Origin of the sequence: Streptomyces crystallinus (assembly GCF_039521265.1) — a bacterium.
Taxonomy (GTDB): Bacteria; Actinomycetota; Actinomycetes; order Streptomycetales; family Streptomycetaceae; genus Streptomyces; species Streptomyces crystallinus.
In genome coordinates, this window is the sequence record NZ_BAAACA010000019.1 from 78,946 (window position 1) to 134,049 (window position 55,104).

55 protein-coding genes, 1 tRNA gene and 1 riboswitch (1 of these 57 only partly in view) are annotated in these 55,104 nt (G+C 71.8%); of the genes, 27 read left to right on the forward strand and 29 right to left on the reverse strand.

The window, feature by feature from the left end; genetic code table 11:
* Positions 1-100 precede the first annotated feature (100 nt).
* Positions 101-226: riboswitch (cobalamin riboswitch) on the forward strand.
* 134 nt (positions 227-360) lie between these two features.
* The 6 genes from ABD236_RS17710 to ABD236_RS17735 all read left to right on the forward strand — a co-directional run bounded on the left by ABD236_RS17710 (position 361) and on the right by ABD236_RS17735 (position 7,227).
* Complete coding sequence (locus tag ABD236_RS17710) at positions 361-1,602, forward strand: SCO2321 family membrane protein (RefSeq protein WP_344074712.1); 1,242 nt, start codon at positions 361-363, stop codon at positions 1,600-1,602.
* A gap of 5 nt (positions 1,603-1,607) precedes the next feature.
* Positions 1,608-2,255 (forward strand): SCO2322 family protein, encoded by a 648-nt coding sequence (locus ABD236_RS17715; RefSeq protein WP_344074801.1) that lies wholly within the window; start codon positions 1,608-1,610, stop codon positions 2,253-2,255.
* A 359-nt stretch (positions 2,256-2,614) separates the two neighbouring features.
* Positions 2,615-3,760, forward strand: a complete 1,146-nt coding sequence (locus ABD236_RS17720) for an energy-coupling factor transporter transmembrane component T family protein (RefSeq protein ID WP_344074802.1) — start codon at positions 2,615-2,617, stop codon at positions 3,758-3,760.
* The gene (locus tag ABD236_RS17725; RefSeq protein ID WP_344074713.1) at positions 3,757-5,643 is read left to right on the forward strand and encodes an ABC transporter ATP-binding protein; all 1,887 of its coding nucleotides are present in this window, start codon (positions 3,757-3,759) and stop codon (positions 5,641-5,643) included. Before ABD236_RS17720 ends, ABD236_RS17725 begins: the two co-directional genes overlap by 4 nt.
* Positions 5,640-6,491, forward strand: a complete 852-nt coding sequence (locus ABD236_RS17730) for an ECF transporter S component (RefSeq protein ID WP_344074714.1) — start codon at positions 5,640-5,642, stop codon at positions 6,489-6,491. The genes ABD236_RS17725 and ABD236_RS17730 overlap by 4 nt, the downstream gene beginning before the upstream one ends.
* A gap of 310 nt (positions 6,492-6,801) precedes the next feature.
* Complete coding sequence (locus ABD236_RS17735; protein ID WP_344074716.1) at positions 6,802-7,227, forward strand: aggregation-promoting factor C-terminal-like domain-containing protein; 426 nt, start codon at positions 6,802-6,804, stop codon at positions 7,225-7,227.
* 51 nt (positions 7,228-7,278) lie between these two features.
* On the opposite strand, the gene ABD236_RS35025 is transcribed toward ABD236_RS17735, so the two are convergent.
* From ABD236_RS35025 to ABD236_RS17750, 4 genes are all read right to left on the reverse strand, one after another.
* The gene (locus ABD236_RS35025) at positions 7,279-7,656 is read right to left on the reverse strand and encodes a DUF397 domain-containing protein (RefSeq protein ID WP_425543897.1); all 378 of its coding nucleotides are present in this window, start codon (positions 7,654-7,656) and stop codon (positions 7,279-7,281) included.
* Between the two features lie 88 nt (positions 7,657-7,744).
* Positions 7,745-8,452 (reverse strand): hypothetical protein, encoded by a 708-nt coding sequence (locus ABD236_RS17740; RefSeq protein ID WP_344074717.1) that lies wholly within the window; start codon positions 8,450-8,452, stop codon positions 7,745-7,747.
* A gap of 185 nt (positions 8,453-8,637) precedes the next feature.
* Entirely contained in the window at positions 8,638-9,495 is an 858-nt protein-coding gene (locus ABD236_RS17745; protein ID WP_344074718.1) for a helix-turn-helix domain-containing protein, read from the reverse strand.
* 385 nt (positions 9,496-9,880) lie between these two features.
* A complete protein-coding gene (locus tag ABD236_RS17750) occupies positions 9,881-11,050 on the reverse strand; it encodes a steroid 3-ketoacyl-CoA thiolase (RefSeq protein ID WP_344074719.1) in 1,170 nt (389 codons plus the stop codon).
* A gap of 259 nt (positions 11,051-11,309) precedes the next feature.
* Here ABD236_RS17750 and ABD236_RS17755 point away from each other — a divergent pair, with 259 nt between their 5' ends.
* Positions 11,310-12,551 carry a cytochrome P450 gene (locus ABD236_RS17755; protein ID WP_344074803.1) on the forward strand — a complete coding sequence of 414 codons (1,242 nt, stop codon included), beginning with the start codon at positions 11,310-11,312 and terminating at the stop codon, positions 12,549-12,551.
* Here the strand turns inward: ABD236_RS17755 and ABD236_RS17760 are convergent.
* Together ABD236_RS17760 and ABD236_RS17765 are read right to left on the reverse strand one after the other, a co-directional pair.
* A complete protein-coding gene (locus ABD236_RS17760) occupies positions 12,541-12,807 on the reverse strand; it encodes a DUF397 domain-containing protein (RefSeq protein ID WP_344074720.1) in 267 nt (88 codons plus the stop codon). The two genes, ABD236_RS17755 and ABD236_RS17760, sit on opposite strands and share 11 nt — an antisense overlap.
* Positions 12,767-13,615 carry a helix-turn-helix domain-containing protein gene (locus ABD236_RS17765; protein ID WP_344074721.1) on the reverse strand — a complete coding sequence of 283 codons (849 nt, stop codon included), beginning with the start codon at positions 13,613-13,615 and terminating at the stop codon, positions 12,767-12,769. Before ABD236_RS17765 ends, ABD236_RS17760 begins: the two co-directional genes overlap by 41 nt.
* Before the next feature lie 93 nt (positions 13,616-13,708).
* Here ABD236_RS17765 and ABD236_RS17770 point away from each other — a divergent pair, with 93 nt between their 5' ends.
* Positions 13,709-14,170, forward strand: a complete 462-nt coding sequence (locus ABD236_RS17770) for an ATP-binding protein (RefSeq protein ID WP_344074722.1) — start codon at positions 13,709-13,711, stop codon at positions 14,168-14,170.
* Here ABD236_RS17770 and ABD236_RS17775 read toward each other — a convergent pair.
* Complete coding sequence (locus ABD236_RS17775; RefSeq protein WP_344074723.1) at positions 14,129-15,151, reverse strand: M48 family metallopeptidase; 1,023 nt, start codon at positions 15,149-15,151, stop codon at positions 14,129-14,131. The two genes, ABD236_RS17770 and ABD236_RS17775, sit on opposite strands and share 42 nt — an antisense overlap.
* Before the next feature lie 298 nt (positions 15,152-15,449).
* On the opposite strand from ABD236_RS17775, the gene ABD236_RS17780 reads away from it, so the two are divergent.
* The gene (locus ABD236_RS17780) at positions 15,450-16,139 is read left to right on the forward strand and encodes a pyridoxamine 5'-phosphate oxidase family protein (RefSeq protein WP_344074725.1); all 690 of its coding nucleotides are present in this window, start codon (positions 15,450-15,452) and stop codon (positions 16,137-16,139) included.
* On the opposite strand, the gene ABD236_RS17785 is transcribed toward ABD236_RS17780, so the two are convergent.
* The 3 genes from ABD236_RS17785 to ABD236_RS17795 form a co-directional block, all read right to left on the reverse strand.
* Entirely contained in the window at positions 16,043-18,100 is a 2,058-nt protein-coding gene (locus ABD236_RS17785; protein WP_425543898.1) for a bifunctional glycosyltransferase 87/phosphatase PAP2 family protein, read from the reverse strand. The two genes, ABD236_RS17780 and ABD236_RS17785, sit on opposite strands and share 97 nt — an antisense overlap.
* Positions 18,101-18,870: 770 nt before the next feature.
* A complete protein-coding gene (locus ABD236_RS17790) occupies positions 18,871-19,164 on the reverse strand; it encodes a hypothetical protein (RefSeq protein WP_344074726.1) in 294 nt (97 codons plus the stop codon).
* Between the two features lie 344 nt (positions 19,165-19,508).
* Complete coding sequence (locus ABD236_RS17795; protein ID WP_344074727.1) at positions 19,509-20,111, reverse strand: hypothetical protein; 603 nt, start codon at positions 20,109-20,111, stop codon at positions 19,509-19,511.
* Between the two features lie 90 nt (positions 20,112-20,201).
* On the opposite strand from ABD236_RS17795, the gene ABD236_RS17800 reads away from it, so the two are divergent.
* Positions 20,202-20,705, forward strand: coding sequence for a GNAT family N-acetyltransferase (locus ABD236_RS17800; protein WP_344074728.1), 504 nt, complete (start codon positions 20,202-20,204; stop codon positions 20,703-20,705).
* A gap of 87 nt (positions 20,706-20,792) precedes the next feature.
* Here ABD236_RS17800 and ABD236_RS17805 read toward each other — a convergent pair whose 3' ends face one another.
* Positions 20,793-22,835 (reverse strand): MDR family MFS transporter, encoded by a 2,043-nt coding sequence (locus ABD236_RS17805; RefSeq protein WP_344074730.1) that lies wholly within the window; start codon positions 22,833-22,835, stop codon positions 20,793-20,795.
* 153 nt (positions 22,836-22,988) lie between these two features.
* Between ABD236_RS17805 and ABD236_RS17810 the strand changes: the two genes are divergently transcribed.
* Complete coding sequence (locus ABD236_RS17810) at positions 22,989-24,023, forward strand: peptidoglycan-binding domain-containing protein (protein ID WP_344074732.1); 1,035 nt, start codon at positions 22,989-22,991, stop codon at positions 24,021-24,023.
* Positions 24,024-24,181: 158 nt separating this feature from the next.
* Complete coding sequence (locus ABD236_RS17815; RefSeq protein ID WP_344074734.1) at positions 24,182-24,853, forward strand: HAD-IA family hydrolase; 672 nt, start codon at positions 24,182-24,184, stop codon at positions 24,851-24,853.
* A gap of 251 nt (positions 24,854-25,104) precedes the next feature.
* On the opposite strand, the gene ABD236_RS17820 is transcribed toward ABD236_RS17815, so the two are convergent.
* Both ABD236_RS17820 and ABD236_RS17825 read right to left on the reverse strand, forming a co-directional pair.
* Positions 25,105-25,686 (reverse strand): TMEM165/GDT1 family protein, encoded by a 582-nt coding sequence (locus tag ABD236_RS17820; protein ID WP_344074735.1) that lies wholly within the window; start codon positions 25,684-25,686, stop codon positions 25,105-25,107.
* Positions 25,687-25,987: 301 nt separating this feature from the next.
* Positions 25,988-26,734, reverse strand: coding sequence for an ABC transporter permease (locus ABD236_RS17825; RefSeq protein WP_344074736.1), 747 nt, complete (start codon positions 26,732-26,734; stop codon positions 25,988-25,990).
* A gap of 259 nt (positions 26,735-26,993) precedes the next feature.
* Here ABD236_RS17825 and ABD236_RS17830 point away from each other — a divergent pair, with 259 nt between their 5' ends.
* The 3 genes from ABD236_RS17830 to ABD236_RS17840 all read left to right on the forward strand — a co-directional run bounded on the left by ABD236_RS17830 (position 26,994) and on the right by ABD236_RS17840 (position 29,204).
* On the forward strand, positions 26,994-27,647 hold the full coding sequence (locus ABD236_RS17830; RefSeq protein WP_344074737.1) for an HNH endonuclease family protein: 654 nt from the start codon (positions 26,994-26,996) through the stop codon (positions 27,645-27,647).
* 278 nt (positions 27,648-27,925) lie between these two features.
* Positions 27,926-28,408 carry a DoxX family protein gene (locus ABD236_RS17835; RefSeq protein ID WP_344074738.1) on the forward strand — a complete coding sequence of 161 codons (483 nt, stop codon included), beginning with the start codon at positions 27,926-27,928 and terminating at the stop codon, positions 28,406-28,408.
* Positions 28,409-28,562: 154 nt separating this feature from the next.
* The gene (locus ABD236_RS17840) at positions 28,563-29,204 is read left to right on the forward strand and encodes a DedA family protein (protein WP_344074739.1); all 642 of its coding nucleotides are present in this window, start codon (positions 28,563-28,565) and stop codon (positions 29,202-29,204) included.
* A 21-nt stretch (positions 29,205-29,225) separates the two neighbouring features.
* On the opposite strand, the gene ABD236_RS17845 is transcribed toward ABD236_RS17840, so the two are convergent.
* Positions 29,226-29,456 (reverse strand): DUF2277 domain-containing protein, encoded by a 231-nt coding sequence (locus ABD236_RS17845; protein WP_344074740.1) that lies wholly within the window; start codon positions 29,454-29,456, stop codon positions 29,226-29,228.
* Between the two features lie 123 nt (positions 29,457-29,579).
* On the opposite strand from ABD236_RS17845, the gene ABD236_RS17850 reads away from it, so the two are divergent.
* Positions 29,580-30,005 (forward strand): RNA-binding S4 domain-containing protein, encoded by a 426-nt coding sequence (locus ABD236_RS17850; protein WP_344074742.1) that lies wholly within the window; start codon positions 29,580-29,582, stop codon positions 30,003-30,005.
* A gap of 118 nt (positions 30,006-30,123) precedes the next feature.
* Positions 30,124-30,405 carry a hypothetical protein gene (locus tag ABD236_RS17855; protein ID WP_344074743.1) on the forward strand — a complete coding sequence of 94 codons (282 nt, stop codon included), beginning with the start codon at positions 30,124-30,126 and terminating at the stop codon, positions 30,403-30,405.
* A gap of 127 nt (positions 30,406-30,532) precedes the next feature.
* Here ABD236_RS17855 and ABD236_RS17860 read toward each other — a convergent pair whose 3' ends face one another.
* Entirely contained in the window at positions 30,533-31,312 is a 780-nt protein-coding gene (locus tag ABD236_RS17860; RefSeq protein ID WP_344074744.1) for a CbtA family protein, read from the reverse strand.
* Between the two features lie 17 nt (positions 31,313-31,329).
* Positions 31,330-31,554 carry a CbtB domain-containing protein gene (locus tag ABD236_RS17865; protein ID WP_067158594.1) on the reverse strand — a complete coding sequence of 75 codons (225 nt, stop codon included), beginning with the start codon at positions 31,552-31,554 and terminating at the stop codon, positions 31,330-31,332.
* Between the two features lie 258 nt (positions 31,555-31,812).
* Between ABD236_RS17865 and ABD236_RS17870 the strand changes: the two genes are divergently transcribed.
* Positions 31,813-32,376: a histidine phosphatase family protein gene (locus ABD236_RS17870; RefSeq protein WP_344074745.1), complete on the forward strand. Its 564-nt coding sequence runs from the start codon at positions 31,813-31,815 to the stop codon at positions 32,374-32,376.
* A gap of 66 nt (positions 32,377-32,442) precedes the next feature.
* On the opposite strand, the gene ABD236_RS17875 is transcribed toward ABD236_RS17870, so the two are convergent.
* Positions 32,443-32,514: transfer RNA gene (locus tag ABD236_RS17875), tRNA-Val, on the reverse strand.
* A gap of 171 nt (positions 32,515-32,685) precedes the next feature.
* On the opposite strand from ABD236_RS17875, the gene ABD236_RS17880 reads away from it, so the two are divergent.
* The 3 genes from ABD236_RS17880 (at position 32,686) to ABD236_RS17890 (ending at position 35,081) form a co-directional block, all read left to right on the forward strand.
* Entirely contained in the window at positions 32,686-34,113 is a 1,428-nt protein-coding gene (locus tag ABD236_RS17880; protein WP_344074746.1) for a coiled-coil domain-containing protein, read from the forward strand.
* 108 nt (positions 34,114-34,221) lie between these two features.
* Positions 34,222-34,782 (forward strand): DUF4383 domain-containing protein, encoded by a 561-nt coding sequence (locus ABD236_RS17885; protein ID WP_344074747.1) that lies wholly within the window; start codon positions 34,222-34,224, stop codon positions 34,780-34,782.
* A 71-nt stretch (positions 34,783-34,853) separates the two neighbouring features.
* Positions 34,854-35,081, forward strand: coding sequence for an FmdB family zinc ribbon protein (locus ABD236_RS17890; protein ID WP_344074748.1), 228 nt, complete (start codon positions 34,854-34,856; stop codon positions 35,079-35,081).
* A gap of 5 nt (positions 35,082-35,086) precedes the next feature.
* On the opposite strand, the gene ABD236_RS17895 is transcribed toward ABD236_RS17890, so the two are convergent.
* Genes ABD236_RS17895 through ABD236_RS17910 form a run of 4 tightly spaced genes read right to left on the reverse strand, consistent with a single transcriptional unit; the run spans position 35,087 to position 40,326 of the window.
* The gene (locus ABD236_RS17895; protein ID WP_344074749.1) at positions 35,087-35,746 is read right to left on the reverse strand and encodes an O-methyltransferase; all 660 of its coding nucleotides are present in this window, start codon (positions 35,744-35,746) and stop codon (positions 35,087-35,089) included.
* Between the two features lie 20 nt (positions 35,747-35,766).
* A complete protein-coding gene (locus tag ABD236_RS17900; RefSeq protein WP_344074750.1) occupies positions 35,767-36,603 on the reverse strand; it encodes an HAD family hydrolase in 837 nt (278 codons plus the stop codon).
* Positions 36,600-39,140, reverse strand: a complete 2,541-nt coding sequence (locus ABD236_RS17905; protein ID WP_344074751.1) for a phosphoribosyltransferase — start codon at positions 39,138-39,140, stop codon at positions 36,600-36,602. Before ABD236_RS17905 ends, ABD236_RS17900 begins: the two co-directional genes overlap by 4 nt.
* A gap of 22 nt (positions 39,141-39,162) precedes the next feature.
* Entirely contained in the window at positions 39,163-40,326 is a 1,164-nt protein-coding gene (locus ABD236_RS17910) for an HpcH/HpaI aldolase/citrate lyase family protein (protein ID WP_344074752.1), read from the reverse strand.
* A 240-nt stretch (positions 40,327-40,566) separates the two neighbouring features.
* Here ABD236_RS17910 and ABD236_RS17915 point away from each other — a divergent pair, with 240 nt between their 5' ends.
* The gene (locus ABD236_RS17915) at positions 40,567-41,448 is read left to right on the forward strand and encodes a TerD family protein (protein WP_344074755.1); all 882 of its coding nucleotides are present in this window, start codon (positions 40,567-40,569) and stop codon (positions 41,446-41,448) included.
* Positions 41,449-41,500: 52 nt separating this feature from the next.
* On the opposite strand, the gene ABD236_RS17920 is transcribed toward ABD236_RS17915, so the two are convergent.
* From ABD236_RS17920 to ABD236_RS17945, 6 genes are all read right to left on the reverse strand, one after another.
* Positions 41,501-42,232, reverse strand: coding sequence for a TerD family protein (locus ABD236_RS17920; RefSeq protein ID WP_344074756.1), 732 nt, complete (start codon positions 42,230-42,232; stop codon positions 41,501-41,503).
* A 201-nt stretch (positions 42,233-42,433) separates the two neighbouring features.
* Positions 42,434-43,576 carry a DUF475 domain-containing protein gene (locus ABD236_RS17925; protein WP_344074757.1) on the reverse strand — a complete coding sequence of 381 codons (1,143 nt, stop codon included), beginning with the start codon at positions 43,574-43,576 and terminating at the stop codon, positions 42,434-42,436.
* Positions 43,577-43,664: 88 nt separating this feature from the next.
* Positions 43,665-44,240, reverse strand: coding sequence for a TerD family protein (locus tag ABD236_RS17930; protein WP_344074758.1), 576 nt, complete (start codon positions 44,238-44,240; stop codon positions 43,665-43,667).
* 91 nt (positions 44,241-44,331) lie between these two features.
* The gene (locus ABD236_RS17935) at positions 44,332-44,907 is read right to left on the reverse strand and encodes a TerD family protein (RefSeq protein ID WP_067158613.1); all 576 of its coding nucleotides are present in this window, start codon (positions 44,905-44,907) and stop codon (positions 44,332-44,334) included.
* A gap of 122 nt (positions 44,908-45,029) precedes the next feature.
* Positions 45,030-45,488: a peroxiredoxin gene (locus tag ABD236_RS17940; protein ID WP_344074759.1), complete on the reverse strand. Its 459-nt coding sequence runs from the start codon at positions 45,486-45,488 to the stop codon at positions 45,030-45,032.
* A gap of 120 nt (positions 45,489-45,608) precedes the next feature.
* Positions 45,609-46,031 carry a DUF3052 domain-containing protein gene (locus ABD236_RS17945; RefSeq protein ID WP_344074760.1) on the reverse strand — a complete coding sequence of 141 codons (423 nt, stop codon included), beginning with the start codon at positions 46,029-46,031 and terminating at the stop codon, positions 45,609-45,611.
* A gap of 393 nt (positions 46,032-46,424) precedes the next feature.
* Here ABD236_RS17945 and aceE point away from each other — a divergent pair, with 393 nt between their 5' ends.
* Positions 46,425-49,172, forward strand: a complete 2,748-nt coding sequence (aceE, locus tag ABD236_RS17950) for a pyruvate dehydrogenase (acetyl-transferring), homodimeric type (protein ID WP_344074761.1) — start codon at positions 46,425-46,427, stop codon at positions 49,170-49,172.
* 102 nt (positions 49,173-49,274) lie between these two features.
* The gene (locus tag ABD236_RS17955; protein ID WP_344074762.1) at positions 49,275-50,045 is read left to right on the forward strand and encodes a potassium channel family protein; all 771 of its coding nucleotides are present in this window, start codon (positions 49,275-49,277) and stop codon (positions 50,043-50,045) included.
* 15 nt (positions 50,046-50,060) lie between these two features.
* Here ABD236_RS17955 and ABD236_RS17960 read toward each other — a convergent pair whose 3' ends face one another.
* Positions 50,061-50,441 (reverse strand): peptidase inhibitor family I36 protein, encoded by a 381-nt coding sequence (locus ABD236_RS17960; protein ID WP_344074763.1) that lies wholly within the window; start codon positions 50,439-50,441, stop codon positions 50,061-50,063.
* 158 nt (positions 50,442-50,599) lie between these two features.
* The gene (locus tag ABD236_RS17965; RefSeq protein ID WP_344074765.1) at positions 50,600-52,198 is read right to left on the reverse strand and encodes an MFS transporter; all 1,599 of its coding nucleotides are present in this window, start codon (positions 52,196-52,198) and stop codon (positions 50,600-50,602) included.
* A gap of 115 nt (positions 52,199-52,313) precedes the next feature.
* Between ABD236_RS17965 and ABD236_RS17970 the strand changes: the two genes are divergently transcribed.
* From ABD236_RS17970 to ABD236_RS17980, 3 genes are all read left to right on the forward strand, one after another.
* Positions 52,314-52,976 (forward strand): TetR family transcriptional regulator, encoded by a 663-nt coding sequence (locus tag ABD236_RS17970; RefSeq protein WP_344074766.1) that lies wholly within the window; start codon positions 52,314-52,316, stop codon positions 52,974-52,976.
* A gap of 194 nt (positions 52,977-53,170) precedes the next feature.
* On the forward strand, positions 53,171-54,382 hold the full coding sequence (locus tag ABD236_RS17975; protein WP_344074767.1) for an alpha/beta hydrolase: 1,212 nt from the start codon (positions 53,171-53,173) through the stop codon (positions 54,380-54,382).
* Between the two features lie 96 nt (positions 54,383-54,478).
* On the forward strand, positions 54,479-55,104 hold the 5' portion of the coding sequence (locus ABD236_RS17980) for a DUF4429 domain-containing protein (protein WP_344074770.1). It continues 232 nt past the right edge of the window; only the first 626 of its 858 coding nucleotides appear in the window; it begins with the start codon at positions 54,479-54,481; its stop codon lies beyond the right edge, outside the window.

Below are 55,104 nucleotides of genomic sequence, written 5' to 3' on the forward strand. Positions count from 1 at the left end.
TAGGGGCGCGGGGAACTGCGCGACCGGCCACATGCGGTCCGCAGCCGAACGACAGGAAAGCGGCCACCGGGCCGCAGGCGGGCAGGGGCCCCCGGGCCCGTAACAGGACGGCCGGTACAGTGAAGCCGTCGTCCATGACCGTACGGGGGGAAGCCGGTGCGAATCCGGCGCTGACCCGCAACCGTATGCCGCCGCGGAACACACCCGCGGCGCGAGCCGGACCACCCCGACGGACATGACCGGCTCACACGGTCACCGGCAAACCGCCGATGACCGGCCCGTCGAGGTACACGGGTCCGGAGCCGGCGTGCCCCCGCGCCCGCCTGCCGCCCGGCCCCCGCAGGAGAGGCACCGCCCGCCATGACCGTACGCCGCTGCGCCGCAGCGCTCGCGCTCGCCACCGTCGTCCTCGGCGGCGCCGCCGCCCCGGCCGCCTTCGCCGACGGCACGGCCCCGTCCCCCAAGTCCGTCCCGCAGGGGCTGTACGGGACGAAGGACCCCACGTACGACGGCGTCTGGCGGCAGTCGCTCGCCCTGCTCGCCCAGAGCACGGTCGGCGTGAAGCCCGCCGCCCAGGCGGTGACCTGGCTGACCGGCCAGCAGTGCGACACCGGCGCGTTCGCCTCGTACCGCGCCGACGCCGCCAAGCCGTGCGACGCCAAGACGATGCTCGACACCAACGCCACCGCCGCCGCCGTCCAGGCCCTCGTCGCCCTCGGCGACCACGCCGACGCCGTCAAGAAGGGCGTCGCCTGGCTGAAGACCGTCCAGAACGAGGACGGCGGCTGGCCCTACAACCCCGGCGCCAAGAGCGACGCCAACTCCACCTCCGTGGTGATCGGCGCCCTCGCCGCCGCCGGTGAGAAGCCCGCCGACGCCAAGTCCGCCAAGGGCGGCAAGTCGCCGCTGGACGCGCTGCTCACCTTCGCGATGCCGTGCGACAGCACGCCGGGCTCGGGGGCCTTCGCGTACCAGCCGGACCTCAAGACCGCGAAGCTGTACGCGAACGCCGACGCCAGCGCCGCAGCCGTGACCGCCGCGTACGGCAAGGGCCTCGCCGCCACCGCCGGCACGCCCGACGCCAAGGGCACCGCCTGCGAGAAGGCGACCACGCCGGAGCAGGCCGCGCACAACGGCGCCGCGTACCTGGCCAGGACCATGGCCAAGACGGGCCACCTCAACTCCGCGATGCCGGGCGCCGAGAGCCAGCCCGACTACGGCAACACCGCCGACGCGGTCGTCGCGCTCGCCGCCGACGGCCAGGAGGCCCAGGCCAAGGCGTCCCTGGCATGGCTGGAGAAGAACACCTCCGGCTGGGCCAAGGAGAACGGCCCCGCCGCCTACGCCCAGCTCGTCCTGGCCGCGAACGCCACCGGCGCCGACCCGAGGAAGTTCGGCGGCGCGGACCTGGTGTCCCAGCTGAACGCGACCGGCCCGACCCCGGCGGGTACGTCGGCCGCGTCGGCGAAGTCCGCCGACGCGGAGGAGAAGAAGGACGACTCCTCCGGTATGTCGGTGTGGTGGATCGTCGGCGTGTTCTTCGTCGCGAGCGTCGGCGTCGGCTTCCTGGTCAGCGCGCGCAAGAAGAACGCCCAGAAGTGACCTCGATGCGCCGCGGCCTTTCGGTGGTCACCGGCCTCGCCCTCGCGCTGACGCTCGGCGCGGGGGCGGTGGCGGGGCCCGCCCGGGCGACCGGGTACCGCTACTGGTCGTTCTGGGACCGCCAGGGCACGACGTGGACGTACGCCACCCAGGGCCCGGCCACCGCGCACCCCTCAGACGGTGACGTCCAGGGCTTCCGGTTCGCGGTCAGCGCGGACTCCAAGGACGCGGCGACTCCGCGCTCGGCGCCGACGTTCGCGCAGGTCTGCGCGTCGACTCCGGCGAAGCCGGGCCGCAAGCGGGTCGCCCTCGCCCTCGACTTCGGCACCGCGCAGGACGCCCCGTCCGGCGAGACGCCCCCGGCACCGCGTACGGCGTGCGCGCAGGTTCCCGAGGACGCGACGACGGCGGACGCCCTGGCGTCGCTGGCCAAGCCGCTCCGCTACAACAGCGCGGCGCTGCTGTGCGCGATCGCGGGCTACCCGCACACGGGGTGCGGCGAACAGGTGTCGTCGAAGAAGTCGCCGACACCCGCCACCACCGAAGAGAAGCCCTCCGACGAGGGCCCGTCGCTGGGCCTGCTGGCGGGCGCGGCGGCGGTGCTGACCCTGGCGGCAGCCGTCCTCTGGCAGTCCCGCCGCCGCGGGCGATGACGCGCGAGGAGCAGATGCCGGAACCAACTCCCCCGACCAGCCGCCCACCGGCCCCGGCCGCGCAGCCGCCGACGCCGAGTGTCCCCCACGGGGAGACCCGCACCGACGCCCCCACCCGCACGGGTGGTGCGGGTGGGACCCCCAACCCGGCCGAAGGCCGGGTGCCAGGCACGCACGCGCAGCCGCCAACGGCGAGTGTCCCCCACGGGGAGACCCGCACCGATCCACTCACCGTCACGGGTGGTGCGGGTGGGACCACCGACCCGGCCGCAGGCCGGGTGCCAGGCACGGACGTGCAGGCGCCGACGGCGAACGCCCCCCGCCAGGGGCCCCGCGCCGGCGGCCCGGCCGAAGGCCGGGTGCCCACCCCCCGGCCCGCTGCCAAGCGAACCCGCACCACCCCGTACGCCACCCGAGCCAACTCCGTGCACCCCGGCGCCTGGTGGCTCTGGGCCATCGGGCTCGCCACGGCCGCCTCGCGCACCACCAACCCCCTCCTCCTCGCCCTCCTCGTCACCGTCGCCGGGTACGTCGTCGCGGCGCGCCGGACCGACGCGCCCTGGGCCCGCTCGTACACCGCCTTCGTCAAGCTCGGCCTCGCCGTCGTCGCCATCCGGCTCGTCTTCAACATCGCGCTCGGCTCGCCGATCCCCGGCAGCCACACCCTCCTCACCCTCCCCGAGGCGCCCCTCCCCGAGTGGGCGAAGGGCATCCGGATCGGCGGCCGCGTCACCGCCGAGGGCATGCTCTTCGCGCTCTACGACGGCGCCCGCCTCGCCACCCTCCTCATCTGCGTCGGCGCCGCGAACGCCCTCGCCAACCCGGCCCGCCTCCTCAAGTCCCTCCCGGGCGCCCTGTACGAGGCGGGCGTGGCCGTGGTCGTGGCGATGACGTTCGCGCCGAACATGGTCGCCGACGTCGCCCGCCTCCGTACCGCCCGAAGGCTGCGCGGCCGCCCCACCGGGGGCATCAAGGCGATCCTCCAGATCGGCCTGCCGGTCCTGGAGGGCGCCCTGGAACGCTCGGTCGCCGTCGCCGCCTCCATGGACGCCCGCGGCTACGGCCGCACCGCGCACGTACCCCCCGCCGTACGCCACACCACCACCGCCCTCACCCTCGGCGGACTCCTCGGCGTCTGCGCCGGCACGTACGGACTGCTCGCCTCCGAAGGCGCGGGCTACGCCCTGCCCGTCCTGCTCACCGGTCTCGCCGCCGCCCTCGCGGGCCTGCGCCTGGGCGGCCGCCGCTCGGTCCGCACCCGCTACCGCCCCGACCGGTGGGGCGCCCGCGCCTGGCTGGTGGCCGGTTCCGGCGCGGCGGTGGCGGCGGCGATGATCTGGGCGGGTACGTACGCACCGGACGCCCTGCACCCCGGCGTGGTCCCGCTCACCGCCCCCGCCCTGCCCCTCTGGCCCGCCCTGGCCACCCTCCTCGGCCTGCTCCCGGCCTTCGTCACTCCCGCTCCCGCCCCGCGTCCGGCACCCGACCCCCAGGAGTCAGAATGATCCGCTTCGAAGAGGTGTCGGTCACGTACGAGGGCCGCCCCGCCCCCACGATCCAGCAGGTCGACCTGACGGTCCCGGAGGGCGAGCTGGTCCTCCTCGTGGGCCCGTCCGGCGTCGGGAAATCCACCCTCCTCGGTACGGTCTCGGGCCTCGTCCCGCACTTCACCGGCGGCACCCTGCGCGGCCGGGTCACGGTCGACGGCCGCGACACCCGTACCCACAAGCCGCGCGAACTCGCCGACCTGGTCGGCACGGTGGGCCAGGACCCGCTCGCCCACTTCGTCACCGACACGGTCGAGGACGAGCTGGCGTACGGCATGGAGTCCCTCGGCCTCGCCCCGCACGTGATGCGCCGCCGAGTCGAGGAGACCCTCGACATCCTCGGCCTCGCCGACCTGCGCGACCGCCCGATCGCCACGCTCTCCGGCGGCCAGCAGCAGCGGGTGGCGATCGGCTCGGTCCTGACCCCGCACCCCAAGGTCCTCGTCCTCGACGAGCCGACGTCGGCGCTGGACCCGGCGGCGGCGGAGGAGGTCCTGTCCGTACTGCAACGCCTCGTCCACGACCTCGGCACGACGGTCCTGATGGCGGAGCACCGCCTGGAGCGCGTGGTCCAGTACGCGGACCAGCTGATCCTCCTCCGCTCCCGCGCCGAGCCCCCGCTCCTGGGCACCCCCGCGCAGATCATGGCGACGTCCCCGGTCCACCCCCCGGTGGTGGCCCTGGGCCGCCTGGCGGGCTGGGACCCCCTGCCCCTGTCGGTACGGGACGCCCGCCGCCGGGCGCACGACCTGCGTGCGACCTTGTCGACACGAGCCGCGCACCCGCCGACGGCCCTCGCCCCGGCGGCACCGAGCAGCACCCCGCACCCGCCGACGGCGCCGCACCCCGTCACCGCAGCGGCGCCGGACGGCGACCCGCAGCCGCCGACGGCGAAGGCGCCCCACGAGGGGCCCCGCACGTCCGCTCCCACAGAAACGGGTGGAGCGGGTGGGTACGACAGCCCGGCCGAAGGCCGGGCGCACCCCCACCGGCCCGCGCCGGAACGCGGCGCCGCACCCGAACCGACCGGCCTACGAGCCGCTTTCGCCCGCCTCCGCCGAGGCACCCACACGTCCTCGGCGACGGCGACGGCAACCGCCACCGTCAAGAACCTCGCCGTACGCCGAGCCCGCGTAGAAGCCCTGCGCCACGTGGACCTCACCGTCACCCCCGGCGAGACCGTCGCCCTCATGGGCCGCAACGGCGCCGGCAAGTCCACCCTCCTCAACACCCTCGTCGGCATGATCGAACCCACCACCGGCACGGTGGCGGTCAACGGCCGCACCCCCCACCGCACGCCCCCGCGCGATCTGATCCGCGAGGTCGGCCTCGTACCGCAGGAGCCCCGCGACCTGCTGTACGCGGACACGGTCGAGGCCGAGTGCGCGGCGGCCGACAGCGACGCGCAGGCGCACCCCGGCACCTGCCGCGACCTGGTCACCGCCCTGCTCCCCGGCGTGCCCGACGACACCCACCCCCGGGACCTCTCCGAAGGCCAGCGCCTCGCGCTCGCCCTGGCGATCGTCCTGACGGGCAGGCCTCCGCTGCTCCTCCTCGACGAGCCGACCCGGGGCCTGGACTACGCGGCGAAGGCCCGCCTCGCCGAGATCCTGCGCGACCTCGCCGCCGAGGGCCACGCGATCGTCCTGGCCACCCACGACGTGGAGCTGGCCGCCGAGATCGCCCACCGGGTGGTGATCCTGGCGGACGGCGAGGTCGTCGCGGACGGCCCGACGGCCGACGTGGTCGTCTCCTCGCCCTCCTTCGCCCCCCAGGTCTCCAAGATCCTGGCCCCGGACCCGTGGCTCACGGTCAGCCAGGTACGCGAGGCCCTCGCATGAGCGCGCCGCACCCCCACACCCGCCAGGCGAAGGCGATCCCGCTCGGCCCACGCGGAACGGTCGCCCTGACCCTGATCACCCTCGTCGGCGTCGCGGCCTTCGGCTGGCCCCTGCTCGCCGACGGGGACTCCGGGCTCGCCCACTCCCAGGACGCCCCCTGGCTCTTCGCCGCGCTGCTGCCGCTGCTGGTGGGTGTGGTGGTCGCCACGATCGCGGACGAGGACGACGGCATGGACGCCAAGGCCGTCGCCATGCTCGGCGTACTGGCGGCGGTCGGCGCGGCCCTGCGCCCGCTGGGCGCGGGCACGGCGGGCCTGGAGCCGATGTTCTTCCTGATGGTCCTGAGCGGCCGCGTCCTCGGCCCGGGCTTCGGCTTCGTGCTCGGCGCGGTGACGATGTTCGCGTCCGCGCTGCTCACAGGGGGTGTGGGGCCCTGGATGCCGTTCCAGATGCTGGCGATGGGCTGGTTCACGATGGGCGCGGGTCTGCTGCCGGGCCGGCACCGCCTGCGGGGCGGAGGGGAGCTGGCCCTCCTGTCCCTCTACGGGTTCGCCGCGTCCTTCGCGTACGGCACGATCATGAACCTCCAGGGCTGGACGTACATCGGCGGGATGTCGTCCGGCATCTCCTTCCACCCGGGCGACCCGGTGGGCGAGAACCTGCTCCGCTTCGCCGCGTACTGCGCGACCACGTCGCTGGGCTGGGATCTGGGCCGGGCGGTGCTGACGACGGTCCTCACGTTCGCGCTGGGTTCGACCGTGCTGAAGGCACTACGCAGAGCCACCCGGCGCGCGGCCTTCGAGGCCCAGGTCACATTCGAGGGGTCCCCCGGGGGTCCCCCGGGGTGAGGCCCCCCACAGGACCTTAGTCCTCTACGACCCGGAATAGTGGCTTTATACGTCCCATATAAAGCCACAAAGAAGGCGCCCGACCAGGCATTTCCCCGTCACCCCCCGCCTGGCGGGGGCACCCCCCGATGCGAGGGCCACTAGTAAGAGGGGTCGTTGCGGAGGCTTCCCGGGCTGGCTAAAACTGGTCCAGTCGCCGGGCACCGCCTGGCCCGTCACCGGGCCGCGGAAGCCCACGCAGGACCAACCCCCGCTTCTCCCGAGGAGCATCCGCATGCTCTCCGGAGCCGCGACCTGCCCGCGACACCCCATGTCCCCGAAGTTAGGTGTCTCTGTGTCGTTCGCCGCCCGTCTCGCCGCCCGGAAGAAGTCGATCGCCGCCGGTGCCGCCACGCTGCTCGCCGCCGCCGGTGTCGCGGTGGCCGCCGTTCCCGCCCAGGCCGCCCCCATGGGCGCCCAGGACGTGGCGAAGCAGATGATCCCGAGCGCCGCGCAGTTCCAGTGCTTCAGCAACATCGTCAACCACGAGTCCGGCTGGAACATCCACGCCTCCAACCCGTCCAGCGGCGCGTACGGCCTGGTCCAGGCCCTGCCCGGCTCCAAGATGGCCACCAAGGGCGCCGACTGGCAGACCAACCCCAAGACCCAGATCGCCTGGGGCCTGGACTACATGAACTCCCGCTACGGCAGCCCGTGCGGCGCCTGGAACTTCTGGCAGCAGAACAGCTGGTACTGAGCCGCACCGGCCGACCAGCCGCAGTAACACCGAGCTCCCCGGTAGGAACGCCTACCCGGGGAGCTTCGTCGTACGTCCGCCTTTGAGGCTGTGGAGGAAGCCGTTCCAGGCCGGACGGGAAAGGCGCACCGGTCCGACGCACAGGAAGGCGGAGTCGCGCAGCAGGATCTCCGTGGCAGAGACCCTGACTTCGACGCAGTTCCCCTGACCACTGTCACTGTGCGCGCTCTTCCGCCATGGCGACCCACCCCGGCCAGAAGCCTCCACCCGGCACCTCCACTGCCTACCCTGCGGCTGACCGGCCACAGAAGATCGCCTTCCAGAACCTCGCAGCACGCTTCCGACGCGCAGAAGAATTCGCTTAAGTATCGGCAGCGAGCTGCGACTGAGCCAGATGCCCCGAGCCGGTCCATGAGGACAGGGATGCATATTTGTCGCCTTATATTTGCCTCTCTCGTCGATCCTCTTCGCCTTTTGACCGAAACCGGCCGCTCGACGTCCGTACTCCCTGCGCTCCTCAGTCCATCCCCCACTCGTGCCGCAGCGCCGCCCGGGCGTCCTTGAGCGCGAGAGCCAGAGCGTCGGCAGCACGCGCCTGCTCCGCCGCGCAGGCGAAGAGGTCGTGCCACTGAACCGGTGGACGCGTTCCCGCCACGCCGTTGAGTTCCGCCACGGCCGGCAGCAGGCGCTCGTGCACCCGGCCCAGGCTGTCGGCCAGCCCGGACAGCGCGTCCGGGAGTCTGCCGGGAGCGTAGGCGGCGTACTGCTCGGCGGCCTTCCTGGCCCGTACGAGCTCCATCGCCTCCGGGTCGTCGACGTGGAGCCCGCGTCCCCGCATCTCGTACTCGATCCTCCCGGCGGACAGCAGGAGGTCGTCGATCCGCTGGTAGTGCGGTGTCCACGCCGTCCGGTTGGCAACCCTTCTGTCGCGCAGCTCGTTCTCGGCACGCTGGGCCGCCTGCCTCGCCGCGGCCTCGGACCGGTCCTGCCACCGGTGGCGCTGCCCCTGGGTGAGGGCTCTGCGGGTGGTATGCAGGGTGACCACCGCACCTATGACCGCGGCCATCAGACTCGACATGACCGTGATGGACCACGGTGGCGGCCCGGCCGAAGGGGCCTCCGCCCGGTCGGCGGCCGCGGCCGGGCAGGTGGCCGAGCCGATGAGTACCAGGGCCAGCGCGACCGTGATCCCCGCCCTGCGCGCGGCCCTCGCCGCAGGTGCCACCGGCCGGGACCGAATGTTCCGGCCACGGGTGCGCCGAAGCGTGGGGCCCCGGGCCCCCCGAGCGCTAAACTGCATGCCGAGCCCTCCCAACTGTTATGCACAACTGCTGGAGCGGTTCGCGACGGGGAGCCCTCGACGATGCTTGCCGGCTGGGCCGAGACGGCTCCCCTTCGCCTGTTCACAGGTCACCGATAGGCAGCGGTCACCTCACTGACGAACTCGGGGGAGATCTTCTCCGCGTACTGCCCTTCCACGATCCAGAAGTCCTGGAGATAAGCGGAGGGCTTCCGCTGGTCGGACATCGGCGCTTTCTCGCTGAGGATCAGACTGCCGTCCGGGTTCTCCAGATAGGCGACGATGTCGTCGTTGGCGTCGGCGAATTCGAAGATCACATAGGGGGAGCGGAAACGGGGGTAGATGCCCCGGGCGAACGGGACCACCAAGATGTTGAGGTGCGGCAGCTCGTTGAGTTCCAGCAGGCGCTCCAGCTGGGCCCTCATGAGCGCCTGACTGCCCACGACCCTGCGCAGGGCGGTCTCGTCCAGGATGAAGAACATCTGGAGCTTGTCATTGCCGTGGGCCCGCTTCTGGCGTTCCATTCGCAGATTGACCCACTGGTCCTGCATGCCCTCGGAGTCGCTGATCAGCACCTGCGCGTACTCCCGCGTCTGCAGCAGTCCCGGGATCAGACTCGACTCGAAGTTCCGGATGATGGTGGCGGAGCTCTCGTATCCGAGGTAAGAGGAGAAGCTCGATGTCATCGTCCTGCTGTACCGCCCCCACCAGGGCTGTTTGCGTGACGCCAGAACCATCTCGGTCAGTTCGTTGACCTGCTCCGGGTCGGTGACCTCGTAGAACTGGAGGAGAGCTCTCAGGTCGGTGACCGAGATCCCCACATCCCCTGCCTCCATACGGATGACCTTCGAGATGGACCAGACGAGCTCGTCGACCACGTCCTTCTGCGTTTTCCCGGCGGCCTCACGGATGGCGCGGAGTCTGCGGCTGAGCCGTCGCTTCGCGAACTGAGGATCTTGATCGGCCACGGTGCTTCCTCTCAGTCTGACTACAGGTGAGCAGCGACATTTCCATCGGTACAACCTCGGCCTGACTTCCGCAATCCGATAGCCAGTCAGTTGCGTTGCGCCGTCTGCGAGTTCGTCATCTGCTACCTGTCACCCAACCATAGAGCACTGCTTGTTCCGGCCGGAACACCCGGTGTGACTACCGCTGTTCGGGGGATTGACGTGACAAACAAATATTCGAGGGGCGACGGCAGGGCTTTATCTGCGGGCAGCTGGGAGGCCAAAACGCACAGTTCCCCGCGCCCCTGATTACCCAGGGGCGCGGGGAACTGCGCGCTCAGCCGCCGACCGGGCCGCAGACGACCGCGGTCCGCCGGAGGCTTTCGGGGAGGGGCGGGGTGGGGGCCTACAAGCGTTGCAAGATCGTCGCCGTGGCCAGCGCGCCCCCCGCGCACATCGTCACCAGCGCGAACTCCCCGCCCCGCCGCTCCAACTCGTGCAGCGCCGTCGCCAGCAACCGTGCCCCCGTCGCCCCCACCGGGTGGCCGAGGGCGATCGCGCCGCCGTTGACGTTGACCTTGTCCAGGTCCTGGTCGAAGACCTGCGCCCAGGACAGCACCACCGACGCGAACGCCTCGTTGATCTCGACCACGTCGATGTCCCGGAGCGACATGCCCGCCTTCCCCAGGACCGCCCGCGTCGCGTCGATCGGCCCGTCGAGGTGGAAGTGGGGGTCGGCGCCCACCAGCGCCTGGGCCACGATCCGGGCGCGCGGGCGCAGCTTCAGGGCGCGGGCCATCCGCTTGGACGCCCACATGATCGCCGCCGCGCCGTCCGAGATCTGGGACGAGTTCCCCGCCGTGTGCACCGCCGTCGGCATCACCGGCTTCAGCCCGCCCAGCGCCTCCATCGACGTGTCCCGCAGCCCCTCGTCCCGGTCCACCAGCCGCCACATCCCCTGCCCGGCCGCCTGCTCCTCCTCCGTCGTCGGCACCTGCACCGCGAACGTCTCCCGCTTGAAGCGCTCCTCCGCCCACGCCACCCCGGCCCGCTCCTGCGACAGCAGCCCCAGCGAGTCCACCCGCTCCCGCGTCAGCCCCCGGTGCCGCGCGATCCGCTCCGCCGCCTCGAACTGGTTCGGCAGGTCCACGTTCCACTCGTCCGGGAACGGCTTGCCCGGCCCGTGCTTGGACCCCGATCCCAGCGGCACCCGCGACATCGCCTCCACCCCGCAGCTGATCCCGACGTCCACCACCCCCGCCGCGATCATGTTCGCGACCATGTGGCTGGCCTGCTGGGAGGACCCGCACTGGCAGTCCACGGTGGTCGCCGCCGTCTCGTACGGCAGCCCCATCGCCAGCCACGCGGTGCGCGCCGGGTTCATCGACTGCTCACCGGCGTGTGTGACCGTGCCCCCGACGATCTGTTCGACGCAGTCCGCGTGGATCCCGGTCCGCCCCAGCAGCTCGCGATAGGTCTCGCCGAGCAGATAGGCGGGGTGGAGATTGGCGAGCGCGCCTCCGCGCTTGCCGATCGGCGTGCGTACGGCTTCGACGATGACGGGTTCCGCGGCCATGAGCTCGTCCTCTCCTCAACGACTCCAAGCCCGGCCGCTGGGCCTCCCGGAGCCACCGCGACCGAACTAGTACGCGTTCTAGTTCTGCTTGCAGTCTGGTGAGGGCTACCCCCGGTACGCAAGGGTTGTGCGCGTACCGCGCGCGCTCTTCACGCGGCAGCCGACAGCGCCCGCACCCTTGCGACTTGTAGAACCCGTTACTACCTTTCAGACAATTCTGATGGGTCGTCAGACAAGTGCCGACCGGATGGAGTTGCCGATGCGCTGCCCCCACCTTCCCGAGGGGTTCGACTTCACCGACCCCGACCTGCTCCAGGACCGCGTCCCGTACCCGGAGTTCACCCAGGCGCGGCAGACCGCCCCGGTCTCCTGGTGCCCGCAGCCGCACGGCCTGGCCGGCTTCGGCGACGACGGCTACTGGGTGGTGACCCGGCACGCCGACGTCAAATACGTCTCCACGCACCCGGAGCTCTTCTCCTCCACCACCAACACCGCCATCATCCGCTTCAACCAGAACATCACCCGCGAGCAGATCGAGGTCCAGCGCCTGATCATGCTGAACATGGACCCGCCCGAGCACACCCGGGTCCGCCAGATCGTCCAGCGCGGCTTCACGCCCCGCGCGATCCGCTCCCTCGAAGACGCCCTGCGCGACCGCGCCCGCCGCATCGTCGACACCGCCCTCGCCGCCTCCCGGGGCCGGGACTCCTTCGACTTCGTCACCAACATCGCCGTCGAGCTGCCGCTCCAGGCCATCGCCGAACTCATCGGCGTACCCCAGCAGGACCGCGCGAAGATCTTCGACTGGTCCAACAAGATGGCGGCGTACGACGACCCCGAGTACGCCATCACGGAGGAGATCGGCGCCGAGGCCGCCATGGAGATCGTCTCGTACGCCATGAACCTCGCCGCCGAGCGCAAGGAGTGCCCCGCGAAGGACATCGTCTCCACTCTCGTCGCCGCCGAGGGCGAGGGCAATCTGCTGCCCGACGAGTTCGGCTTCTTCGTCATCCTGCTCGCCGTCGCGGGCAACGAGACCACCCGCAACGCGATCAGCCACGGGATGCACGCGTTCCTGACCCACCCCGACCAGTGGGAACTCTACAAACGCGAACGCCCCGCCACCGCCGCCGAGGAGATCGTCCGCTGGGCCACCCCCGTGGTGTCCTTCCAGCGTACGGCGACACAGGACACGGAGCTGGGCGGCCAGAAGATCAAGGCGGGCGACCGCGTCGGCCTGTTCTACTCCTCCGCCAACAACGACCCCGAACTCTTCGACGAGCCCGAGCGGTTCGACATCCTCCGCGACCCGAACCCGCACCTCGGATTCGGCGGCGGCGGCCCGCACTTCTGCCTCGGCAAGTCGCTGGCCGTCCTCGAAATCAACCTGATCTTCAACGCCATCGCGGACGCCCTGCCGAACCTCACCCTCGCGGGCGACCCGCGCCGGCTGCGCTCGGCGTGGCTGAACGGCATCAAGGAACTTCAGGTCACGCCGTAACGGCCCGTACGAAGGTGTCGAACGCGGCGGGAGTGAACGTGATCGCCGGGCCGTCCGGGTTCTTGGAGTCACGGACGGCTACGGCGTGGGGGAGGTCGGCGATCTGTATGCATTCGCCGCCCTGGTCGCCGCTGTGGGACGACTTGCGCCAGGTTGCGCCGTGGAGGGTGGCGCATTCGACGCAGGAGCCGCCCTGATCACCGCTGTAGCTGGACTTACGCCAACGAGCGCGGCTCAGACCCAGGTTGCTCCCCATAGCGTTCCTCCATCGCGTGCCGGATCAGCTTCGCCGAGTCCGGGATGGACAGGGCGGCGGCTTGGAGGTGATCGTAACGGAGCGAGCAGTCCCTGACCGTGTCTGGGTTGGCGGTTGGATGACCCACTCCGTAACCCTCGGTGTAGACGATGGCTGGATCGCCGGTGAAGCGGAAGAGGTCAAATGAGCCCTGCAACCCGGCGTGCGCTCCAACCCCGAACGGTAGGACCTGGATGTTCACATTGGGGTTGTTCTGGAACGACAACAGCCGGGCCAGTTGGCCCCGCATGACCTCGTCGCCGCCGATCTCCTGGCGCAACGCGGCCTCGCCGATGATCGCCCACAGGACCGGCGGCTGCCCCTTGTCGAAGATGCGCTGGCGAGCCAGCCGCACCGCGACACGATCATCCAGGTTGGATTGGTCCAGCGTGCCAAGTACGGCGCGCGCGTACTTGTCGGTCTGCAGGAGCCCGTGCACCAGGTTCGTGTGGAACATGCAGATCTCGACCGCCCGCGACTCCAGCTCCGCCACCTGCTGAAACCAAGCCGGAAGCGGGCTTCGCAACACCAGCGGCAGCAGCCGGGACAGCAACCCGCCCGTGCCCAGCGCAGCGTCCGCGCGTTCGCTGAAGTCCGCCGTCGGCAGCTTGCGGGCCGTCTCGATCTGGCCGATGAGCGAGCCGGTGTACGCGATGATCGCGCCCAGTTGCTTCTGGGTGAGGCCGCTCGCCTCGCGGTAGCGGCGCAGCTCGTAACCGTAGTAATCGAGCGGCGAGGCGCTCGGATCGAGGACGTTGATGTGGACCACGACGGGTACCCCCTCGGGCTCAACTCCGCTTACTTCTGAGCGGGTTGTATTCGTTCGTAGCCGAGCGTAGCCATCAGGCGGCACGCTGGTACCGTGAACGACAATTCCCAGTACGGCATGCGCTTCACGGTCGGCGTGCACTCCGCCCGCCATGTCCGCAGGATCGTCCGTACGCACCTCGACTTCTGGGCCATGTCCGACCTCGTGGACGCGGTCGAACTCGCCGTGACGGAGCTGCTCGCCAATGTGGTGCGCCATGTGCCCGACCGTTACTGCGAGTTGAGCCTGCACCGGCGGCCGTACGGCATCCGCGTCGAGGTGTCGGACCGGTCCCCGCAGCTCCCGCTTCCGCTGAACGCGACGGAGGAGGACGAGTCCGGGCGCGGACTCGTCCTCCTCGACGCGGTCGTCGACAAGTGGGGGGTGACACCGGGGCTGGTCACGGAGGGCAAGACGGTGTGGTTCGAGTGCGGCAGCAGCACCACCGGCCCCGGCCCCGGCCCCGGTGAGGGGTCAGCCCGCGAAGTCGCGGATCACCCGCCGCGCCACGCGTGACCTGGCGCCCGCGAGCTCCGACTCGACCGCCGCCGTGCGGTCGTCGGTGGGGCGTACGGCGGCCGGGTGCGGCACGGTCGCCTCGGCCAGGCGCCTGCGGCGCAGATGGGTCGGCGGGTGGGTGGAGTCGACGGCGTGGCCGCGCAGGGCGGAGGCCCGGCGCAGACGCTCGTACTCGCGCTCGGGAACGGTGCCGATCCGCTCGGCGAGCCGGTCCCACAGGCCCCGTTCGGCCTCGTCGCGCGCACCGCTCGCGCGGCTCTTCGTCTGGGCGGCGACCGACTCGCGGCGCAGTTCGAGCGCCACCGCGTCGGCGACGAGGAGCCGGTCCAGCAGCTCGACGGCGGCCTCGGTCGAACCGGCGCGGGCGGCAGCCTCGTCCGCGAGGTACTCGGCGCGCTGGGTGGCGCGCAGGGTGAGCTGGTCGAGCAGGACGAGCACGCCGTACACCGCCCATCTGGGCACGGCCATCAAGTAGTTGGCGAACCGCTCGGGCATGCTCGGGTTGGGCGTGGGCGCGAGGAAGTAGACCCAGAGGGAGAGCGAGCGCAGGGCGTTGTGCAGGACGACGCCGTGCCGGGTGTCGCCGTGGGCGTACTGGCCGAGCTCGTGGCCGAGGAGGGCGACGCGCTGGGCGGGGGTCAGCACCTCCCACAGACCCAGGCCCAGCCGCAGCACCCGGCGCCGGCGGATCCCGTACGTACCGACCGAGGCGTTGGCATCGGCCTCGATGACCACGGCGTCCACCCCGCGCGTGCCGACCACGGCCGCGACCTCGTCGATCAGGTCGAACAGCCGGGGTGCGTCGGCCCGGTGCAGCACCGGCTCCTCGCCCGCCTCGGGCAGCGAGCCGAAGCGGGGCCGCAGCACGACGGCGATACCCAAGAGCAGCAGCCCGAGCACCCAGCCGCTGAAGGTGTCGACGCCGGTGACCAGCCGTGCCACGCCCGCGACGGCGAGGCCGAGGGTGACGGCGTGCACGAGGAGCGCCAGCGTCTGCGCGAGGACACTGGACAGGTCCTTACGGGGGCTGCCGTCGATCCCCTGAGCGAACAGCTGCTCGCCGTGGCTGCGGGCGAGCCGGCGCCGCAGTGCCTCGACGCGGCCCTCGGGCGCCGGGGGCGAGCCCGGGTCGACGTTCCAGCCGCAGGCGTCGCACCAGGCCGATACCGGCGCGCAGCCGCGCCGACGAGGCAGAGTAGAGCTTCACCTCTTGATTGCCCGCATGACGACTGAAACAGTTGTGAGGGAACGTACTGACAACCGGATCGGTGGGGGAATGAGTCTTCAGGAACAGAATCAGCAGCTTGTGGTCACCGAGCGGACGCGGCATCGGCGGCTGCGGGAGCAGGGCAGCACCGAGGTGGCCGATCTCGACGCGATCCTGCGCGCCGGCTTCGTCTGCCATCTCGGGGTGGTGGTCGACGGGGCGCCGATGGTCGTCCCGACGGTGTACGGCGTCGACTTCGCCACCCGTACCCTCTACGTCCACGGATCCGTCGCCAGCCGCAGCCTCGTGCGGGCGCCGGACGCCACCGTCTGCGTCACCGTGACGCACGTCGACGGGCTCGTCCTCGCCCGTTCCGTCTTCGAGCACGGGGTGAACTACCGCAGCGCGATGATCTACGGCGTACCGCGTCCGGTCACCGGGGGCGAGGAGCTGCTGCACGGGCTGCGGATCGTCACCGAGAGCTGCGCGCCGGGGCAGTGGGAGTACGCGCGCGAGCCCAGCCGCAAGGAGCTCGCCGCCACCTCGCTGCTCGCGCTGCCGCTGGCGGAGGCGTCCGTGAAGACCGCGTCCGGCCCGCCCCAGGACGGGGACGGGCCGGACGGCGAGCTCGGGCTGTGGGCCGGGGTGGTGCCGGTGCGGACCTACTTCGACGCGCCGGAGCCCGACCCCGCCCTGCCCGCCGGCATCGCGGTGCCGCCCCATGTCGCCGCTCTGGGCGCGGGCGGCCCGGGCAGCTGAACGGCGCGCGGACCCGCCATCGCGTACACCAGGGCGAAGCCCGCGCCGACGACCGTCGCGCCGCCCACCGCGTCCAGGACCCAGTGGTTGGCGGTGGCGACGATCGCGCAGACCGTGAAGAGCGGGTGCAGCAGGCCCAGTGCCTTCATCCACAGCTTCGGCGCCACCACCGCGATCACGATGCCGCACCACAGCGACCAGCCGAAGTGCAGCGAGGGCATCGCCGCGTACTGGTTGGTGACGTCCGTCATCGCCCCGTAGTCCGGGTTGGCCAGGTCCTGCGGGCCGTGCACGGTGTCGATGAAGTCCATCCCCGGCATCAGGCGCGGCGGGGCCAGCGGGAAGAACCAGAACCCGACCAGGCCGAGCAGGGTGGCGAAGCCGAGCGCCGAGCGGGCCCAGCGGTAGTCGACCGGGCGGCGGACGTAGAGCACGGCCAGGATGGCCAGCGGGATGATGAAGTGGAACGTCTTGTAATAGAAGTTGAAGAAGGACAGCAGCCACTGGACGTGCTGGACCGAGTGGTTCGCCCAGTGCTCGACGTCGATGTGGAGCGCGCGCTCGATGGCCACCACGGTCCGGCCGTGCGCCTCGGCCGTCTCCCGCCCGGCGGTCGCCTCCAGGCGGATGTGGGAGTACGCGGAGTAGCCGACGCGGATGAGCAGGAGCTCCAGGAGCAGGTTGGGGCGGCTGAGCACCCGGCGCCAGAACGGCACCAGCGGAACGCGTGACCAGCGCGCCGGGGCCGGCTCCGCGTAGGTGGTGGGGACCGGCGACCGGAAGTGCTCGGAGGTGCGCGGCAGGAACGGGATGAGGCAGGCCGCCGCCAGCGCGGTCAACAGGGGGACGTTGTCCCGGACCGGCTGAAGGGACGCCATGTTGGGCAGCAGCACATCGCCCGGCAGCGTCATCACCAGGACGACGACGGCGGGCCAGGCGAGGCGGTCGCGCGCCTTGGCCCCCGCCCGGCCGACCATCGCGAGCAGCACCCACAGCAGTTGGTGCTGCCAGGCCGTCGGCGAGATCGCGACCGCGACGCAGCCGGTGAGGGCGACGGCCAGCAGCAGCTGTCCGTCGCGCGCGTACCGTACGGCCCGGCGCAGCCCGAGGACGACGACGGCGGCGGCGAGCGCCAGGAACAGCCCTATCTCCAGCGGGCCTTCGAGGCCCAGGCGGAGCAGGGCGCCGTGCAGGGACTGGTTGGCGAGACCGTCGGGGCGCGCGCCGAGCCCGGCGCCCGCCACGTGGTGCACCCAGTACGTCCAGGAGTCGTGCGGCATGGACGCCCAGGCCAGGGCGGTCGCGGCGGTGAAGGTGGCGGTGGTGGAGAGGGCCGCGCGGCTGCGTCCGGTGAGCCACAGCAGCGGGACGAAGAGCAGCACGGTGGGCTGGAGGGCGGCGCCGAGGCCGATGAGGACGCCGGAGCCGCGCTCACCTCGTACGGCGAAGCAGCCGAGCAGGACCAGCAGGACCGGGATGATGCTGGTCTGGCCGGTGGTGAGGGCGTTGCGCACCGGCAGCGAGACCATCAGCAGACTGATGGCGACCGGCGCGGCCAGCAGCGAGCTGCGGCGCGAGACCGGCCCGGGCAGCGCGCGGGCGGCCACGGTGCCGAGCACCGCGACGAAGAGCAGGGTGGAGAACGTCCAGGCCACGCCGAGCGCTTGCTCGGCGGAGTGGGTCAGCGGCTTGAGGACGAGACCGGAGAAGGGAGTTCCGGTGAAGTGCTCCCTGTCGTACAGGTCGCCCCTCACGTGCAGCACGCCGTTGGTGCCGGTCCAGGTCTCCAGGTCGGTGAGCCGCTCCCCCGGTGGCAGTCTCAGGACGTGCGCCATCTGCCGTAACGCGAGAATCGCGGCGACGAGCCACAGGACCGTACGGGCCAGTCCCACCCGGTCGTTCGCCGCACCCGAGTCCAAGTCCACCGTGCTGCCGCGTGTGCCGTGCTCCGCGTTCGCCACGCCCCGCCGACCCTCCCACCGCTCTCGTTGGCCCGTCGTTCGCCCGCCACACGGCCATCGGCCGTGGGCGGCCTGCCCTCAGAGCCTCGCACCACCCCACTTAAGAGACTCAGGCAACCCCCACTTCGCCTGACTGTCACCCGTGTTTTGACCGGAATCACACCGACCGGCTGCCGCCGGTATGCGGTGTACGGAGGGGGGCACTCTGCGGCAGAGGCGCCGGACGGCGAAGGGGCCTGCTCATGGGGGGGGGTTGCGGGCGGGTGCGGCGGGAGGGGCGCGGCGACCGAACCGTGACGAGCCTCACGTGGCCCCGGCCTTTGCCTGCGGGTGCGCGCCCCTTAGGTGCCCGGCCTTTGTCTGCGGGTGAGTGGGTGGCCGCTCGCGCAGTTCCCCGCGCCCCTTAGGTGCCCGGCCTTTGCCTGCGGCTGAGTGGATGGTTGCTCGCGCAGTTCCCCGCGCCCCTAAACCCGCCTTCGTCTGCGGGCCGTGGCCTCCTCTCGCGCCGTTCCCCGCGCCCCTAAACCCTCGTTCGTCTGCGGGCCGCGGAGGGCTGGTCGCGCAGTTCCCCGCGCCCCTTAGGGGGTGGGCCGCCGCCGGGAAACGCTGCTCAGCCACGGGCTTTTAGGGGCGCGGGGAACTGCGCGAGCAACCGGCCACGACCCGCAGACAAAAGAGGGGCACGGGGGCCCGCCCGAACGATCCGTACTACCAGGGGCGCGGGGAACTGCGCGACCGGCCCACCACACACCCGCAGACGAAGGCCGGGCTCAAAGATTCAGCAGCCGTTCCGTCAATTCGCGGCACTCCCGCAGCGCCACCCGCAACCCCTCCGTGTCATCCGTCGCGGCAACATCCCGCCGCTCCTTCACAAGCTCCGCCACCCGCGCCGCCGTCTCACCCAGCACCGCGTCCGCCTCCTCGAAGGACTTGCGCGGCTCGTCGATGAACCCGGTCACCGCCCGGTGCAGCCGCAGCGCCCACCGGTCGCGCTCCTCTGCGGGGAGCAGGGCCGAGGGCCCGAGGTCGGCGGGCGGCGGCGGCGCGGGCTGCTCACCGTCCACGGACGCCGAGACGACGGCGGACGGATCCGGAGCACCCAGCCCCGGATCGGAAGCCCGTACGGCCGGAGCGGGCGCCGAGTTCGCGGCTGGAGCGACAGCGGGAGCGGCGGCCGGAGCGGCGGCCGGAGCGGCGCCCGGGGCCGCGCCCGAAGCCGCCGCCGGAGCCGCACCCGAAGTCGCGCCCGAAGCCGCTGCCGGAGCCGCACCCGAAGCCGCGCCCGAAGTCCCGGCGGCATCGCCCAGCCCCGGCGCCGAGCTCCCCGCCGACGCCGACGCCTTGTCAAAGCCCGGCCCGGCGGCCCCGGCCGCCTCCGGTCCCGGCCCACCCGCGTCATGACCCCGCATCACGCCACACTCCCCTTCGCATGCCGCCGAGGCAGCACCGGCCGACGCGTCGGCTGGGCGTGGCGCGGGCCCGTCGTGAGGAGTTCCTCGAACAGGCTGCGGGCCTCGATGACCGCCTCCCGGATCTCCTCGGTGTCCCCGGTCCCCCGCGCCGCCCGGTGCACCCGGCGGTACCCGTCGAGCTGCCCGGCGTGGTGCACGGACAGCGCCGCGATCTGGTCCTCGTACGCCTTCGCCGCCGGGAAGCCCCGCTCCTCGGCCAGCCGGGCGACGAGCTTGTCGGCCGCCTCGGCCGCGTGCCGCGGCGAGTCGACGAACTGCTCCTGGATGCCCTGCCAGCGCACGAGGTAGTGCTCGCGCGCCTCGGGCGGCAGCGGACGTTCGGTGAGCGAGCCGTGCAGCTTCAGCCGCTCGGTCAGCTCGCGCTCGGCGGCCCTGCGGTCCCCGTCGTGCAGGACGACCGCCCGGTCGTACTCGGGGCCGAAGCGGCGTCGCAACGCGCGCCCGCCGGTCGCCGAGCCGCGCAGGGCGAAGCGGACGGCGATGGCGAGCGCGGCGAGTGCGAGCACCGCGATCAGGACGACAATCACGATCGTTGACATGTCTGCCTTCCCGGTGAGTTGGTCCTTGCCTCGCCGGGTTGCCGGGAATTCGGTGGCCAAACGGTCGCTGCGTCGGGTAGGCAGACGCCCATGAGTTGGATCATGAACCGCGAGCCCTATGACTCCCCCGACGCCACCTTGCTCCGCCGCGCGTACTACGACGAGGTGGCCAGCCGCTGGTACGGCCGCCCCGCCACCGACGAGGAGATCGAGCAGGGCCTGACCGACGACGGCGCCGACCGACTGCGCCCGCCCCTGGGCGACTTCGTGGTCGGCCGCCACGACGGGGCGGCGGGCGCCTGCGGCGGGATCCTGCTCTGCGAGACCGCCCCGGTCATCGACGGCACGGCCCCGGCGACCGCCGAGCTGACCCGGGTGTACGTACGCCCCGCCCTGCGCGGCACCGGCGGCGGCGCCGCCCTGCTCACCACCCTGGAGACGGCCGCCCGCCGCCTCGGCGCCCGCCGCGTCGCCCTGGACACCCGCCACGACCTGGTGGAGGCGCGGGCACTGTACGCGCGCAACGGCTACCGCGAGATCGAGCCGTACACGGAACGGGCTTATGCGGAACGGTGGTTCGCGAAGGAGCTGTAGAACGCTGTAGCACAAGGAACTGCCGAAAGGGGCTCTAGAAAAAGGAGCTGGGAAGCCTGGCAGCAGCCGGTGCGCCGTGAGGCCCCGTCACCTCGCGTGGTCGCGTCGGGGCTCCGGCCCGCGCGGCAGCTCGCCGTCCGACCCGGACAGCTCCGCCGTCAGCTCCTCCACCAGTGTGGCCAGGTCGGTGGGCCGGTCCGGACCCCACCAGTCGCCGAGCAGGTCCGCGAGGGAGTCCTCGCGGGCCCGGGCGAGCCGCAGGGCCGTCTCGCGGCCCGCGTCGGTGGCGACCAGCGCCAGCCCCTCGCGCCGGGCCAGCCCGCGCTCCTCCAGCTGGCGCCCGCCGGCCGACACCACCGTGAGCGGTACGGACGTGCGCTCGGCCACGAAGGCCGGTTCCGCCGAGCCGTAGTGGTGGATCCGCAGCAGCAGCCAGCTGGCGGCGGGCAGCAGATCGAGCCCGGCCCGGTCGGTGATCTTCACATAGATCGCGCGGCGGCCCTCCCGGGTGCCGAGCACGGACAGCGCCCGCGCGCACTCGTCGTACGACGAACGCTCGACCGGGTTGGACGCCACGGTCTGGCTGGCGTCGGGCGCGGTGACCGCGCCCCGCAGCTTGTCCTCGCGCAGAAACCAGGCGATGACGAAGGCGAGCAGCGTCACCGGCACCGCGTAGAGGAAGACATCGGTGATCGACAGCGCGTACGCGTGCAGGACCGGGGGCCGCAGCGACGGCGGCAGCGCGTCCAGCCCGCGCGGATCGGCGGCGAGCTCGGAGGGCCCGGTGCCCGGCGGCAGTTGGCGCCCGGCCAGCGCGTCGGCGAGCTTGCCGTTCAGCCGGTTGGTGAAGACCGTCCCGAAGATCGCCACGCCGAAGGAGGCGCCGATCGAGCGGAAGAAGGTCGCCCCGGAGGTGGCCACGCCCAGGTCGGAGTAGCTCACGGCGTTCTGGACGACGAGGACGAGCACCTGCATGACCAGTCCGAGCCCGGCGCCGAAGACGAAGAAGTAGAGGCTCATCTCCCAGGTGGAGCTGGTCTCGGTGAGCCGGTGCAGCAGGAGCAGACCGACGGTGACGATGGCCGTGCCCGCGATCGGGAACACCTTCCAGCGGCCCGTACGCGACACGATCTGGCCGGACGCGGTCGAGGTCAGCAGCAGCCCGAGCACCATCGGCAGCATGTGCACACCGGACATGGTCGGGCTGACGCCCTGGACGACCTGGAGGAACGTCGGCAGATACGTCATCGCCCCGAACATCGCGAAGCCGACGACGAAGCTGATGACGGCGACGAGCGTGAAGGTGCGGATACGGAACAGCTTCAGCGGAAGCACGGGTTCCGCCGCTTTCCGCTCGACCGCGACGAACGCGCCGAGCAGCACCGCGCCCAGCACCGCGAGCCCGATGATCTGCGCCGAGCCCCAGGCCCAGGTGGTGCCGCCGAGCGAGGCGACGAGCACCAGACAGGTGGCGACGGAGGCGATCAGGACGGTGCCGAGGTAGTCGATGGTGTGGCGGGTGCCGTGCACCGGGATGTGCAGTACGGCCGCGATCACCAACAGCGCGACGACGCCGATCGGCAGGTTGACGTAGAACACCCAGCGCCAGCTGAGGTGCTCGGTGAAGAGCCCGCCGAGAAGGGGCCCGAGGACGCTGGTGGCTCCGAACACGGCCCCGAACAGCCCCTGGTACCGCCCGCGTTCGCGCGGTGAGACGAGATCGCCCACGATCGCCATGGACAACACCATCAACCCGCCGCCGCCCAGCCCCTGGAGCGCCCGGAAGGCGATCAGCTGCCCCATGTTCTGGGAGACGCCGCACAGCGCCGAGCCGACGAGGAAGATGACGATGGCGGCCTGGAACAGCTTCTTCCTGCCGTACTGGTCGCCGAGTTTGCCCCAGAGCGGGGTCGCGGCGGTGGAGGCGAGCATGTACGCGGTGACGACCCACGACAGGTGCTCCATCCCGCCGAGCTCGCTGACGATGGTCGGCAGGGCGGTGGAGACGATGGTCTGGTCGAGGGCGGCCAGCAGCATCCCGAGCAGCAGCGCCCCGATGGCGACGAGCACGGTCCGCCGCTCCTGCCCGACGCCGGGCGAGAGTGCGGTGGGGGCCGTTTCCTGAGCCATGGACCGCCCCTCTCTGTCTCGCTCTGGCCCCCCGCCTCTCTCCATCCTGCAAGCAATGCCGGAATCCGGCCTGCCGGACCACCCCGGGCCCCGCGCCGCGCCCGCCCTCCGGCCCTGCATAATCGCAGGCAGTTCAAGGGGAGGGGACCCACGATGAAGCCACAGGCATGCCCGGAATGCGCCAGACACCACGAGCCCGTCCCGGGCCCCTGCCCGGCCCGCGCCGCCGAACCGGCGACGGCGGAGGACTTCGATCCCCTGCGGATACGGCCGTACGTGACGTTGGAGAACGTCGGGGCCGCCCCATCTGGGGGCGAGGTGGGCCAGGGTGCGGAGCCCGAGCTGGGGACGACCGGAAACCCTGAGCTGACCATGCCGCTGACCCCGGTCCCTTCAGGGGCAGCCCACGCCCGTGCCGAGGAATCCACCCAGGACCAGCCCGTCCTCCTAGGGGCGCGGGGAACTGCGCGAGAAGAGGCCACCGACCCGCACCCGACGACCCACGCCCCTGCCGGGGGACCCGCCCAGGACGACCCCGTCCTCCTAGGGGCGCGGGGAACTGCGCGACCAGCCCACGACGGCCCGCAGACGAGCCGCCGCCGCAGACTCCCCCTCCTGCTCGCCCTCGCCGCAACCGCGGCCCTCGTCGCCTACGCCGCCTCCCAAACCCTCTTCGCCGGCGCCTCCGACAACACAGCGGGCGCGGCCACCACCGTGAGCACCGCCCCCGACGACGCCTCCCCCACCCCCACAGCCACTGCGACCCCCACCCCCACAGGCACGGGCACTGCCCGCACCACCACCCCCACCCCCCACAGGACCGGCACTCCCACCCGCACCCCCAAGCCCTCCCGCCACCCGGCCACCACGCCCACCCCCACCCCCTCCAAGATCACCGGCACCGGCGCGGTCGGCACCAGCACCGCCCCGGCCCCGCCGCCCCCGGCCGCGACCACGGCCCCCGCGACCGCGCCCGTACTGCGCAAGGGCGACAACGGCCCCGAGGTCGCGGAACTTCAGGACCGGCTCGCCCAGTTGACGATCTACAACGGGAAGATCGACGGCCACTTCGGCTCGAAGACGGAGAACGCCGTGCGCACCTACCAGTCGTACATGGGCCTGGAAGCCGACCCCCCGGGCGTCTACGGCCCGGAGACCCGCCGCGCCCTGGAGGCGCAGACGTCTTGACGCACGGGCAGAACGCCCGGCCAGGACCACCCGACCACCCCGGTTGGACCATTCGGCCCTTTGTTTTGTATCGTAGAGAAACAAAGTGGCTCCGCCCGTACTCCCTGACCGGCGGGCGGAGCCACTTGTCTCTGCTCCCGCACCCAGGAGTCCCGCCGATGACGGCCACCCCCACCACCCTGACCGCCCGAGCCCTCCTGCTCGACATGGACGGCACGATCGTCAACTCCGACGCCGTGGTCGAACGCTGCTGGCGCCGCTGGGCGGTGGAACACGGGCTGGACCCCGAGGAGGCCCTGAAGGTGGTCCACGGACGCCAGGGCTACGCCACCATGGCCGTCCTCCTCCCCGACCGCCCGATGGAGCAGAACCTCGCGGACAACCGCGTGATGCTGGCCGAGGAGACCGCCGACACCGACGGCGTCGTCCCGGTCCCGGGCGCCCCGGCCTTCATGGCCTCCCTCGCCGGGCTGCCGCACGCCCTGGTGACCTCGGCGAACGAGCCGCTGGCCCAGGCCAGGATGGGCGCGGCCGGACTCCCGGTACCGGCCGTACGCGTCACGGCCGAGCGGGTCGGCGCGAGCAAGCCGGACCCGGAGGGCTTCCTCAAGGGCGCCGCCGAACTGGGCTTCGCCCCGGCGGACTGCGTGGTCTTCGAGGACTCCGAGGCAGGCATCCAGGCGGGCCTCGCGGCAGGAATGCGCGTGGTGGGCATAGGCCCCCGAGCAGCAGCACACAACCCGACGGCGTACGCCCCGGACCTGACCCACGTAACAGTGACAGCAACCCCAAAGGGCAACCTCACCCTCACCATCACCCCACACGCCTAGCGACCCGCAGCCCCCCGGACCAGCCGTACTACCGAGGGGCGCGGACGCCGGGCAACCCGTACTACCGAGGGGCGCGAACACCTGCCGGGCAAGCCGTACTACCTAGGGGCGCGGGGAACTGCGCGAGCAACCGGCCACACACCCGCAGACAAAGCCCGGGCACACCAGGGGCGCGGGGAACTGCGCGAGCAACCCACCACCGGCCCGCAGACAAAGCCCGGGCCCCACACCCCGCGCCCCAAAACACCGGTTCAGCCGGTAATGGCCTCAAACAGGCTGAACCCAGCCAACGCCCCCATCAACCCCGCCGCAACCTTCGTGATCAACCGCAGCGGCACGTACTTCATCAGCGTCCGCCCGCCCAGGATCCCCAGCCCCGCGACCGCCCACAGCGCCAGCACCGCGCCGAGGCCCACCGACAGCGGGCTGTCGTACCGCGCGGCCAGGTTCGCCGTCATGATCTGCGTGAGGTCCCCGAACTCGGCGACCAGGATCAGCATGAACCCGGCCCCGGACACCTTCCAGAACGACTGGTCGGCCGGGGCCTTCACCCCGTCCTCCTCCTCGTCCTTCTTGAACAGCAGCATCGCCGCGCCCGCGAGGAACAGGACGCCCACGATCGCCTGGAGCAGCCGGTGCGGCAGCAGGGTCAGTACGCTGCCCGCCGCGATGGCCAGCGCCACATGCAGCAGGAACGCGGCCGCGACGCCGACGAACACGTACGACGCCTTGTAGCGCGTACCGAGCATCAGGCCCGCGAGCGCGGTCTTGTCGGGGAGCTCGGCGAGGAAGACCACGCCGAAGGTGATCGCCAGGACGGTGAAGCTGAGCACGGGAAGGTTCCTCAATCGGTCGGGCGGGACGCGGCCGTACCGAGAGCGTTTCGCGAAAAGTATCCGGGGTCGCTTCGGCACGGCAGCGCCATGAAGCGTCACGGACATGGTCACTGCGGCCGAAGGTCTCGCTGGCGGGCCCTCACGGGTCCGCCTCCGGGCGCCGGCTGGTCTCTCCCTGGGGAGGTTCCAGCAGTATGTCGACGGTCCGGCGAAGAGCTACTCCCCTTCTGCTCCGTACAGAATACGCGATGCCCCCGCATCCGGGGCAGGGACCAAGGTCCCGGCCGGGCCGAGAGCGTCACACCACACCAGGCACCCGGTGCACCCTCCCCCGCGCCACCAGCTCCAGCACCACCGACACCGCCACCGCCTGCACCGCCATCAGCGCGACCAGCACGAACAGCTGCACCGCCCCCGCCTGCACCGGTGAGGCCCCGCCGAGCAGCATGCCGACGAACGCGCCCGGCAGCGTGACCAGGCCCACCGTCCGGGTCTGGTCGAGGCCGGGCAGCAGCGCGTCGGACGCGGCGGTCCTGGCCACTTCGAGCCGGGCGTCCCGGTCGAGCAGGCCGAGCGCCATCCCCGCCTCCACCTCGCCGCGCCGCGCGGTCAGCTCGTCCAGCGCCCGCCGCCCGCCGAGCACCGTCGCGGTGAGCGCGCCGCCGATGAGGATCCCGGTGACGGGGATCAGCGCGATGCCCCTGGCCGGGACGAGACCGGTGAGCAGCAGCGCGCCGACCACCGGCACCACCCCGGCCGCGATCGGCAGCGCGGCCCACCGCCAGGTGGCGTTGGACGTCATCCGGCGTCCGGCGGTGCGCACCGCCACCGCGTACATCAGCAGCAGGAAGCACAGCAGCAGCGGCACCGAGCCGACCACCCAGCGGATCGCGGCCGCCACCACCGCGAGCTGAACGGCCGCGCGCACCCCGGCGACCAGGATCTCCCTCGCCCGGCCGAGCCGCGCCACCGCCGCGACCCCGGCCGCGACCAGGAGCAGTACGGCGAGAACGACCCCGAGCGTGACATTGACGGGCAGCAGCACGCGCCCACCGTACGCCGGGGAACCGGCCGGGAACCGCCCCGGCGCCCGGTGGGGCAAGCGTGGCATACGGGGCGTCAGTTCCCTTGCGGGACAAGGACGATCAAGGGGGACCGAAGACGGCTCACCCCTTGATGTGACGTGCCCATGTCGCCACCCTGTTACCTGGCGCCCACCTGGCCGAAACCCGGTGCCGCCACGATGACCGGGCCGCGCACCCGCGCGCGTCCGGCCAAGGTCCCCCCACACACAGGGAGTTCGCATGTCAGGTGTCTACGCGCGTCGAATAGCCAGGCTCTCCGCGCTCACCGCCTCCGCCGCCCTGCTCGCCACCGCGAGCCTGCTCACCGCCCCCGGCGCCCAGGCCGCACCCCCCGCCCCGGTCAGCGCCGCCACCGCCCGCGGCTATCTCGCCGCCATGCCCGCCACCCCGGAGGGCTCCTCCGACGGCTACAGCCGCGCCAAGTTCCCGCACTGGATCACCCAGTCCGGCACCTGCAACACCCGTGAGGTCGTCCTCAAGCGCGACGGCAGCAACGTCGTCACCGACTCCAGCTGTGCGGCGGTCAGCGGCAGTTGGTACTCCGAGTACGACGGCGCCACCTGGACGGCCGCCGCCGATCTCGACATCGACCACGTCGTCCCGCTCGCCGAGGCCTGGCGCTCGGGCGCCTCCTCCTGGACCACCGCGCAGCGCCAGGGCTTCGCCAACGACCTCACCCGCCCCCAGCTGATCGCCGTCACCGACAACGTCAACCAGGCCAAGGGCGACAAGGACCCGGCCGAGTGGCTGCCCTCGCGCACCGCCTACCGCTGCACGTACGCCCGGATGTGGGTGGACGTGAAGCACTACTACCAGCTCACCGTGGACTCGGCCGAGAAGGCCGCGCTCCAGTCCGTCCTCAACGGCTGCTGAGGTCCCGCGAGTCGCCACTCCCCCCGCCCCCGTCGACGCCACCCTGCGCCGACGGGGGCGGGGGCTTTTGCGCGGCCACCCCCACAGCGCATTCGTGACCCTGCGTACCGGCGCGTTTGCCGTACGTCCACGTATGCCCCCCGTAAAGATGAATTCCAGCCAGCCTCAACCGGAATCACGCCACTTACTTAAACTTGAACTTGCAAGTACTAATCAGGTCTCCCTAACCTTGAGGCTCCACCGGCCCCGTCCCCCACCCCCGAAGGAGCCCGTCCCCCATGGCTTCCCCCACGCTCTCCTCCGCTCTGCCCATCGAGCGCGCCAAGCCCTACGCGCTGGGCCTGTTCCGCATCGTCACCGGCTTCCTCTTCGCCTGCCACGGCGCCGCCTCGCTCTTCGGCTGGTTCGGCGGCGCGGCCGGGACCGGCGGCACCGTCGACACCGGCGCCTGGCCCAACTGGTACGCGGCCGCCATCCAGCTCGTCGGCGGTGTGCTGATCATGGCCGGGCTCTTCACCCGCTCCGCCGCCTTCCTCTCCTCGGGCTCCATGGCGTACGCCTACTTCGACGTGCACCAGTCCGGCGCGCTGCTGCCGCTTCAGAACGGCGGCGAGAACGCCGCGATGTTCAGCTGGGCCTTCCTGCTGCTCGTCTTCACCGGCCCCGGCGCCCTCGCCCTCGACCAGCTGCTCGGCGGCCGCTCCGCCGCGGCCGTGGCGGAGCCCACCGCGGCCGCCAGCCCGGCGGGCACGGCGCGCTGACACACCGACACGCCCGCGAGAGGTGACCTCGGCTCACCCCTGACACCCCACCCCCGAACGGAATCCCCACGCGCCCCGGGCGTACGCTGTACGGCTGTACAGCGACCCGGCCGCAGACCAGCGACAGCGGGGCGCATTCCGTTCGGGGGTCGTAGTGCTGGAGAGTGTGGGGTCGCTGACCGGCAGCCCATGGATTTACGCCGTGGTGACGGTCTCCGTTCTCCTGGACGTGTTCCTCCCCGTGCTGCCCAGCGGGGTCCTGGTGATCACCGCCGCAACCTCCGCGGCGGCCGGCTCGACCACCGCGGCGGGCGCCCCGCACGCCATACGTGACGTGCCCGACCTGCTGCTGCTCGCCGCCTGCGCCGCCGCCGCATCGGTGCTCGGCGACCTCGTCGCGTACCGCCTCGCCTGGCGCGGCGGGGCGCGGCTCGACCGGGCCATCGCCCGCTCCCGCCGGCTGACCCGGGCACAGGAACGTCTCGGCGCCGCACTGAGCCGGGGCGGCGGCGCGCTCGTCGTCATCGCCCGGTTCGCCCCCGCGGGCCGGTCCGTCGTCTCGCTGGGCGCGGGCGCGGCGCACCGCACCCCCAAGGAGTTCCTCCCCTGGTCCGCCCTCGCCGGGGTGGCCTGGGCCGGATACAGCGTCAGCCTCGGCTACTTCGGCGGGCGCTGGCTGGGCGCGACCTGGCTCGGCACGGGCATCTCCGTCCTCGCGCTGTTCGCGGCGGGCTCGCTGGCCGCCTATGTCATGCGCCGCCCGAACGCGACCGCGGCGGCCACCCCGGCGGCCTGACCGGTCCGCTCGCCGGAGGGCCTAGGCCGGGGTCCTGACCGGCACGCCCCGTATCTCCAGGCCTTCGAGCAGCTCGGCCGTGGCCCGCGCTATCTCGTCCACCGCCCGCTCGAAGACCTCCTGGTTGTGCGCCGCGGGCGCCCGGAAGCCGGAGACCTTGCGCACGTACTGGAGCGCCGCGGCGCGGATCTCCTCGTCGGTGGCCTCCTCGGGGAGGGCCGGCGGCCTGAGTGTCTTGATGCTTCTGCACATGCCCCCAGTGTGACGGGTACCACTGACAACGGCCCCGGATGATCTTCATCGCGCGGGGCGCCGGCCCGTACCGCCCCGCAATCGGGGGCCGCCCGGCGGGCCCATGAGTCTAGAGTCGACAGCATGGCGGCAGCAGACGAGGTGAAGACACAGGGGCCCAAGGGGCCCACGGCGCAGGCGGGGCCCTCGGAGCCCGTGCGCATCGACAGCTGGATCTGGTCGGTCCGGCTCACCAAGACGCGCTCCATGGCGGCCACGGCCTGCCGGGCGGGCCACGTCCAGCTGAACGGCGAGCGCGTGAAGCCCGCGCACACCGTGAAGGTGGGCGACGAGGTGCGGCTGCGGCTGGAGGGGCGCGAGCGGGTCGTCGTGGTCTCCCAGCTCATCCGCAAGCGGGTGGGCGCGGCCCTCGCGGCCGAGACCTATGTCGACAACAGCCCGCCGCCGCCCGCCCGCTCCGACGTCCTGGCCGCGGGGCTGCGCGACCGGGGCATGGGCCGGCCGACCAAGCGTGACCGCCGTGAGATGGAGCGGCTGCGCGGGCTGTAGGGGTCAACGAGGCATTGGCCTCCGGGTAACTCGGAGGCCAACTTCCGCTGGGGCGGAGTAACTTGGAGGGCGCCCGGGGGCCAGGGGAGCCCCCGATCCGTCCCTAGAGGAACACGCCATGATCCTGTTGCTACTCGTCCTGGCGCTGGTCCTGTACGGCTTCGGCTTCAGTCTCGGCGGCATAGTGCTCTGCGTCGCCGTCGTGGCCGTACTCAGCGCCCCACGCCGTGGCCGCTCCACGGCACCGACCGGCGGCTCTTCCGGAGCCGGCGGATCAAGCCGTGGCACGGACACGGACTATCGGGCCTACCGCGCCCGCCGGGACCGTATGGACCGGTGGGAGCGGCGCTACCGCAGGGAGCGGCGAAGCCGTCTGTTCTCCCTGCGCCGCCCGGACTGATCGAGCGCCACGCAACGAGCACCAGCGCGACGAGCACCACCGGAACGACGGAACACCGAGCCCGGCCCACGCGCGCGAGGGCCCCGGACCGAAGCCGGTCCGGGGCCCTCGTGCGTGCGGTGCGCGGTCAGTGGGCGGCCGCGGCCTTGCTGTCGCCGCTGACGGGCTCGCCCGCGCCCCGGGCGCCCACCGGGGCGGCCGTGGGCACCAGGAGCCGTTCGGCGAGGTGGCCGAAGACCAGCCCGAAGCCGGCCCACAGGGTGACCTGGATGGCGAGGGCGGCCAGCCGGAACTTCCACAGCAGCATCGCCGGGAAGTCCTTCGGCACCTCGTTGACGGCGGGCAGGAGCGCGTACGCGAGCCCGACGGCGACCAGGAAGGCGGCCGAGGCGGCGACGGTGGCGTTCCAGTTGCCGAGGCGCGGTGCGAGCCGCTTGCCGAGCAGCACGGCGGCGACGGCGAGCAGCACGCTCAGCGCGATCATCAGGAAGTACAGGGCGGTGCGCTTGCCGATCGTGTCGGGGTCACCGACGGACGGCGGGTTCGCCGGGTACTTCAGGAACGGGACGACATAGACGGTCAGGAGCGCGCCGAGCGAGACGAACGCGGCGGTGGCGCGCGGCCCGAACCGGCCGATGCGGCCGAGCGCGACACAGAACGCGAGCGCGGCGATGCCGCCGACGGCCACGCCGAACACCAGCACACCGGTGGCGAGACCGCCGGTGGCCTGGAGGGTGCGGCTGAACACCTCTTCACCGTGTTCGTGCGCGTGCGCCTCTTCGAAGTCGATCGCCGCGTCCACCCGGGGCTCGCCCAGGACGTACGCCACGACGAGCGCCAGGGCGCCCGCGACCAGACCGGCGATCATGCCCCGGACCAGCAGGGCTCTGACGGACAGGGAGTTCACGAGTCGTTCCCCGGGCCTCAGTGGCAGGGGAAGCCGAGCAGGTGGCGCCCGTCGTGCAGCCACTCATGGACGTTCTCACCGGAGAAGACGCTGGTGGCGCCCTGCTCGGAGCCGACGAAGTAGAGCAGCACGAGCATGAGGATGCCGAAGAAGAGCGCCCAGGGAGCGATCGCCTTGAGGGATATGGGGGTGATGGCCGGCGTTGCTTCGGCGCTGGGCGCAGGGGCGGCGGAGAGTGCCACGGCAGAACCTCCTGGGGAACACGCGTCCCGGTCATTGGTGCCTTTGTCGACGGTGGTGGGTCTGACTTCCCCGCCTCCGCCCCTTGTCGAGGGGCTCGCCGGGTTCACAGTGGCGCGACCGTGCCGGATTCTCACCGGACTTCCTTCACACCGTCTTTATGTCGACGAGACCGTACCGCGTGAAGGAGCGCTCCGCTACGGCGTGCGGGAGCACGGCCCCCGCGCGAACTGCCTGAACGGCCGTGCTCTGCTTGACCCATGACCGTACGCGTGATGTTGATCTCACCCCCGGCCGACCGCTACGCGCGCGAGGCGAGAGTCGGCGACGACGCGGCCGCCCCGGACGAGGGCGCCCTGCGCCGGGTCAAGGCCGCGGCGGCGGCGCTGCCGGTGCCGGCCCGCCGGCTGAAACCGCCGTCCTCGCTCTACGAGTTGGCGGACGGCCTGCCCACGGGCGACGAACCGGCCCTGGCCGACTGGGACCTGGGCAGCTGGCGCGGGCGGCGGCTGGACGAGCTGAGCGCCGAGGAGCCCACGGGGGTACGGGCCTGGCTCACCGATCCCGCGGCCGCGCCGCACGGCGGGGAGAGCCTGCTCGCGCTCGTCGCGCGCGTGGGGGCCTGGCTGGACACGCTTCCGGCGGCGGGCGGGCGGATCCTCGCGGTCGCCTCTCCGGCGGTGGTCCGCGCGGCCGTCACGCACGCGCTGGCCCTGCCGCCCGCCTCCTTCTGGCGGCTGGACGTGGCGCCCCTGACGCTGACGGAGCTCTCGGGCCGCTCGGGCCGCTGGAACCTGCGCTGCGGGCGGCCCGCGCAGGGCTGAGCCGCGGGCCGGGCCCGGGAACGCCGAAGGCCCCCGCCGTGATCGGCGGGGGCCTTCGGTGACGGGTGGGCATGGACGGTTTCGAACCGCCGACATCTGCTTTGTAAGAGCAGCGCTCTACCCCTGAGCTACACGCCCGTGGCACATCCGTGGATGAGGGAACAGCGTACATGGCCTCCCGGGCAGGGCCGCAAACCCGTTCGCGGCGGCGGGCCGGCGAGCGGGCGCGCGCGAACTAATCGGCCGGTGTGTTCGTCCTTACCTGGTGGGAGAATGAACCGGCAGGCGGACACGGCACGGGAGAGGGATGTGACGGCGACACACGCGCGGCCGTACAGCAGAGCGGGTGCCATCGTCCCCGAAGCCGGAGCCGGAACCGGAGCGCGGACGGGCACGCGGTCCGCCGGGGCGCGGCAGGCCCTCGCCGACACGCTGGCGCTCGTCGCGCTGCCGCTGGCGCTCGGGGCCGCGCTGCTGCCCGGGGCGTTCGCCGGAGGCGGGACGCGGCGGTGGTTCGGCGGGCGCGGGGAGAGTGTGCGGGCCGACGCCCAGGCGGCCAAGGACGCGGCGGCCGCCGCCTTCTACGAGCTGGACACCGCCCAGCGCGATCTGCGGATCTCCATCGAGACGATCACCGCCGTGGACAGCTCGCCGCGCGCCCGCAAGGCCGTGGACGACTTCGCGGCGCTGGGCCGGCGGATCGACGAGGTCAGCAACGACTACATCACCGCGGTCGACGCGCACGACCTGGACCGCGACGACCTGGACGCCTCGGTGGCCTCCCGGGCCCGGGGCGAGCTGACGAAGGCCAAGGACGACCTCGTACGGGTCAAGGGCGAGCTCGACCGGTTCGAGCAGAGCCTGGGGCCGCTGCTCTCCACCGCCGAGACGCAGCTGGCGCGGCTGGCGCCCGCGGTGGAGCGGGCGCGACAGGCGCTCCTCGCCGCGAGCACCGCTCTCGATTCGGTGCGGGCGTCCGGACTGAGAGCGGACGATCTGGCAGCCCGTCTCGCCGCCCTCGCCCCCGAGCTGACCAAGCTCAACCAGGGCGCCGGACAGCACGGCGTGCCCGAGACGCTGGAGCGGGCGGGCCGGGTGTTGCGGGAGGCCGAGGGGGTGCGCGCGGAGGCCGAGCGGCTGCCGGAGCGGGCCGCCGAGATCGACCGCAGGCTGGTCACACTGCGCACCCGCGCCCAGGCGCTGACCACCCGGGCCGGGACCGTCGACCCGGTCCTGAGCGAGCTGCGGCGCCGGTTCGCGGCCGCCTGCTGGCAGGACCTCCAGCAGGTCCCCGACCAGGCGCTGGTGAACGTACGGCAGGCCGAGGAGAAGCTGAAGGAGGCCGCCGCCGCGCGCGACGAGCAGCGCTGGGCGGACGCGACCTCCCGGCTGAGCACGGTCAGGGCGCTGCTCAACGCCACCGACGAGGCCGTCTCCGCCGCCGGGGACCGGTTGCAGCGCCTGAACGCCGTGGCGAAGGACCCGCAGCAGGAGATCCAGCGCACCCGGTTCGCGATCCGGGACGCGCAGCGGCTGGCGATGGCCGGCCGCAGCACCCCGGACCCGCGCCACGCCGCCCCGCTCGACGACGCCGTGGCGCGCCTGGAGCGGGCGATCGCCACTCTTGAGGGCCGCCACCCCGACTACTGGCACTTCCTCACCGAGACCGAGCAGGTCCGGCAGACGGCCGCGCGCGTGGTGGCGCAGATCCGCGAGGAGCGGGGGCACGGGGCCTGACCGGTCCCAGGAGCGGGAGCGGCTTCGTCACCGCGCGTCACCGGAGGAGTTGTCGCGACCGCGCCGGGGGCGGATCCTGGGGGTACGGACGACACGAGGAGGCCGCCCATGGCCACCCAGCCGCTTCATCACCTGCGCCACCCGACGCACGCCCCCCATGTGTCCCTCGACGAGCATCTGCCGGTGGACCACCGGCTGAGCCGGGTGTACCGGTTCGGCGCCGGGATCATGGGGCTCTTCCTGCTCGTCTTCGGCATCCTGGGACTCACCCACAACATCGGGTTCTTCGACACCGGCGGCAAAGAGGTCGCCGGGCTGAGCACCAACGGCACGCTCAGCGTGATCTCGATCGTCGTCGGGGCGCTGCTCCTGTACGGCATGGTCAAGGGCGGCAACTTCGCCTCCTGGATGAACATGTCGCTCGGAGTGCTCTTCCTGATCAGCGGATTCGTGAACCTGGCCCTGCTGGACCGGGGCTCGGCGAACTTCCTGGCCTTCAAGATGCAGAACGTGATCTTCAGCTTCCTGGTGGGCCTGGCGCTGATGGTGTTCGGGATGTACGGGCGGGTGGGCAGCAGCCTGCCGCACGACAACCCGTACTGGCGGGCGCGGCGCGAGGCGGAGGCCCAGGCGGAGCCGGGGGCCGTGCGGGAGCGCCCCATCCGGTGAGCCGGGCGGGCCGGGCGGCGGCGTTGTCCACAGGCCTCACGCCGCCGCCGTCGGCCCGTTAGCCTGGGGCCATGCCTCGCTATGACTACCGCTGCCGCTCGTGCGGCGACACCTTCGAGATCAGCCGGCCCATGGCGGAGTCCGCCGCGCCCGCGGCGTGCCCTGCCGGGCACGAGGACACGGTGAAGCTGCTGTCCACCGTGGCGGTGGGCGGCCTTTCCAAGTCCGGGCCCGGGCCCGCGAGTGCCCCCTCCGCGGGCGGCGGTGGCGGGTGCTGCGGTGGGGGCTGCTGCGGGTAGGGCCGCTACCGCTTCCGCGCCAGCGTCAGGCCGTCCGCCACCGTCAGCATCACCGTGTCCATCCGCTCGTCCCGCCGCACATGCTCGTTGAAGCGCTGGATCCCGGCGGCGGGACCGGTCGCCGCCGGGTTCAGGACCTCACCGCGGAACAGCACGTTGTCCGCCGCGATGAGGCCGTTCTGGCGCATCCTGGGGACCAACTCCTCCCAGTACGCGATGTAGTTGTCCTTGTCCGCGTCGAGGTAGGCGAAGTCGATGTGCGGCTCGGCGGGCATCGCCCGCAGGGTCTCGACCGCCGGTGCGATCCGTAGGTCCACCTTGTGCGCCACGCCCGCTCTCGTCCAGGCCTCGCGGCCGTACGCGGTCCACTCCTCGGAGACGTCGCACGCGATCAGCCGTCCGTCGTCGGGCAGCGCCAGCGCCATGGCGAGCGCCGAGAACCCGGTGAAGGTCCCCACCTCCACCACGTGCCGGGCGCCCGCCAGCCGGACGAGGAACGCCAGCAGCGGGGCCTGCTCCTCGGCCGACTGCATGCCCGCGTGATCGGGCAGCCGGGCGTACGTCGTCTCCACCAGCTCGCGCTGCACCGGCGCCAGCGGCGGGTTGTGCGCCAGCATGTACCCGTACAGCTCGTCGGTGATCCTGGTCGTGTTTCCCTTGGCCATAGGGGCGAGTATGGGACCGGTCAGGGCCGTACGGGCGCAACCCGGGCGGCCGTGGCGCGGGCGCCGAACCGGCGCACGATCTCCTCGCCCGCCAGGACGCCCCGCTCGTCGAGGACGTCGACGTGCGGCGCGCGCCAGCCGGAGTCCGCGAGCTCGCCGTGGCCCGGGCGCCAGCCCTCGTCGGCGGCGAGCAGCAGGTCGGCGTCGAGGAGCGAGTCCCCGGCGGCCAGGGTGAGTTCGGCGCCGGTGCGCCGGGCCACCTCGCGTACGGCCGCGCTCTTGGTCAGCGGCTTGGGCACCGCGTAGATCTTGCGGCCCTGGAGCGAGACGGTCCAGCCGCGCTCGTCCGCCCAGGCGCCGAGCTCCTTGACCCAGTCGGCGGGCAGCAGCGCGCGCTCGACCACGAGATAGGCGAACAGGTCCTCGGCGACCCGCTCCTTGCGCAGCCAGGACGGGTCGGCGGCGGCCGAGATGTGGGCGCGCACCTCGTCGAGCGTGGCGCACTCGTCGGCGATCCGGGCGTCCACCCGCCGCCGCCAGTCGCGGTCGGCGACCCCGTCGACGAGCAGCTGTCCGCCGTTGGCGCAGATCGCGTACTTCGCGGGCAGGCCCGGCAGCTGGATGCGCTGGTACTGCTTGCGGGTGCGGGTCGTGGTGGGCACGAAGACCGTGTCGGGGTCCGTCTTGAGCGCGGCGAGCAGGGTGGCCGCGTTCTCGGTCATGTACGAGAGCGGCTTGTGCTCGTGGATCTCGACGCAGAGCAGCCGCGGGGCGCGTGGGTCGGGCATGGTCAGGTCGAGGGCCGCCGCCGAGTAGATCAGCGTACGGTCCAGGTCGCTGGCGATCAGGGTGCTCATCGGGAGGCCACCGCCTTGCCGTCGGCGCCGGTCGCCCCGCGCGTGTACTGGGGGTGGATCAGTCCGACGCAGCTGTACGGCAGGTCGTCGACCCATTCCACCGGTACCCCGCGCTGCTCCGCAAGCAGGCGTACGTGGTCGAGGTCGGCCCCGGCGCCCGGGTGGGCCAGGATCTTCCAGGGGACGCGGCGCAGCAGGACGCGGGTGGTCTCGCCGACGCCGGGCTTGACGAGGTTGACGTCGTGGATGCCGTACTCCTCGCTGATCCGCTCGACGGCGGCCCAGCCCTCCCAGGTGGGGCTGCGGTCGGCGGCCTGGAGCGCCTTGGCCTCGCGGTCGACGTCGGCGGCGACGTCGTCGAAGCGGGCGGCGACGGCGTCCAGGAAGTCCACCGAGACGTCGGCGCCGGCCAGTTCGCGGTAGAACTTGGCGCCGTGGAAGTCGCCGGGCCCGATCAGGTCGGCGCGCAGGACCGTCCGCGAGATGAGCCCCGAGACGGTCGAGTTGAGGCACGCGGACGGGATGAGGAAGTCCTCGCGGGTGCCGTAGGTGCGTACGCACGAGCCGGGGTCGGCGAGCACCGCGATCTCCGGGTCGAACCGGTCGACCCCCGAGGACGCGGCGAACTCGCGGATCGCCACGGCCAGTTCGCGGGTGATGGCGCCCTTGCCGGTCCAGCCGTCGACGAAGACGACGTCGGCCGGGTCGTGGTGGGCGGCGAGCCAGCGCAGCGCGTTGGGGTCGATGCCGCGGCCGCGCACGATGGAGACGGCGTAGTGCGGCAGGTCGAGGCCGTGCCGGCGCTGGGCCCAGCGGCGCATCAGGACGCCGACCGGGGTGCCCGCGCGGGCCAGTGAGACCAGCACCGGGCGGGGTGACCGCTCGGCCAGGACCGTCTCGGTGACGACGCCCACGGCGCGGGCGATGCGCTCGGCCGAGGAGTCCAGGGCCGCCCGGAACAGCTCCTGGTACTGGGGGGAGGGCTGGTACTCGACCGGCAGCGACTCGGCGTAGTGGGCGCCGCCGCTCTGGATCGCCTCCTCGCGCTCCTCGGTCGGCGCCTCCAGCTCGACCCCGGACAGGTCCTTGAGCAGCCAGCCGACCTCGTCGGGCGCGTACGAGGAGAAGGCGGGGCCGCGGAGGGGCTCGGGCAGGGGCTCGGGCATGGGGGCACCTTTGGGTACGTACGAGGGGACGACGGCCAGCACGACGTGCGGGACGTGCGCGGCGAGCTCGGCCAGCAGGCCGTCCGGGGCGTGCAGTGCGGGGGTGTCGGCGACGGAGTCGACGACGGCCACGACGGTGTCGAACCCGGCGCCCGCCACGTTGTACGCGTAGCGCTCACCGGGGCCGTCACCGGGAGTGTCGTGGGCGGGGAAGGCGAGGCGGGTCCGGATGGCGTACCCGGGGTCGTCGACGGCCAGCACGGGCGACCGGGTGGTGGTGGAGAACCGGACGTCGACCCCGGCGTCCTCCAGCGCGAGGGCGAGCCGCAGGGGCCCGTACATCAACTCCTCGAACCCGAGGACGAGGGTGCGGCCGGGGGTGTCCCCGAGCGCCCCCTTCAACCGGGCGGCCATGGCGGGCAGCGCGGCGTCCAGGGCAGCCCGGTGCGCCGGGGTGAACCCGTGGCGTCCCCCGTCGGGGAGACCGGCGGGCCAGGCCAGGTCGACGACGGTCGTCCCGCCCCGTCCCGCCCCGCTGTGGGCAATCGTCCCGCAGGGCGGGACGGGTGGGCACAGCGGGACCCCGTCGGCGGCGGGCGCCGTGGCCCCCCGGCCAGGGGTTTCGGGGAGGGGCGGGGTGGGGGAAAGCTCGTGTTCGGCCACCAGGGACATCCCCCGTTCCAGGACGCCCTCCGGAAGGAGAACCGTTCCTGCGGCCAGGGTCACCAGGGAGACCTCCGCGCCGATCTCCGCCGCGAACGCGGACAGCCGCATCCGGTCCGCCGGCGAGCGCATGTCCACCAGGGCGACTATCACGTACCGCGAACGCGGATAGCGCGCGTGCAGCGCACGGATCGTGTTCAGGACCGTGTTGCCCGTCGAGAACTCGTCGTCGACCAGCACCAGCACCCCGTCCCCCGCCAGCAGCGCGGGGTCCTCCGGGAGCAGCAGGTGCGAGGTCGCGTGGGAGTGGGACTCCTCGAAGCCGCCCGCCCGCTCGACCCCCTCGACGGGGCGCCGGGTGGAGTGGAGGTAGGGCGCCACGCCGATACCGTCCGCCACCGCGTGCCCGAGGCCGGTGGCCGTCTCCGCGTACCCCAGGACGACCGCTCCGGCCGCGGCCGCGCCGAGCAGCTCCCGTACCTCCTCACCCAGCGCGAACCCCGCCCCGTACACCCGCGAGGGCCACTGCGGCACATGCTTGCCCAGCACGTTGGAGACCAGCAGATGCGCCCGCTTGGGGTTGCGGCGCAGGGCGAGGCCCAGCAGCTCGGGCAGCCGCTCGTCACCCTGGAGTTCGACCCCGAGCCGCTCGGCGACCCACGTTCCCGACCAGACACCCACGTTGTGGACGCTCTCCCTCTCGATCATGCCGTTCCGATCCCGATCCCGGTCATCCGGCCAGGCCGGCCGTGAGCAGCTCCACGAAGCCGGTGTCCTCGTGCGCGACGCCGAAGACCTCGGCGCGCAGCAGGGTCCGCTCGGCCCAGGCGCGGTGCGGCTTCACCTCGTTCATCTTGTTCGTGTACGCGGAGCGCAGCACTCCGCCCCCGCCCCGCTCCGGCCGCAGGATGTCCCGCGCGTCGCTGTACTCCTCGTGGCTGACCACGGACAGCGCGTGCACCGGCACCACGTGCGAGGGGTGGATACAGGTCTTTCCGAGCAGCCCGTTGGCCCGGTCGAGCTCGATCTCGCGCAGCAGGCCGTCGATGTCGTGCTCGATCAAAGTGTCGCGCAGCTCCTCCGCGCGCCCCTCCAGGAAGGGGCTGCGGCGCAGCTGGGGCTTGAACATGCGCTCCTGGAGGCGGAAGTACTCCCACACCGGGCCGGTGATCGTGAAGCCGGTGCCGTCGGCGCGGCCCAGCACGTTGACCACGTCGGCGATCACCCCGGCCACGATCTGCACGTCGTACGCCGTCATGTCGGGCGAGCGGCGCAGCCCGTACGCCGAGCAGAAGTCGGTGACGCCCAGCCGCAGCGCCAGCACCCGCTCGCGGTACTTGTCGACGGTCCGGGCGATCCCGGTCAGCGTCTCGCAGCGGGTCTCCAGGTGCAGCAGCTCGGGCGACTCCAGGACCGGCATGGCGAACAGCCGCCGCCCGCTCGCCGCCTCGGCCGCCCCGAGCGCCTCCAGGAACGGCACCCCGCGCTCCTCGGTGAACTTCGGCAGTACGAATCCGGACAGCAGCCGCACCGAGGTGTCGAGCCGCCGCACCAGATCGGGGATCTGCTCGGGCTCGCGGACCCGGATGAAGAGCAGCGGGATCTCGCCACCGCGCGCGTCGAGGTCGGCGAACTGGCGGACCAGATTGGCCTCCGCGCCCGCCACCTCGGCGTCGTCGATCGAATCCTCCAGGCAGAGCACCATGGACACGACACCCCGGCCGGCCTGCTTGAGGACGTCGTCGGCGAGCGTGGGGCGGGTGGCGGGGCTGTAGAGCGTCGCCCCGAGGGCGGCGGACAGCACCCGCGCGGGAGAGTCCGAGGTGAACTCGGCCGGCTCCCGGTGGAACAGGTCCTTACGAGCAGCAGGCGGAACGTGCCCGAAGTGACGCATATGGATTCCCCTGTACTGCAACGATGGCCCGGAGTGAGTGAAGGCGGGTGGCCGGTAATAGTACGTAAGAACAGGTGGCGCGAGTTCCCCGTCGGCGTGAAATCCAGGTAACCCGCCCGCGCTCTTCCGGTGCCGCGCGCGGACGCGGTACGTAACGTACGTACCGCTCAACTGCGGGACAAGGCCCTCCTCGGGGCCCCGCGTTGTCCGGGCAGACGGCGGGAAGGCAGGATTGCGACCATGACGCACGCGATGCTGAAGGGATCCAACGTCCCGCTGGACGCCATGGCCGTGAGGGCCGTGCTCCGCTGGACGCCGGGCTCCGACGTCCCGGACGTGGACGCCTCGGCGCTGCTGCTGGCCGCCGACGGCCGTGTGCGCTCCGACGAGGACTTCGTCTTCTACAACCAGCCGCGCCACCCCTCGGGCCTGGTGCGGCGGCTGCCCAAGAAGCGGGTCGGGGACGGGCTGACCGACACCATCGAGGCGGATCTGGCCGCGCTCGACGCGTCCGTCGACCGCGTCCTGGTCACCGCCTCCTCGGACGGCGCGACCTTCGGCGCCGTCCGCGATCTGCGGGTGCTGCTGTACGACGCGGGGCCGGGCGGCGCCGAGCCGCTGGCCGTCTTCGACGTGAAGGCGGAGACCGGCGAGGAGACCGCGATCATCTGCGGCGAGCTCTACCGGCGCGGCGAGGCGTGGAAGTTCCGCGCGGTGGGGCAGGGCTATCCGACCGGTCTGGTGGGCCTGGCGACCGAGTACGGGATCTCCGTGGACGAGGACGGCGAAGGGGGCGAGGAGGGCGCGGACAGCGGCTCCTGTGCCGCCACGCACGCCCCGGCGCACTCCGCGGCCGTGTCGCAGCCGCTGCCGCCGGCCGTGCCGCAGGCCCAGCCGCAGACCACCCAGCCGTACGTACCGCCGATGCCGGCCGCCGCGCCGCCCTCCTACGGCTATCCGCACCCCGCGCCGCAGCAGCCGCCCGCGCAGCAGCCCTCGTACGGCTATCCGCAGCCCGCCTCGGCGCGGTCCGGCTACGGCTATCCGCAGCCGGCCGCCGCGCACCCGGCGGATCCGGACTTCGCGCTGCCGCCGATGGGACCGCAGTTCATCCGGCAGTGACGGCCGGGGCCGGGCGGGTAACCACCCGCCGGGCCCGCTCACGCGCGCACTCTCAGGCCTTCGTCTTGTAGCCGCGGCCCCACTGGAGCCCCCATCCGTAGAGCCGGTCCAGCTCGGCCTGGAAGCCGTACACGAACTTCACCTCGCGTCGCACGACCATGTCCCCCTTGACGTTCTCGATGGTGACGACCGCGCAGGAGCGGGCCTGCGGGGCGTGCTCGTCCAGGTCGATCTCTATCCGCGGGCCGTTGCTCGGATAGAGCGTGACCTTGGCCTGCGTACGGTCGAAGGCGGGCGTCTGGTCGTAGATGTAGACGAAGACGAGCAGCCGCTTGATGGATTCGCGGTGGTCGAGGTTGACGTAGATCGTCTCTCCGGACGGCGAGCCGAACCGGTCGTCGCCGCTGAGCTGGACGTACGGCGGCGCGTTGGTGGCCCCCAGGAAGCTGCCGAGCGGCTGCACCACGCCCTTGGAGCCGTCGGCGAGCTCGTAGAGGCAGCCGAGGTCCAGGTCGACGTTGACGACGCCCTGGGTGTGCGCCTGGACCAGGTCGGGCTTGAACAGCTTGAACGGGTGCCGCAGCACGCTGGGCCGCGCCCGGCCGCCGAAGTCGGAGGTGCGCATCCGCCACGACAGGTTGACGCGCAGCGACCCGGAGTTGGCGCCCTGTTTGCCGAGCGAGATCACCGGGTGCCGTTTGGTCAGCTCGATGGCGTTGCTCGCGGCGCTGCCCGTGTCGAACTGCGCCGAGGGCCTGCCGCGCAGGCTGTCCCAGAAGGCCATCTGTTCCCCACCCCTATACGAACCACGTCAACGGCCCCGCACCGGAAGAACGGCGGGGCGGCCCGGAGGCACGAGACCTCCCGGCCGCCCCGCTCAGAGCGTTCCGCAATCGTCGGCGGGTCACACCACGGATCCGGACCCGACGGGGTCGGACCCGAGGGCCCGGGGCCCGGGGGCCCCGGTGATCCCGCCCCGCGGGACTCAGACTCCGCTGGAGACCTCCGCCTTCTCGCTGAAGTCCCCGCCCTCCGCGGCCAGCCGCTTGTTGCGGCGGACCGAGGACCAGAAGGACCAGGCGATCAGGACGACACCGACCATGCCGGTGATGACCTCGTTGATCTCGTACTGGATGGTGACCAGCAGGATCACGGCGAGGGCGCCGATCGCGTAGTGCGCGCCGTGCTCCAGGTAGACGTAGTCGTCGAGGGTGCCCTGGCGGACCAGGTAGACGGTGAGGGACCGCACGTACATCGCGCCGATGCCGAGGCCGAGCGCCATCAGGACGATGTCGTTGGTGATGGCGAAGGCGCCGATGACGCCGTCGAAGGAGAACGAGGCGTCCAGGACCTCAAGGTAGAGGAACATGAAGAAGGCGGCCTTGCCGGCCAGCAGGACCGCCGAGGCGGCGCCCTTGCCGCTCTTCTTGGCCTCTTCCTCGGCCTCCAGCTCGGCTTCCTCCTCTTCCTCCAGCTTGTCCTCGAAGTAGCCGGAGAGGCCACCGACGATCATGTACGTGATCAGACCGGCGATGCCGGAGATGAGGACGGTCTCACCCTTGTCCGCGTGCGCCCCGCCGTGCAGATGGGCGTGGGTGGCGAAGGTCATCGAGGAGACCAGCAGGACGCCGAGCGCGATGGCGACCGAGAGCATGTCGACCTTGCCGAGCTTGGCCAGCGGCCGCTCGATCCAGCGCAGCCACTGGATGTCCCGGTCCTCGAAGATGAAGTCCAGGAAGATCATGAGCAGGAACATGCCACCGAAGGCGGCGATCGACGCGTGCGCGTCGGTGACCAGCTCCTTGTAGTGCTCCTTCTCGTTCAGCGCGAGGTTGACCGCCTCGATGGGGCCGATCTTGGCACTGATGGCGACGATGACGACGGGGAAGACCAGCCGCATGCCGAAGACGGCGATGAGCACGCCGACCGTGAGGAAGATCTTCTGCCAGAAGGCGTTCATCTTCTTCAGGATTCCGGCGTTGACCACCGCGTTGTCGAACGACAGCGAGATCTCCAGGATGGACAGGATCGCCACGATCCCGAAGGCCGTCCAGCCGTCGTAGAGCACTGCCAGGGCAAGACCGACCGCAGTGATCACGAATGACCAGCCGAAGGTTTTCAGAATCACTGACTTCCCCATCTAGCTAGGCGGGGTCCCCCCAGACGGTGTCTGAGGGAGGGTCTCCCCCCGCGCCGCACCCGACTTGGGCACGGCTTTACGAAACGTTGACCCCGAAGTCTAGAGCGATCCCCCGCAGTCCGGACGCGTACCCCTGACCGACGGCACGGAACTTCCACTCGCCGCTGTACCGGTAGAGCTCGCCGAAGATCATCGCGGTTTCGGTGGAGGCGTCCTCGCTCAGGTCGTACCGCGCGAGCTCCTGGCCGTCGGCCTGGTTCACCACCCGGATGAAGGCATTGCTGACCTGGCCGAACGTCTGGCCGCGATTGTCCGCCTCATGGATCGAGACGGGGAAGACGATCTTGTCGCAGTGGGCCGGCACCTTGCCCAGGTCGACGATGATCGACTCGTCGTCGCCCTCGCCCTCACCCGTCAGGTTGTCGCCGGTGTGCTCGACCGAGCCGTCCGGGCTCGTCAGGTTGTTGTAGAACACGAACCACTCGTCGCCGAGGACGCGGCCCGACTGGCACAGCAGCGCGCTGGCGTCGAGGTCGAAGTCGGCTCCGGTGGTGGAACGCGCGTCCCAGCCGAGGCCGACCAGCACCTGGGTGAGGTTCGGTGCGGCCTTGGAGAGGGAGACATTGCCCCCCTTGGCGAGCGTGACGCCCATGATCGTGAGTCCTCCCCTGGATGGCGAACGAAGGGTTGAGCGCGTCCGGCGCCGCACGGGTGTGCGGCGCCGGACGAGGGAGAGCGACGGCTCAGACGTTGACGCCGAAGTCCTGCGCGATACCGCGCAGGCCCGACGCGTACCCCTGGCCGATGGCGCGGAACTTCCACTCCGCGCCGTTGCGGTACAGCTCGCCGAAGACCATGGCGGTCTCCGTCGAGGCGTCCTCGCTCAGGTCGTACCGGGCGAGCTCGGTGTTGTCGGCCTGGTTCACCACGCGGATGTACGCGTTGCGGACCTGGCCGAACGACTGCTGGCGGCTCTCGGCCTCGTAGATCGAGACCGGGAACACGATCTTGTGGACGTCGGCCGGGACCCCGGCCAGGTTCACCTTGATGACCTCGTCGTCGCCCTCGCCCTCACCGGTGAGGTTGTCACCCTGGTGCTCGACGGAACCGTCGGGGCTCTTGAGGTTGTTGAAGAAGACGAAGTTCGAGTCGTTGGCGACCTTGCCCTGGTCGTTCGTCAGCAGTGCGCTGGCGTCCAGGTCGAAGTCACCCCCGGTGGTGGTGCGAGCGTCCCATCCCAGACCGACGATGACCGCGGTCAGGTTGGGGGCGGCTTTGGTCAGCGAGACGTTGCCGCCCTTGCTGAGGCTGACTCCCACGAGTCCTCCATTGGTGTGAGGGGCCGGCTTTGGGTCAGCGTCCCCGTCGTGCGTTGGCATCAGATCAACGTCTGGATCCTAGTGACCGGTTCCCGCCTCAAACAGGCGATTCGACCGATGGATCACAGGGTGTCGAGCGCCTTGACGTAGTCATTGAGGTCCCGGGCGTCCGGCAGGCCGTTCTCGACGGTCCAGCGGACCACGCCGTCCTTGTCGATGACGAAGGTGCCGCGCACCGCGCAGCCCTTGTCCTCGTCGAAGACCCCGTACGCGCGCGAGACCTCGCCGTGCGGCCAGAAGTCCGAGAGGAGCGGGTACTCCAGGCCCTCCTGCTCGGCGAAGACGCGCAGGGTGTGGATGGAGTCGTTGGAGACGGCGAGCAGCTGGGTGTCGCGGTCGGTGAACTGCGGCAGGTTGTCCCGCAGCGCGCACAGCTCGCCCGTGCAGACGCCGGTGAAGGCGAACGGATAGAAGAGGAGCACCACGTTCTTCTCGCCGCGGAAGTCCGAGAGCTTCACGGTCCGGCCGTGGTTGTCCTTGAGCTCGAAGTCCGGGGCCTTGGTGCCGACCTCGATCGCCATGGAAACGCCATCCCTTCTGTGGGCCCGGGCGGAGGGCCGCCGTGGGCCGTCCTGGTGGGCCCCACCCTACGCAAGGGCCCCCGCCGGCGTGCGCCGGCGGGGGCCCTGGGGCGTGGAGGATCAGCGCTTGCCGGACTTCAGTCGGGTGCCCGACCAGTCCTTGCCGACGCTGATGCTCTTGGCCGGCGAGAGGCCGGCCGTCTGCGCGGCATCGTTGATGTCACTGGGCTCGATGTACCCGTCCCGGCCTGTCTTGGGGGTCAGCAGCCAGATGGTGCCGGCGTCCTCCAGGTAGCCGATGGCATCGACCAGGGCGTCCGTCAGGTCGCCGTCCTCGTCGCGGAACCACAGCAGTACGACGTCGGCGACGTCGTCGTAGTCCTCGTCGACCAGCTCCTGGCCGATCAGCGATTCGATGCCCTCGCGGAGATCCTGGTCGACGTCGTCGTCGTAGCCGATCTCCTGGACCACCTGTCCGGGCTCGAACCCCAGCCTTGCAGCCGGGTTGGTCCGCTCCTCCGCGTGGTCCGCGGTCGCGCTCACGGCTTGCCTCCTGATCTTGATTCGGTAAGTAAATGCGGCCCCACGCACGCGCGAGGCTTGGGCGTAGTCCACACGGGCGGGACGAATCGCGCAAGTACCAGGTCCCCGAACCCGCCCTTTGGGGGGCAGTGTGCCCCCGGTGAGGGGCGAACCCGGGCCCGGTGGTGATTCATCCCACACCCTTGCAGATAGTTTGCACGCTTCTGCTCCGTGCGTACGCCAATCGGGGTGACGCGCCCTTTGGGGAACACGCGCACGGCTTGGGCGTAAGGTTGCGATTTGGGCTGCCGCACATCCCGTTACCCCTCGGTAGAGATGACGTTTGCGTCCCCGCGGTCCACGATGGGATGCGGCGCACCAACCCCGCACGCCCCCCGACAGTGAAGGAACAGCGTGGCTTCCGGATCCGATCGCAACCCGATCATCATTGGCGGCCTTCCCAGCCAGGTCCCGGACTTCGATCCGGAGGAGACCGAGGAGTGGCTCGCCTCCCTGGACGCGGCGGTAGACGAGCGGGGCCGTGAGCGCGCCCGCTATCTGATGCTCCGCCTCATCGAGCGCGCCCGCGAGAAGCGCGTGGCCGTGCCCGAGATGCGCAGCACGGACTACGTCAACACGATCGCCACCAAGGACGAACCGTTCTTCCCCGGCAACGAGGAGATCGAGCGCAAGGTCCTCAACGCGACCCGCTGGAACGCCGCCGTCATGGTCTCGCGCGCCCAGCGCCCGGGCATCGGGGTCGGCGGCCACATCGCCACCTTCGCCTCCTCCGCCTCTCTGTACGACGTGGGCTTCAACCACTTCTTCCGGGGCAAGGACGACGGCAAGGGCGGCGACCAGATCTTCTTCCAGGGGCACGCCTCCCCCGGTATCTACGCCCGCGCCTACCTCCTGGACCGGCTCTCCGAGCAGCAGCTCGACGCGTTCCGCCAGGAGAAGTCCAAGGCGCCGTACGGGCTGTCCTCCTACCCGCACCCGCGCCTGATGCCGGACTTCTGGGAGTTCCCCACCGTCTCGATGGGCCTCGGCCCGCTCGGCGCGATCTACCAGGCCCGGATGAACCGCTATATGGAGGCGCGCGGCATCGCCGACACCTCCGACTCGCATGTGTGGGCGTATCTGGGCGACGGCGAGATGGACGAGCCGGAGTCGCTGGGCCAGCTGTCCATCGCCGCCCGCGAGGGCCTGGACAACCTGACCTTCGTCGTCAACTGCAACCTCCAGCGCCTCGACGGCCCGGTGCGCGGCAACGGCAAGGTCATCCAGGAGCTGGAGTCGCAGTTCCGCGGCGCCGGCTGGAACGTGATCAAGCTGGTCTGGGACCGCTCCTGGGACCCGCTGCTCGCCCAGGACCGCGACGGCATCCTGGTCAACAAGCTGAACACCACGCCGGACGGCCAGTTCCAGACGTACGCCACGGAGACCGGCGGCTATATCCGCGAGCACTTCTTCGGCGGCGACCACCGGCTGCGCGCCATGGTCGAGAACATGACCGACCAGCAGATCCAGCACCTGGGCCGCGGCGGTCACGACCACAAGAAGGTGTACGCGGCGTACGCGGCGGCCAAGGCGCACAAGGGCCAGCCGACCGTGATCCTCGCCCAGACGGTCAAGGGCTGGACGCTCGGCCCGAACTTCGAGGGCCGCAACGCGACCCACCAGATGAAGAAGCTGACCGTCGAGGACCTCAAGCGCTTCCGCGACCGGCTGCACATCCCGATCACGGACGCCCAGCTGGAGGCCGGCGCCCCGCCGTACTACCACCCGGGCCGCAACTCGGAAGAGATCCAGTACATGCACGACCGCCGCAAGGGGCTCGGCGGCTATGTGCCGACCCGTGTGGTGCGCGCCAAGCCGCTGCCGCTGCCGGAGGACAAGACCTACGCGGCGGCGAAGAAGGGCTCGGGAGCGCAGTCGATCGCCACCACCATGGCGTTCGTCCGCATCCTGAAGGACCTCATGCGGGACAAGGAGATCGGCAAGCGGTTCGTGCTGATCGCGCCGGACGAGTACCGCACGTTCGGCATGGACGCGTTCTTCCCGAGCGCGAAGATCTACAACCCGCTGGGCCAGCAGTACGAGGCGGTCGACCGCGATCTGCTGCTCGCCTACAAGGAGTCCCCGACCGGCCAGATGCTGCACGACGGCATCTCCGAGGCGGGCTGCACGGCCTCGCTGATCGCGGCCGGCTCGGCCTACGCCACGCACGGCGAGCCGCTGATCCCGGTCTATGTCTTCTACTCGATGTTCGGCTTCCAGCGCACCGGCGACCAGTTCTGGCAGATGGCCGACCAGCTCTCGCGCGGTTTCGTCCTGGGCGCGACCGCCGGCCGCACCACGCTGACCGGTGAGGGCCTCCAGCACGCCGACGGCCACTCGCATCTGCTCGCCTCGACCAACCCGGGCTGTGTCGCCTACGACCCGGCGTTCGGCTACGAGATCGCGCATATCGTCCAGGACGGTCTGCGCCGGATGTACGGCGAGACGGCCGACGGCAAGCCGGGCGAGGACGTCTTCTACTACCTCACCGTCTACAACGAGCCGATCCAGCACCCGGCCGAGCCGGCGGACGTGGACGTGGAGGGCATCCTCAAGGGCATCCACCGCTACGCCCCGGGCACCTCGGGCAGCATCCCGGCGCAGATCATGGCGTCCGGCGTGGCCGTCCCGTGGGCCGTGGAGGCGCAGCGCATCCTCGCCGAGGAGTGGAACGTCAAGGCCGACGTCTGGTCCGCGACCTCCTGGAACGAGCTGCGGCGCGACGCCGTGGAGGCCGAGGAGCACAACCTGCTCCACCCGGAGGAGGAGCAGCGCGTCCCGTACGTCACCCGCAAGCTGTCCGGCGCCGAGGGTCCGTTCGTCGCGGTCTCGGACTGGATGCGGGCGGTGCCGGACCAGATCTCGCGCTGGGTGCCCGGCCGCTACACCTCGCTGGGCGCCGACGGGTTCGGCTTCGCCGACACCCGGGGCGCGGCGCGGCGCCACTTCCACATCGACGCCCAGTCGATCGTCCTGGCCGTGCTCACCGAGCTCGCCCGGGACGGCAAGGTGGACCGCTCGGTGCTGAAGCAGGCCGTCGACCGGTACCAGCTGCTCGACGTCACGGCGGCCGACCCGGGGGCGGCGGGCGGCGACGCGTGACGCCGCGCTCTGGCGTGCGGTGACGTAGCCGCGGGCCGTCGTCGCTGCTCGCGCGGTTCCCCGCGCCCCTTCGGGGCGCGGGGACGCTTTTACTATGCGCATATGACGCAACTTCCCGCGCAGACCAGGTGGGAGCGGCTGACGCAGTGGCCGCTGCTCGCGCTGGCCGTCGCCTTCGCCCTCGCCTACGCCGTGCCCGTCGTCCACCCCGGGGCGGAGTCCGGGGTGCAGGACGTGTGCGTCGGCGTGGAGTGGGTGGTGTGGGGCGCGTTCGCCTGTGACTACTTGGTGCGGCTCGCCCTGTCCGGCGAGCGGCTGCTGTTCGTGCGCACGCACTGGATGGATTTGCTGGCGGTCGTCCTGCCGCTGATCCAGCCGCTGCGGCTGCTGCGGGTCGTCTCCACGCTCGCCCTGGTGGGACGGCGGGCGCGGATGGCCCCGCAGATACAGCTGACCGTCTATGTCGGCGGCGCGGTGGTCGGGCTGCTGATGTTCGGCTCGCTGGCCGTCCTGGAGGTGGAGCGGGGCGCGCCGGCCGGGAACATCAAGACGCTGGGCGACGCGGTGTGGTGGTCGTTCACCACGATGACCACCGTCGGCTACGGCGACCACGCCCCGACCACCGGGCTCGGACGGCTGATCGCGGTGGGCCTGATGCTGTCCGGCATCGCCCTGCTCGGTGTGGTCACGGCGAACATCGCGGCCTGGTTCATCTCCCGCTTCGAGCGCGACGACGAGGAGGAGCGGCGCCAGACGGCACTCCTGGAGACGCTCACCCAGGAAGTGCGGGCGCTGCGCGGCCAGGTGACGGCGCTGGGGGGCGGCACGGAGTGCGTCTGCGGGCAGGGCGCCCGGCGCGCGCCGCTGGCGTGAGGCGCCCATCGCTCCTCAGCTTTCCCACACCTTGAACGCCCGGATCCGGTACGGCGTTCGGGGCACCCAGGAGCCGCCGCCCGGATAGGTGTCGAACTCGGCCGTCTCCGCGCACTGTTCGGACTGGTACGCCGTCACCGGGCGGCCGGTCCGGTTGGCGAGGGCCAGGGCGTCCGTGCCGGACGGCAGCGCCGTACAGCTCTCGATCTCGGTGCTCCGCAGGTCGTACACCTGCCGGGTGCCCTTGAAGTCCGGCCGCTCCCACAGGCACAGCTCGCCGGGCGCGCAGACGCCGAGGCGCGGCGGGGCGGCCGCGCGGGCCGCCGGAGCGGGCAGCAGGATCGTGGTGGCGGCGAGGACGGCCGCGGCCGCGCCTGTCGTTGTCGTACGCCTCATCGGTCAACCCCCGTGTCGTGGGCCCCGGTTGTCGCGGCCCCGTTGATCACAGAACGCACCCCGGCGGGGCTGGGTTTCCGCTGGGCCCAGGTTCACCCGGACAGGTGAAAGGCCCCGCCGGATCGCTCCGGCGGGGCCGCTCACGACAGGGGGCCGGGTCAGATGTGCCCCACGCCCGCCCCCGCCTCCGCGTTCACCCCGCGCTTGGTCAGCATCGCGACCAGCGCGGCCAGCACCGCCACGATGCCCGCGACCATGAACGCCGTGCTCATGCCGGACACGAACGTGTCGTGCGCGACCCCGGCGATCCGGTCCGCGACCTGCGGCGGGGTGCCCGGCCGGACCGGGGCGATGCCGACCTCGACGACCTTGGACGCGGCCGAGGACTGCTCGGGCGACAGCGGCGGAAGCTCCGCCTCCGCCCAGTTGTCCGGCAGCCGGGAGGAGACCGAGGAGGCCATCACGGCGCCCAGGACCGCCGTGCCCAGGCTGCCGCCGACCTGCATGCCCGCCTGCTGGAGCCCGCCCGCGACGCCGGACAGCTCCAGCGGCGCGTTGCCGACGATGACCTCGGTGGCGCCGACCATGACCGGGGCGAGGCCGAGGCCGAGCAGGGCGAACCAGACCGACATCGTCACCGTGCCGGTACCGACCGTGAGCTGGGACATGCCGAACATCGCGACCGCCGTGCACACCATGCCGCCGACCAGCGGGACGCGCGGGCCGAGCTTGGTGATCAGGGCGCCGGCGACCGGCGAGGCGACGATCATCATGCCGGTGAGCGGCAGCAGGTGCAGTCCGCTGTCCACCGCCGACATGCCGTGCACGTTCTGGAGGTAGAACGTCACGAAGAACAGGCCGCCCATGAACGCGAAGGCCATCAGGACCATCAGCACCGTGCCCGCCGAGAGCGGTATGGAGCGGAACAGGCCGAGCGGGATCAGGGGCTCGCGCACCTTCGTCTCCCAGAGCGCGAAGAGCACGAAGCCCGCCACCGCCGCGCCGATGAAGGCGAGCGTCCGGCCGCTGCCCCAGCCGTACTCCGAGCCCTTGATCAGCGCCCAGATCATGCAGAACATCGCGCCGGACAGCAGCAGGATGCCGAGGACGTCGAAGGACCTGGGCGCGTTCTCGGCGCGGTGGTCGCGCAGGATCACCAGGCCGAGGACGAGGGCGAGGACGCCGACCGGCACGTTGATGAAGAACACGGACTGCCAGCTGACCTTCTCGACCAGCACACCGCCGAGGATCGGACCGCCCGCGGTGGAGGCGCCGATCACCATGCCCCAGATGCCGATGGCCATGTTCAGCTTCTCGGCCGGGAAGGTGGCCCGCAGCAGCCCGAGCGCCGCGGGCATCAGCAGCGCGCCGAACAGTCCCTGGAGCACCCGGAAGGCGATGACCAGGGCGGCGCTGCCGGAGAGCCCGATGGCGCCGGAGGCGGCGGCGAAGCCGACCACGCCGATCAGGAAGGTCTGGCGGTGGCCGAACCGGTCCCCCAGCTTGCCCGCGGTGATCAGCGAGACCGCCAGCGCCAGCATGTAGCCGTTGGTGATCCACTGCACGTCGGCGAGCGAGGCGCCGAGGTCCTTCTGGATGGCGGGGTTGGCGATCGCGACGATGGTGCCGTCGAGCGCGACCATCATGGCCCCGACGGCCACGGTGATGAGCGTGAACCACGGATGCCCGCGCAACCCCTGGGCCGACGCCGGGAGTACGTCCTGCGGCTTCTTTTCTACGGCGGTCTGACCAGTCATACCGCGAGGCTAATGTCAGCCGCTGACAGTTGACAAACCATTTCACTAGTCGGTGGCTGCCATATCGGCCACCGGTAAGGTGGGCGACCCAAAGTGACCAGCGGAGGACCCCTCAGTGACGGTGGAACAGCACACCGGGGCCGGCCCCGCGCTCCGGCCCGGCCTGCGCGAGAAGAAGAAGCAGCGCACCCGTGACGCCCTGCTGCGCGTCGCCCTGGAGCTGTTCACCACCAAGGGGTACGAGGAGACGACCGTCGACGAGATCGCGGACGCGGTCGAGGTCTCCCAGCGCACCTTCTTCCGCTACTTCGCCGGCAAGGAGGCCGCGGTCTTCGCCGTCCAGGAGACGGTCGAGTCGCACTTCTCGGCCGCGCTGCGGGCCCGGCCGGCCGAGGAGAACCCGTTCACCGCCATGCGCCGGGCGGTGGCGGTCTCCTGGGAGACCCTGGAGGAGACGCTCCAGCCGGTGGTGCCCCTCGAGCTCTATATGCGGACGTACCAGGTGATCGAGTCGACGCCCGCGCTGCTCGCCGTCCATCTGCGCCGCTCCGCCGAGCTGGAGGAGGAGACCGCCCGGCTGATCGCGGAGCGCGAGGGGCTGGACGCGGACAGCGATCCGCGCCCGCGTGTCGCGGTGGCCGCCTTCACCGGTGTGATGAGAGTCGCGGGCGGGCTGTGGGGACGCGGTGAGGACACCGGTGTGGACGCCCTGCGACGGCTCACCGAGGAGCATCTCGACCATCTGGGACCGGCGCTCGCGGGCGACTGGCGCGTCTGAGCAGGCAGTTGGCGCGTACGGCCGGGGCGCCGGGCACGCCACCGGCGTACGCGATCACAGGGGGCGCGCACCGCACGGAGTGTGCGCCCGCGCGCGCGGTCGGTGAAACCTCCTCACCCTCCACGACCTGTTCAAACGTGATCTGAGTCACTGTCACCCCAGTGGGCCTTCCGGGCCTCCTACTCTGTACCGCAGTGACTTCCTTCGACTCCTCCCCCACCCTCAACGTCTGGCGCGCGCTGCTCGCGCTCGCCGTCGTGTTCGTGATGCTCGCGACCTCGGGCTGGACCGCGGTCCGCGGCCACCAGGGGTCGACGGAGCCGCGTGCCGTCGCCCTCGCCGCCTGGGCGCGGGGCACCCTCGACGGCGAGAAGCTCCCGGCACCCGACGGCTCGCCGCACAGGCTCGCCCGGTTCTTCGCCTCCCTGACCGCCGCCGAGCGCGCCCAGCTGGCCCGGCGCTACCCGCTGGTCGTCGGCAACCTCAACGGCGCTCCGGTGCCGCTGCGCTACGAGGCGAACCGGCTCGCCCTGACCGAGGCCCGCGACACCGAGCGGGCCCGGATGCACGACAGCCGCCTCACCGTCGACGGCCGCCAGAGCGCGGGCCGCCGGATGCACCGGTTCGAGTCGCTGCTCGACGGCGACCGGCAGATCCTCGCCTTCGACCCCTGGGACAGCGGCCGTGTCGCCGAGGTCTTCGGCGACCTCGAACACGCCGAGCGCGTCTCGATGATCGTCCCGGGCGTCGACACCAACGTCATGACGTTCGAGCGCACCTCGCGCCAGTACTCGGCCCCGGTGGGCATGGCGCAGTCGCTGTACGCGGCGGAGCGCGCGGCGGGCCCGCGCACCCGTACCGCGGTGATCGCCTGGGCCGACTACACCACCCCGTCCGGGCTCGGCATCGACTCCGCGATAGGCCGCCTCGCCGAGGACGGCGCCGTCCGGCTCGACCACCTCGTCCGCGCCCTGCCGGGGAACGCCCCGGTCTCCCTGTTCTGCCACAGCTACGGCTCGGTGCTCTGCGGCGTCGCCGCGCACCGGCTGCCGCCCCGGGTGGTCGACATAGCGGTCGCGGGCAGCCCCGGTATGCGCACCCAGAGCGCCTCCCACCTGGGCACCTCCGCCCGGGTGTGGGCGATGCGGGACCGCGACGACTGGATCGAGGACGTACCGCACCTGGACGTCGCGGGCCTGGGCCACGGCGCGGACCCGGTGTCCTCCCGGTTCGGCGCGCGGGTGCTCTCGGCGGCCGGCGCCGTGGGCCACGCGGGCTATTTCGTCCCCGGCACCCAGAGCCTGGCCAACTTCGCCGCGATAGGAGTCGGTTCGTACGACTCCGTCAGCTGTCTCAAAGGCAATGCGGCCTGCCAGCGCGGTATTTCCGGCGCCGAAGCGGCCTGACGCGCGTAGAAAACGGCCTCGCCGCACACATCCGTGTGAGATTGCGGCGGGCGCCGAGGGGGGACGCGCGGGCGTGCGCCGCCTACGATGAGGCGCATGGGTGATGTGCTGGCCGGAATTCATGCCACCTGGGAGTTCGAGCCCGACTCCGTACTCATCCGCTTCGAACGGGGGATCCGCGCGCCGAAGCTGTACACGGCGCTGCGCGAACGGCGCATCCCCCACGAAGCGTTGGAGTCGGTGACGCTGACCCCGGGCAAGCGCGGCACGGTGGTGCTGCACGCGGTGCCGAGACCCGGCGCCGATCCGCTGATGGACGCCGCGGCGGGACAGCTGAAGGACGGGTGCGACCCGTACCGCCTGGTGCTGCCCGCGGAGCGCGAGACGCTCGCCGAGTACTACGCGGACGAGCTGCGCGCGCTGCTCGGCCCGGACGCGGCGGAGCCGTGCGAGCGGTATGTGGTGGCCGCGCCGGAGCCGCCGCAGAGCTTCAAGGCGTACGACGGCAAGGCGTCCTTCGACGGCCGTCAGGTGGCGTTCCGCTGGTTCTGGACCGGCGCCTCCTCGGCGAAGTGGAAGGCGGGCGACCAGACGTTCCCGCTGGCCTCGCTGTGCGGGGTCGAGTGGCGCTCGCCGGAGGTCTTCGACGGCTATCTGCGGCTGCTGCGCCGGGACGGCGAGGCCGCCGCGCCGCAGCCCGACCAGGACCCGGCCGCGGTCGT

Bases quoted from the DNA above. Each gene is read 5' to 3' on its own strand.
- ABD236_RS17730 (WP_344074714.1), top strand. From the start codon at position 5,640: ATGAGCGCGCCGCACCCCCACACCCGCCAGGCGAAGGCGATCCCGCTC.
- ABD236_RS35025 (WP_425543897.1), bottom strand. From the start codon at position 7,656: ATGCATCCCTGTCCTCATGGACCGGCTCGGGGCATCTGGCTCAGTCGC.
- ABD236_RS17800 (WP_344074728.1), top strand. From the start codon at position 20,202: ATGAGTTGGATCATGAACCGCGAGCCCTATGACTCCCCCGACGCCACC.
- ABD236_RS17760 (WP_344074720.1), bottom strand. From the start codon at position 12,807: ATGGGGAGCAACCTGGGTCTGAGCCGCGCTCGTTGGCGTAAGTCCAGC.
- ABD236_RS17805 (WP_344074730.1), bottom strand. From the start codon at position 22,835: ATGGCTCAGGAAACGGCCCCCACCGCACTCTCGCCCGGCGTCGGGCAG.
- ABD236_RS17795 (WP_344074727.1), bottom strand. From the start codon at position 20,111: ATGTCAACGATCGTGATTGTCGTCCTGATCGCGGTGCTCGCACTCGCC.
- ABD236_RS17725 (WP_344074713.1), top strand. From the start codon at position 3,757: ATGATCCGCTTCGAAGAGGTGTCGGTCACGTACGAGGGCCGCCCCGCC.
- ABD236_RS17905 (WP_344074751.1), bottom strand. From the start codon at position 39,140: ATGATCGAGAGGGAGAGCGTCCACAACGTGGGTGTCTGGTCGGGAACG.
- ABD236_RS17900 (WP_344074750.1), bottom strand. From the start codon at position 36,603: ATGAGCACCCTGATCGCCAGCGACCTGGACCGTACGCTGATCTACTCG.
- ABD236_RS17940 (WP_344074759.1), bottom strand. From the start codon at position 45,488: ATGGCGATCGAGGTCGGCACCAAGGCCCCGGACTTCGAGCTCAAGGAC.
- ABD236_RS17915 (WP_344074755.1), top strand. From the start codon at position 40,567: ATGACGCACGCGATGCTGAAGGGATCCAACGTCCCGCTGGACGCCATG.
- ABD236_RS17845 (WP_344074740.1), bottom strand. From the start codon at position 29,456: ATGTGCAGAAGCATCAAGACACTCAGGCCGCCGGCCCTCCCCGAGGAG.
- ABD236_RS17890 (WP_344074748.1), top strand. From the start codon at position 34,854: ATGCCTCGCTATGACTACCGCTGCCGCTCGTGCGGCGACACCTTCGAG.
- ABD236_RS17750 (WP_344074719.1), bottom strand. From the start codon at position 11,050: ATGGCCGCGGAACCCGTCATCGTCGAAGCCGTACGCACGCCGATCGGC.
- ABD236_RS17920 (WP_344074756.1), bottom strand. From the start codon at position 42,232: ATGGCCTTCTGGGACAGCCTGCGCGGCAGGCCCTCGGCGCAGTTCGAC.
- ABD236_RS17855 (WP_344074743.1), top strand. From the start codon at position 30,124: ATGATCCTGTTGCTACTCGTCCTGGCGCTGGTCCTGTACGGCTTCGGC.
- ABD236_RS17710 (WP_344074712.1), top strand. From the start codon at position 361: ATGACCGTACGCCGCTGCGCCGCAGCGCTCGCGCTCGCCACCGTCGTC.
- ABD236_RS17715 (WP_344074801.1), top strand. From the start codon at position 1,608: ATGCGCCGCGGCCTTTCGGTGGTCACCGGCCTCGCCCTCGCGCTGACG.
- ABD236_RS17895 (WP_344074749.1), bottom strand. From the start codon at position 35,746: ATGGCCAAGGGAAACACGACCAGGATCACCGACGAGCTGTACGGGTAC.
- ABD236_RS17910 (WP_344074752.1), bottom strand. From the start codon at position 40,326: ATGCGTCACTTCGGGCACGTTCCGCCTGCTGCTCGTAAGGACCTGTTC.
- ABD236_RS17965 (WP_344074765.1), bottom strand. From the start codon at position 52,198: ATGACTGGTCAGACCGCCGTAGAAAAGAAGCCGCAGGACGTACTCCCG.
- ABD236_RS17885 (WP_344074747.1), top strand. From the start codon at position 34,222: ATGGCCACCCAGCCGCTTCATCACCTGCGCCACCCGACGCACGCCCCC.
- ABD236_RS17735 (WP_344074716.1), top strand. From the start codon at position 6,802: ATGTCCCCGAAGTTAGGTGTCTCTGTGTCGTTCGCCGCCCGTCTCGCC.
- ABD236_RS17815 (WP_344074734.1), top strand. From the start codon at position 24,182: ATGACGGCCACCCCCACCACCCTGACCGCCCGAGCCCTCCTGCTCGAC.
- ABD236_RS17780 (WP_344074725.1), top strand. From the start codon at position 15,450: ATGAGTCTTCAGGAACAGAATCAGCAGCTTGTGGTCACCGAGCGGACG.
- ABD236_RS17960 (WP_344074763.1), bottom strand. From the start codon at position 50,441: ATGAGGCGTACGACAACGACAGGCGCGGCCGCGGCCGTCCTCGCCGCC.
- ABD236_RS17850 (WP_344074742.1), top strand. From the start codon at position 29,580: ATGGCGGCAGCAGACGAGGTGAAGACACAGGGGCCCAAGGGGCCCACG.
- ABD236_RS17870 (WP_344074745.1), top strand. From the start codon at position 31,813: ATGACCGTACGCGTGATGTTGATCTCACCCCCGGCCGACCGCTACGCG.
- ABD236_RS17955 (WP_344074762.1), top strand. From the start codon at position 49,275: ATGACGCAACTTCCCGCGCAGACCAGGTGGGAGCGGCTGACGCAGTGG.
- ABD236_RS17830 (WP_344074737.1), top strand. From the start codon at position 26,994: ATGTCAGGTGTCTACGCGCGTCGAATAGCCAGGCTCTCCGCGCTCACC.
- ABD236_RS17755 (WP_344074803.1), top strand. From the start codon at position 11,310: ATGCGCTGCCCCCACCTTCCCGAGGGGTTCGACTTCACCGACCCCGAC.
- ABD236_RS17930 (WP_344074758.1), bottom strand. From the start codon at position 44,240: ATGGGCGTCACGCTCGCCAAGGGGGGCAATGTCTCCCTCTCCAAGGCC.
- ABD236_RS17835 (WP_344074738.1), top strand. From the start codon at position 27,926: ATGGCTTCCCCCACGCTCTCCTCCGCTCTGCCCATCGAGCGCGCCAAG.
- ABD236_RS17810 (WP_344074732.1), top strand. From the start codon at position 22,989: ATGAAGCCACAGGCATGCCCGGAATGCGCCAGACACCACGAGCCCGTC.